42 protein-coding genes (1 of these 42 running past the window's edge) are annotated in these 57,671 nt (G+C 71.8%); 14 read left to right on the top strand and 28 right to left on the bottom strand.

Annotated features, from left to right (window positions below; translation table 11 throughout):
- Positions 1-563: 563 nt before the first annotated feature.
- The 4 genes from GVV76_RS02395 to gatC all read right to left on the bottom strand — a co-directional run bounded on the left by GVV76_RS02395 (position 564) and on the right by gatC (position 5,531).
- Positions 564-1,949, bottom strand: coding sequence for an NAD-dependent malic enzyme (locus tag GVV76_RS02395; protein WP_159624724.1), 1,386 nt, complete (start codon positions 1,947-1,949; stop codon positions 564-566).
- Positions 1,950-2,191: 242 nt separating this feature from the next.
- Positions 2,192-3,688: an Asp-tRNA(Asn)/Glu-tRNA(Gln) amidotransferase subunit GatB gene (gene gatB, locus GVV76_RS02400; RefSeq protein ID WP_159624726.1), complete on the bottom strand. Its 1,497-nt coding sequence runs from the start codon at positions 3,686-3,688 to the stop codon at positions 2,192-2,194.
- A complete protein-coding gene (gene gatA, locus GVV76_RS02405) occupies positions 3,685-5,229 on the bottom strand; it encodes an Asp-tRNA(Asn)/Glu-tRNA(Gln) amidotransferase subunit GatA (RefSeq protein ID WP_159524409.1) in 1,545 nt (514 codons plus the stop codon). The genes gatB and gatA overlap by 4 nt, the downstream gene beginning before the upstream one ends.
- On the bottom strand, positions 5,226-5,531 hold the full coding sequence (gene gatC / locus GVV76_RS02410) for an Asp-tRNA(Asn)/Glu-tRNA(Gln) amidotransferase subunit GatC (protein ID WP_159524408.1): 306 nt from the start codon (positions 5,529-5,531) through the stop codon (positions 5,226-5,228). The genes gatA and gatC overlap by 4 nt, the downstream gene beginning before the upstream one ends.
- Before the next feature lie 330 nt (positions 5,532-5,861).
- On the opposite strand from gatC, the gene GVV76_RS02415 reads away from it, so the two are divergent.
- Complete coding sequence (locus tag GVV76_RS02415; protein WP_159624728.1) at positions 5,862-7,337, top strand: L,D-transpeptidase family protein; 1,476 nt, start codon at positions 5,862-5,864, stop codon at positions 7,335-7,337.
- 102 nt (positions 7,338-7,439) lie between these two features.
- Here the strand turns inward: GVV76_RS02415 and ndk are convergent, their stop codons facing one another.
- The 12 genes from ndk to ileS form a co-directional block, all read right to left on the bottom strand.
- A complete protein-coding gene (gene ndk / locus GVV76_RS02420; protein ID WP_159624730.1) occupies positions 7,440-7,871 on the bottom strand; it encodes a nucleoside-diphosphate kinase in 432 nt (143 codons plus the stop codon).
- Between the two features lie 120 nt (positions 7,872-7,991).
- Positions 7,992-9,923: a bifunctional folylpolyglutamate synthase/dihydrofolate synthase gene (locus GVV76_RS02425; protein WP_159624732.1), complete on the bottom strand. Its 1,932-nt coding sequence runs from the start codon at positions 9,921-9,923 to the stop codon at positions 7,992-7,994.
- 82 nt (positions 9,924-10,005) lie between these two features.
- Positions 10,006-11,328 (bottom strand): UDP-glucose dehydrogenase family protein, encoded by a 1,323-nt coding sequence (locus tag GVV76_RS02430; protein ID WP_159624734.1) that lies wholly within the window; start codon positions 11,326-11,328, stop codon positions 10,006-10,008.
- Positions 11,329-11,511: 183 nt separating this feature from the next.
- Positions 11,512-12,981: a sugar transferase gene (locus tag GVV76_RS02435; protein ID WP_159624736.1), complete on the bottom strand. Its 1,470-nt coding sequence runs from the start codon at positions 12,979-12,981 to the stop codon at positions 11,512-11,514.
- On the bottom strand, positions 12,978-14,441 hold the full coding sequence (locus GVV76_RS02440) for a polysaccharide biosynthesis tyrosine autokinase (RefSeq protein WP_159524402.1): 1,464 nt from the start codon (positions 14,439-14,441) through the stop codon (positions 12,978-12,980). The genes GVV76_RS02435 and GVV76_RS02440 overlap by 4 nt, the downstream gene beginning before the upstream one ends.
- A gap of 214 nt (positions 14,442-14,655) precedes the next feature.
- Positions 14,656-16,134, bottom strand: coding sequence for a lipopolysaccharide biosynthesis protein (locus tag GVV76_RS02445; RefSeq protein WP_159624738.1), 1,479 nt, complete (start codon positions 16,132-16,134; stop codon positions 14,656-14,658).
- Positions 16,131-16,730: an acyltransferase gene (locus GVV76_RS02450; protein ID WP_235925273.1), complete on the bottom strand. Its 600-nt coding sequence runs from the start codon at positions 16,728-16,730 to the stop codon at positions 16,131-16,133. The genes GVV76_RS02445 and GVV76_RS02450 overlap by 4 nt, the downstream gene beginning before the upstream one ends.
- A complete protein-coding gene (locus tag GVV76_RS02455; protein WP_159624741.1) occupies positions 16,727-18,064 on the bottom strand; it encodes an O-antigen ligase family protein in 1,338 nt (445 codons plus the stop codon). The genes GVV76_RS02450 and GVV76_RS02455 overlap by 4 nt, the downstream gene beginning before the upstream one ends.
- Entirely contained in the window at positions 18,048-19,193 is a 1,146-nt protein-coding gene (locus tag GVV76_RS02460) for a glycosyltransferase (RefSeq protein WP_159624743.1), read from the bottom strand. Before GVV76_RS02460 ends, GVV76_RS02455 begins: the two co-directional genes overlap by 17 nt.
- 70 nt (positions 19,194-19,263) lie before the next feature.
- Complete coding sequence (locus GVV76_RS02465) at positions 19,264-20,430, bottom strand: glycosyltransferase family 4 protein (protein WP_159624745.1); 1,167 nt, start codon at positions 20,428-20,430, stop codon at positions 19,264-19,266.
- A complete protein-coding gene (locus GVV76_RS02470; RefSeq protein WP_159624747.1) occupies positions 20,430-21,299 on the bottom strand; it encodes a glycosyltransferase family 2 protein in 870 nt (289 codons plus the stop codon). Before GVV76_RS02470 ends, GVV76_RS02465 begins: the two co-directional genes overlap by 1 nt.
- A gap of 432 nt (positions 21,300-21,731) precedes the next feature.
- Positions 21,732-25,100 (bottom strand): isoleucine--tRNA ligase, encoded by a 3,369-nt coding sequence (gene ileS, locus GVV76_RS02475; RefSeq protein WP_159624749.1) that lies wholly within the window; start codon positions 25,098-25,100, stop codon positions 21,732-21,734.
- Between the two features lie 791 nt (positions 25,101-25,891).
- Here ileS and GVV76_RS02480 point away from each other — a divergent pair.
- The 7 genes from GVV76_RS02480 to GVV76_RS02510 are packed head-to-tail and all read left to right on the top strand — an operon-like array spanning position 25,892 to position 33,321.
- Positions 25,892-27,610, top strand: a complete 1,719-nt coding sequence (locus GVV76_RS02480; protein WP_159624751.1) for a nitrite/sulfite reductase — start codon at positions 25,892-25,894, stop codon at positions 27,608-27,610.
- Positions 27,607-28,446 carry a phosphoadenylyl-sulfate reductase gene (locus GVV76_RS02485; RefSeq protein ID WP_159624753.1) on the top strand — a complete coding sequence of 280 codons (840 nt, stop codon included), beginning with the start codon at positions 27,607-27,609 and terminating at the stop codon, positions 28,444-28,446. Before GVV76_RS02480 ends, GVV76_RS02485 begins: the two co-directional genes overlap by 4 nt.
- Positions 28,443-29,390, top strand: a complete 948-nt coding sequence (gene cysD, locus GVV76_RS02490; RefSeq protein ID WP_201292181.1) for a sulfate adenylyltransferase subunit CysD — start codon at positions 28,443-28,445, stop codon at positions 29,388-29,390. The genes GVV76_RS02485 and cysD overlap by 4 nt, the downstream gene beginning before the upstream one ends.
- 52 nt (positions 29,391-29,442) lie before the next feature.
- Entirely contained in the window at positions 29,443-30,801 is a 1,359-nt protein-coding gene (locus tag GVV76_RS02495) for a sulfate adenylyltransferase subunit 1 (protein ID WP_159624757.1), read from the top strand.
- Complete coding sequence (gene cobA, locus GVV76_RS02500; protein WP_159624759.1) at positions 30,798-31,601, top strand: uroporphyrinogen-III C-methyltransferase; 804 nt, start codon at positions 30,798-30,800, stop codon at positions 31,599-31,601. The genes GVV76_RS02495 and cobA overlap by 4 nt, the downstream gene beginning before the upstream one ends.
- A gap of 38 nt (positions 31,602-31,639) precedes the next feature.
- Entirely contained in the window at positions 31,640-32,608 is a 969-nt protein-coding gene (locus GVV76_RS02505) for a sulfite exporter TauE/SafE family protein (protein WP_159624762.1), read from the top strand.
- Entirely contained in the window at positions 32,605-33,321 is a 717-nt protein-coding gene (locus tag GVV76_RS02510) for a sirohydrochlorin chelatase (protein ID WP_236263161.1), read from the top strand. Before GVV76_RS02505 ends, GVV76_RS02510 begins: the two co-directional genes overlap by 4 nt.
- A gap of 211 nt (positions 33,322-33,532) precedes the next feature.
- On the opposite strand, the gene GVV76_RS02515 is transcribed toward GVV76_RS02510, so the two are convergent.
- Positions 33,533-34,381: an SDR family NAD(P)-dependent oxidoreductase gene (locus tag GVV76_RS02515; protein ID WP_159624764.1), complete on the bottom strand. Its 849-nt coding sequence runs from the start codon at positions 34,379-34,381 to the stop codon at positions 33,533-33,535.
- A 126-nt stretch (positions 34,382-34,507) separates the two neighbouring features.
- Between GVV76_RS02515 and proC the strand changes: the two genes are divergently transcribed.
- Positions 34,508-35,332 (top strand): pyrroline-5-carboxylate reductase, encoded by an 825-nt coding sequence (gene proC / locus GVV76_RS02520; protein WP_159624766.1) that lies wholly within the window; start codon positions 34,508-34,510, stop codon positions 35,330-35,332.
- A gap of 76 nt (positions 35,333-35,408) precedes the next feature.
- Here proC and GVV76_RS02525 read toward each other — a convergent pair whose 3' ends face one another.
- The 4 genes from GVV76_RS02525 to arc are packed head-to-tail and all read right to left on the bottom strand — an operon-like array spanning position 35,409 to position 40,411.
- Positions 35,409-36,920 carry a proteasome accessory factor PafA2 family protein gene (locus tag GVV76_RS02525; RefSeq protein ID WP_159624768.1) on the bottom strand — a complete coding sequence of 504 codons (1,512 nt, stop codon included), beginning with the start codon at positions 36,918-36,920 and terminating at the stop codon, positions 35,409-35,411.
- The gene (locus GVV76_RS02530; protein ID WP_159524386.1) at positions 36,917-37,105 is read right to left on the bottom strand and encodes a ubiquitin-like protein Pup; all 189 of its coding nucleotides are present in this window, start codon (positions 37,103-37,105) and stop codon (positions 36,917-36,919) included. Before GVV76_RS02530 ends, GVV76_RS02525 begins: the two co-directional genes overlap by 4 nt.
- A 25-nt stretch (positions 37,106-37,130) precedes the next feature.
- Positions 37,131-38,822 (bottom strand): proteasome accessory factor PafA2 family protein, encoded by a 1,692-nt coding sequence (locus GVV76_RS02535; RefSeq protein WP_159624770.1) that lies wholly within the window; start codon positions 38,820-38,822, stop codon positions 37,131-37,133.
- A gap of 32 nt (positions 38,823-38,854) precedes the next feature.
- A complete protein-coding gene (arc, locus tag GVV76_RS02540; RefSeq protein ID WP_159524566.1) occupies positions 38,855-40,411 on the bottom strand; it encodes a proteasome ATPase in 1,557 nt (518 codons plus the stop codon).
- A gap of 239 nt (positions 40,412-40,650) precedes the next feature.
- On the opposite strand from arc, the gene valS reads away from it, so the two are divergent.
- The 3 genes from valS (at position 40,651) to GVV76_RS02555 (ending at position 47,402) form a co-directional block, all read left to right on the top strand.
- Positions 40,651-43,455, top strand: coding sequence for a valine--tRNA ligase (gene valS, locus GVV76_RS02545; protein WP_159624772.1), 2,805 nt, complete (start codon positions 40,651-40,653; stop codon positions 43,453-43,455).
- A gap of 101 nt (positions 43,456-43,556) precedes the next feature.
- Positions 43,557-45,395 (top strand): AMP-dependent synthetase/ligase, encoded by a 1,839-nt coding sequence (locus GVV76_RS02550; RefSeq protein ID WP_236263197.1) that lies wholly within the window; start codon positions 43,557-43,559, stop codon positions 45,393-45,395.
- Between the two features lie 123 nt (positions 45,396-45,518).
- Positions 45,519-47,402 carry an AMP-dependent synthetase/ligase gene (locus tag GVV76_RS02555; protein WP_159624776.1) on the top strand — a complete coding sequence of 628 codons (1,884 nt, stop codon included), beginning with the start codon at positions 45,519-45,521 and terminating at the stop codon, positions 47,400-47,402.
- 62 nt (positions 47,403-47,464) lie between these two features.
- Here GVV76_RS02555 and GVV76_RS02560 read toward each other — a convergent pair whose 3' ends face one another.
- The 4 genes from GVV76_RS02560 to GVV76_RS02575 form a co-directional block, all read right to left on the bottom strand.
- Positions 47,465-47,791 (bottom strand): chorismate mutase, encoded by a 327-nt coding sequence (locus GVV76_RS02560; protein WP_159524562.1) that lies wholly within the window; start codon positions 47,789-47,791, stop codon positions 47,465-47,467.
- Complete coding sequence (gene clpX, locus GVV76_RS02565; protein ID WP_159624778.1) at positions 47,788-49,089, bottom strand: ATP-dependent Clp protease ATP-binding subunit ClpX; 1,302 nt, start codon at positions 49,087-49,089, stop codon at positions 47,788-47,790. The genes GVV76_RS02560 and clpX overlap by 4 nt, the downstream gene beginning before the upstream one ends.
- A gap of 793 nt (positions 49,090-49,882) precedes the next feature.
- A complete protein-coding gene (locus tag GVV76_RS02570; protein WP_159524560.1) occupies positions 49,883-50,581 on the bottom strand; it encodes an ATP-dependent Clp protease proteolytic subunit in 699 nt (232 codons plus the stop codon).
- A gap of 1 nt (position 50,582) precedes the next feature.
- On the bottom strand, positions 50,583-51,224 hold the full coding sequence (locus GVV76_RS02575; RefSeq protein ID WP_159524559.1) for an ATP-dependent Clp protease proteolytic subunit: 642 nt from the start codon (positions 51,222-51,224) through the stop codon (positions 50,583-50,585).
- Positions 51,225-51,453: 229 nt separating this feature from the next.
- On the opposite strand from GVV76_RS02575, the gene GVV76_RS02580 reads away from it, so the two are divergent.
- Together GVV76_RS02580 and GVV76_RS02585 are read left to right on the top strand one after the other, a co-directional pair.
- Positions 51,454-52,266, top strand: a complete 813-nt coding sequence (locus tag GVV76_RS02580; protein WP_236263162.1) for a class I SAM-dependent methyltransferase — start codon at positions 51,454-51,456, stop codon at positions 52,264-52,266.
- A 137-nt stretch (positions 52,267-52,403) separates the two neighbouring features.
- The gene (locus tag GVV76_RS02585; RefSeq protein WP_159624780.1) at positions 52,404-52,745 is read left to right on the top strand and encodes a cupin domain-containing protein; all 342 of its coding nucleotides are present in this window, start codon (positions 52,404-52,406) and stop codon (positions 52,743-52,745) included.
- 95 nt (positions 52,746-52,840) lie between these two features.
- Here GVV76_RS02585 and tig read toward each other — a convergent pair whose 3' ends face one another.
- The 3 genes from tig to GVV76_RS02600 form a co-directional block, all read right to left on the bottom strand.
- Positions 52,841-54,259, bottom strand: a complete 1,419-nt coding sequence (tig, locus tag GVV76_RS02590; protein ID WP_159624783.1) for a trigger factor — start codon at positions 54,257-54,259, stop codon at positions 52,841-52,843.
- 194 nt (positions 54,260-54,453) lie between these two features.
- Entirely contained in the window at positions 54,454-55,899 is a 1,446-nt protein-coding gene (locus GVV76_RS10550) for a L,D-transpeptidase family protein (RefSeq protein ID WP_159624785.1), read from the bottom strand.
- Between the two features lie 304 nt (positions 55,900-56,203).
- Positions 56,204-57,671: the 3' portion of a S8 family peptidase gene (locus GVV76_RS02600; protein WP_159624787.1), read on the bottom strand. 1,088 nt of this gene lie beyond the right edge of the window; only the last 1,468 of its 2,556 coding nucleotides appear in the window; its start codon lies off the right edge, out of view; the stop codon is at positions 56,204-56,206.

The following is a 57,671-nucleotide window of genomic DNA, read 5'->3' on the forward strand; positions in this document are numbered from 1 at the left end:
ATACAAGCCCAGAAAAAAAGACCAGGCCCAACCCACACCACCACCAAAACAGCAGCAGCACAGGCCAAACAAAAAACAAGACATAAACAAGCATGACACGCTATCGAGTTCTCAAACAACACACCCACCCCACAACAACAACCCCACAACAGGGCCACCATCACAAGAAGGCGCAGAGGGAACATTAACGAATCGATATTTTTCGGTCAAATCGAGGATTCGTGATCCTCATCTCCCGTATCGCTCCGAATATGTAATCTCCGGTGCCGCCCTTCAGGGCCTCAGGCCCTTTCGGCGACGGAGAGAACTTTAGCCTGCGACCTCCCCGAAAGGTCAAATCCTCCGGGCATGAGGCAGAACACATCCGATTCGGGATCCGGTTGCGCCCGGGCGCGCCCCGCCAGCGCGTGCCGGCGTCGGCACGATGCCGGCACGATGCCGGCACGATGCCGGCACGGCGCCGGCACGGTTCCAGCACGGCGCCCGCCAGCCCGATCGCACGTGGGTGGGGCGCCGGGCCCCCTGGCCCGGCGCCCCACCCACGGTCGCCTTGGATGCGCGCCTCAGTCCTCGGCGAAGCGGCGCACGGCTGCGGCCACGGCGTCGGCCACGCGCGTGTCGAACGCGTTGGGGATGATGTAGACAGGGCTGATCTCATCGTCGCTGATCACCGAGGCGATGCCGGTGGCGGCGGCGCGGAGCAACTCGGTGGAGATGTTGGTGATCCCCGTGTCGAGCAGGCCCCGGAACAGGCCGGGGAAGGCCAGGACGTTGTTGATCTGGTTGGGGAAGTCCGAGCGGCCCGTCGCCACGACGCTGACGTGGTCGGCGGCGCCGATCGGATCGACCTCGGGGGTCGGGTTCGCCATCGCGAAGACGATGGCACCGTCGGCCATGACGTCCAGGTCCTCGGGGGCCAGCAGGTTGCCGGACGAGACGCCGATGAAGACATCGGCGCCGACGAGGCCCTCCTTGAGCGTGCCGGTCACCCCTCGGGGGTTGGTGTTCTCGGCGAGCCACTTGCGGTGCTCGTTCATGCCCTCGGTGTCCCCGCTGTGCAGGGCGCCGGTGCGCCCGTAGCCCACGATGTCCGTGGCGCCATGGGCCATGAGGAGCTTCGCGATGGCGCTGCCCGCCGCACCCACGCCGGACAGGACGATGCGCACGTCCTCGATACGCTTGCCGACCACCTTGAGCGCGTTGATAAGCGCGGCGAGTGTAACGACCGCGGTGCCGTGCTGGTCGTCGTGGAAGACGGGGATGTCCAACTCCTCGCGCAGGCGGGCCTCGATGTCGAAGCACTTGGGGGCGGCGATGTCCTCAAGGTTGATGCCGCCGTAGGCCGGGGCGATGGCCTTGCAGATCGCGATGATCTCCTCGGGGTCCTTCGTGTCCAGGGCGACGGGCCAGGCATCGACACCGCCGAACTGCTTGAAGAGGATGGCCTTGCCCTCCATGACGGGCATCGCGGCGGCCGGGCCGATGTCCCCCAGGCCGAGCACCGCGGTGCCATCAGTGACCACGGCGACGGTGTTCTTCTTGATGGTCAGTTTGCGGGCCCGCTCGGGGTGGTCGTGGATGGCCTTGCAGACGCGGGCCACGCCGGGGGTGTAGACGCGGGCGAGGTCGCGGCGGTTGCGCACCGGGTACTTCGAGGAGATCTCGATCTTGCCTCCCACGTGGGCCAGGAAGGTCGAGTCCCCGACGTTGTCCACGATGACGCCGTCGATGGCGCTCAGCGCCTTGACGAGCTCGCCGCGGTGCACGGAGTCACGGGTGTCGGCGGTCAGGTCGACGACGAGGCGGTCGCCGTCGGAGTCCGAGACGTCGACGCCGGTGACGACGGCGCCGGTCGCGGTGGCGGTGTCCACCAGCTTCGCGACGACCCGCTGGGACGCGGGGACCTCCATGTGCAGGGCCACGGTGTAACTGGGACTGGGCTGGACCATGCTGGCTCCTTCGAGGCGGTGTCCATCGGCGCCACTCGCCGACCGCCTGGGCTGGGAATGATTCGGCCGAAGACTATCCTCCTCGCCTCGCCCATAGGATCCGGCGCCACCGTCAGGCAAGAGGACCCGCGCTTGTCTGATTCCCCAGCCCTCCCCCGCGAGCCGCCCCTCCATAAGAGGTGCCCTGGCGCGCGCCCCGAGGGGCGGGCGCCAGGGCACCGATGGGGTCAGGGGCTCGGGCCTCAGTCCTGGACGCGCTCCATGATGAGCTCGCGCACGCGCTTGGCATCGGCCTGGCCCTTAGTGGCCCTCATGACAGCGCCCACGATCGCGCCAGCGGCCTGGACCTTGCCGCCGCGGATCTTGTCGGCGACGTCGGGCTGCGCGGCCAGCGCCTCATCGATGGCGGCCGTGAGCGCGGACTCGTCGGAGACGACCTCCAGGCCCCTGGCGGAAGCGACGGCCTCAGGATCGCCCTCGCCCGCGAGCACACCGGCCAGGACCTGCCGGGCGAGCTTGTCGGTCAGGCGCCCCGAGTCCACGAGCCCCTGGAGCTCGGCCACCTGGGCCGGGGTGATCGCCAATTCCTCCAGCGCGGTCTCCTGCTCCTTGGCGGCGCGGGCGAGCTCGCCCATCCACCACTTGCGGGCGGCCTGGCCGGTGGTGCCGGCCTGGGCGGTCGCCTCGATGAGCCCCAGGGCGCCGGCGTTGACGACGTCGCGCATCTCGGAGTCGCTGAGGCCCCACTCGGCCTTGAGGCGGCGGCGCTTCGCCGCGGGGAGTTCGGGCAGGGCGGCGCGGATCTCCTCGACCCACTCCCGGCTGGGGGCCACCGGGACGAGGTCGGGCTCGGGGAAGTAGCGGTAGTCGTCGGCATCGGACTTCACGCGTCCGGCGCGCGTGGTGCCGTCGGCCTGACCGTGGCGCGTCTCCTGGAGGACCTGGCCCCCGCTGGCCAGGATGGCGGCCTGGCGGGAGATCTCGTAGCGGATGACGGCGTCGATCCCGCGGAAGGTGTTGACGTTCTTCGTCTCGGTGCGGGTGCCCAGTGGCGCGTCCGGGCCCTCGCGCAGGGAGACGTTGACGTCGGCGCGCACGTTGCCGCGCTCCATGCGGGCCTCACTGACCCCGAGGGCCCGGAAGATGTCGCGCAGGGAGCGCACGTAGGCGGCGGCCACCTCCGGTGCCCTGGACCCGGCGCCGATGATCGGGCGGGAGACGATCTCCACCAGTGGCACGCCAGCGCGGTTGTAGTCCACCAGGGAGTGACTGGCGCCCTCGATGCGGCCGTCGGCGCCGCCGATGTGGGTGTTCTTGCCGGCGTCCTCCTCCATGTGGGCGCGCTCAATGGGCACGGTGAACAGCGCGCCGTCCTCGAGCTCGACCTCCAGGGCGCCGTCGAAGGCGATGGGCTCATCGGACTGGGAGGTCTGGAAGTCCTTGGCCAGGTCGGGGTAGAAGTAGTTCTTCCTCGCGAAGCGGCAGGACTCGGCGATCTCACAGCCCAGCGCCAGGCCGATGCGGATCGCGTACTCCACGCCCCGCTTGTTGACCACGGGCAGCGCGCCGGGCAGGCCCACAGAAGTGGGGGTGACGCGGGAGTTCGGCTCCCCGCCGAAGGCGTTGGGGGCGGCGTCGAACATCTTCGTGGCGGTGCCGAGCTCGACGTGCACCTCCAGGCCAATGACCGGGTCGTAGCGGCGCACGGCCTCGTCGTAGTCCATCAGGGTGTCGCTCATCGCTGCTCCTCCTCCAGCTCGGGGGCCTGGGCCAGCAAGTGCCCGCCCCAGCTCTCCTCCAGGGCCGCCTCCAGGACCGCGCCGACGCGGTAGAGGCGGTCGTCGGCGCGCTGCGGCGCCAGGATCTGGAAGCCGACGGGCAGGCCCCCGCTCAGCCCCGAGGGCAGGCTCATGCCCGGGATGCCCGCGAGATTGGCCGGGATCGTCGTGACGTCCAGCTTGTACATCGCCAGGGGATCGTCCTTCTCCCCGAAGCGGTAGGCGGTGATCGGCGCCGTCGGGGAGACCAGCACGTCAGTGCGCTCCCAGGCGGAGGCGAAGTCGCGCTGGACGAGGGTGCGGACCTTCTGCGCGGACCCGTAGTAGGCGTCGTAGTAGCCCGCGGAGAGCACGTGGGTGCCCAGGATGATGCGTCGCTTGGCCTCGTCGCCGAAGCCCGCGCCGCGGGTGGCGGCCATGACGGTCTCGGCGGTGACGGGGCCGCTGGCGGGCTCGACGCGCAGGCCGTAGCGCATGCCGTCGTAGCGGGCGAGGTTGGAGGACGCCTCCGCGGGCATGATGAGGTAGTAGGCGTCGAGCGCGTACTCCAGGTGGGGCAGGCTGACGGCCTCCACGGACGCGCCGGCCGCCTCAAGCAGGGCCAGGGCGCCGTGGAAGGAGTCCATGACGCCGGGGTCGTAGCCCTCACCGCCGTCGAGCTCGGAGATGACTCCCACGCGCAGGCCCGTCAGGTCCCGCCCGGCCCGGGCGGCGCGGACGATGGCGGCCATGCCCCGGGGGGCGTCGGCCAGCGAGGTGGAGTCCAGCGGGTCGTGCGCGCCGACGATGTCGTGCAGGAGGGCCGTGTCCAGGACGGTGCGGGCCATGGGGCCGGGAGTGTCCAGGGAGGAGGCCATCGCGATGACGCCGAAACGCGAGACCGTGCCGTAGGTGGGCTTGACGCCGACGGTACCGGTGACGGCGGCGGGCTGGCGGATCGAACCACCGGTGTCGGTGCCCAGGGCCAGCGGCGCCTCATAGGAGGCCACCGCGGCGGCCGAGCCGCCGGAGGAGCCCCCTGGGATGCGCCCGAGGTCCCACGGGTTGGCGGTGCGCTTGAAGGCGGAGTGCTCGGTGGAGCCGCCCATGGCGAACTCGTCGAGGTTGGTCTTGCCCAGGATCGGCAGGCGCGCCTCGCGCAGCGCGGTTACGGCCGTGGCGTCGTAGGGCGGGACCCATCCCTGAAGGATCCTGGAGGCCGCCGTGGTGGCCTGCCCGCGGGTGGCGAAGAGGTCCTTGACGGCCACGGGCACGCCGGCGAGCTCGTTCAGGGGCTCGCCGTCCCGCCCGGCGGCGCGGGCGGCGTCGGCCGCGTCGGCGTCGGCCAGGGCCTTGTCGGCGTCGACGTCGAGGAAGGCCCCGACGGCCCCGTCGACGGCGCTAATGCGCTCCAGGTGGGCGCTGGTGAGCTCGCGAGAACTCACCTCGCCGCTGGCCAGGGCCGCCGCCTGCTCGGCGGCGGTGGCCCGGATGAGGGCGGGCAGGGAACGGGCCTCGCTCATGAGCCGGACTCCTCTCCGAGGATCTGGGGCACGAGGAACATGGAGTCCTCGGCCGCGGGGGCGCTGGCGAGGAGCTCGTCGACGTCGAGCGTCGGGCCGGGGACGTCCTCGCGCAGGACATTGGTCAGCGGCACGGGGTGGGAGGTAGCCGGCAGATCGGGGGTGACAACGGAGGTGACCCGGGCGAAGGAGGAGGCGACGGCGTCCAGCTCACCGGCCAGGCGCGTCACCTCCTCATCGGTCAGGGCCACTCGCGCGAGCGCCGCGACCCGCGCGACCTCGGCGGAGGAAATGGCAGACATGGGCAGGAGTCTAGTCGTGCCGCTGCCGGCAGCGCGCCCATGGGGAGTCTTGCGAGCCTCTCCCTGACCGCACCGCGCGGCCGACCCCGTCCGCCCACTGGCACCGGGGGGCGGGGAGGAGTACCCGTGGGAGCCTCATGACCCGCGGGTTCTCGCGGCCGTTAAGAGATCTCACAGAGAACTCGCGGCCAAGGGCGTTGACTTCGACAACGCGGTGTCGTGTGATGGTTTCATGGCTGGTCCTGCGCGCGCGGGGCCGGACAGGGACAGCGCGCCCCTCCCCTCCCCAAGGAGGGGGCCCACGGGGCGGGCACGATCGAAGGCATTGTGATGACCGGAGGCACTCTTCTGGACAACGGCTCCGAGGCGGCGGCGCCCAAGCGCCATCGCCGCTGGCCCCTGTGGGCCGGGCTGGGGCTTCTGCTGCTCGTGGGCGGCGCGGGCACGGGCGCTTACGCCTACACGAGCCACTATGCGGACCGCGCCGTCCCTGGAACCGCGATCGCGGGGACCGACGTGTCGGGCATGACGCGCGACGAGATCTCCTCGATGATCGCCTCGAAGTCAGAGTCGGCCACGGTCACGGTGTCCGGGGACGCGACCGCCACCGCGACGCTGGCGGACCTCGGCATCACCGTGGACGCGGGCGCGACGGCCGACGCCGCCCTCAAGCGCGGCGCCAGCGCCGGGGACCGCCTGAGCGCGCTGTTCTCATCCAAGGACCTGCCCGTGGTCACGACCACCGATGCCGCCGTCACCGACGCCTACGCCTCCTCGCTCATCCCCGCCGACAAGGTCCGCGCGCGCAACGCGGAGATCGGGCTCAACGAGGACGGGACCTCCTTCACGGTAAAGCCGGCGGTGCCCGGGACGAGCATCGACCCCGCCCCCCTGGCCCGGGCCGGCGCCGAGGCCGCCTCATCCCTGTCCCCCGCCAGCGCCTCCGTGTCGATGACCACCCAGCCGCCCACGGTCTCGGACGCGGACGCCCAGGCCGTGGCGGATAAGGCGAACAGTTGGATCAGCCAGGACGTGACGATCTCCGACGCCTCCGGCAAGAACTCCTACAGCCCCGACGCCTCCACCAAGGCCTCCTGGATCACCGTGTCCACGAGCGATGACGCCGCCCCGACGCTGTCGATCGACTCCACCAAGGTCTCGTCCTGGGTGGCCGCTCAGGCCAGCGAGGAGAACATCGACGGGGTCCAGGGCACGAGGAACGTCAACTCCAAGGGCGATGTCGTGGCGACCCCCGTCGAGGCGGTCAAGAGCCAGACGGTCAAGAACGCCGACGCCCTGTCCACCTCGATCTCCGAGGCCCTGGGCAAGGGCACCGGCTACTCCGGGGCCTTCGAGATGCAGGTCGGCGAGGAGAAGTGGACGCAGCGGACCATCGCCGACGGCGCCGAGAGCCTCGTCTACCAGGCCGCCCCCAACGAGAAATGGGTGGATGTCAACCTCTCCACCAAGACGGTGACCTCCTACGAGGGGGCGACCGTCGTGCGCGGGCCCGTCTCGATCGTCGATGGCGCCGCGGAGACGCCCACGGTCACCGGCACCTTCCACGTCTACCTCAAGTACGAGACGCAGACGATGCGCGGTCAGAACGCCGATGGCTCCGAGTACGTCACCGAGGGCGTGCCCTGGGTGAGCTACTTCTACAGCGGGTACGCCTTCCACGGCGCCCCGTGGCGCTCGTCCTTTGGCTACTCGGGCTCGCATGGCTGCCTCAACATGCCCGTTGACGAGGCCCAGTGGATGTACACCTGGGCGGAAAACGGCACGACCGTGGTCAGCCACTACTGACGCCACTGATCCGATCCGCCGACCCCGGATCGTCCCCGCGCGATGGCGGCCCGCCCCGGAAGGGGCGGGCCGCCATCGCTCCCGTGTGAGCGAGCGAGGGCCTCAGCCGAGCTCGGGGAACCAGATGGAGATCTCGCGGGCGGCGGAGGACTCGCAGTCCGAACCGTGGATGAGGTTCTCCATGGCGTCCGTGCCCCAGTCGCGGGCCAGGTCGCCACGGATGGTGCCGGGCGCGGCAGTCGTCGGATCGGTGGTGCCCATGAGGGAGCGGCAGCCCTCAATGACCCGATCGCCCTCCACCACGGCGGCGACCACCGGCCCGGAAGTCATGTACTCCACGAGCCCGGGGTAGAAGGGGCGCTCCACATGCTCGGCGTAATGGGCGGCGAGGACCTCCTCGGTGGGGGTGAGGAGCTTGAGGGCGGTCAGGGCGTAGCCCTTGGCCTCGATGCGGCGCAGGATCTCACCGGTGAGGCGGCGGCGCACGCCGTCGGGCTTGATGAGGATAAGGATGCGGCTGGGTGAGGCGGTCATGAGGTGTCCTTCGAGGTCGGTGGTGGTCGGGCGCCTCTCGGCGGGATCATGGGCGGGACCGATGATCGGGCCCCGTCGCCACGGCCGCCGCGGTGAAACGACGATACCGCGTCAGCGGGCTCAGGGGCGGCGGAACAGGGCCCGCGCCTCGGCGGCCAGGACCACCGAGCCCACGATCAGCACGCCTGCGGCGGTCAGCGGCCCGTCCCCGCCCTCGGAGAGCGCGACGGCGCGGTCGACCCCGTCGGCCAGGGCCCGCGCCACCTGGACGCGGTCCTGCCCGAAGACCTCACGGGCGACGGCTCCCAGGTCCTCGACGTCCATGGCTCGGGGGGAGTCGATGGGCACGCAGACGACGGCGTCGCAGGCGGGCTCGAGGATCGACAGGATGCCCTCGACGTCCTTGTCCTCCATGGCGCCCACGACGGCGACGAGATGCTTGAAGCCGAAGGCCTCCTCGATGGCGGGCATGAGCGCGGCCACGCCGTGCGGGTTGTGCCCGGCATCGACGATGACGGTCGGGGAGGAGCGCAGGACCTCCAGGCGCCCCGGGGAGGTCGTCGAGGAAAAGCCCTCCTCCACGAGGGCCGGTGGGAGGGCGCGCCCCCCGAAGAAGGCCTCGGCCGCCGCGAGCGCCAGCAGCGCGTTATGCGCCTGGTACTCGCCATGGAGGGGCACGAAGACATCCTCGTAGACGGCGGCCGCCGTGGCCAGCGTGACGAGCTGGCCGCCCACGGCCAGTTCGCGCGAGCGCACGCTCAACTCCCCGGCGCCCGGCTCGCCGGGGTCCTCATCGGGATCGAGTTCCCTGCGCCACACGACCCGGTGCTCAGCCGCCGCCGCGGCGATCACCTCCTGCGCCTGGGGCACTTGTACCGAGGTGATGAGGGTGGCCCCGTCCTTGATGATGCCCGCCTTGTTCTGGGCGACCTCGCGGATCGTGCTCCCGAGCCAGGCGGCGTGGTCCAATCCGATGGGGGTGATGACCTCGACATCGGAGTCCACGACATTCGTGCAGTCCCAGGTGCCGCCCATGCCGACCTCGATGACGGCGGCGTCCACGGGATGGTCGGCGAAGGCCGCCAGCGCCATGACGGTGAGGACCTCGAAGAAGCTCATCCTCGGGCCGCCATCGGCCAGGGAACGCTCATCGACCATCGCGATGTAGGGGGCGACGTCCTCCCATGCGGCGATGAAGCCCTCCTCGCTGATGGGCTCGCCGTCCAGGCTGATGCGCTCGCGGATCGTGGCCAGGTGCGGGCTGGTGAATCGGCCGGTGCGCAGGCCCGCGGCCACCAGCAGCCGCTCGGTCATGCGGGCGGTTGAGGTCTTGCCGTTGGTGCCGGTGATGTGGATGACACGGTAGGCGCGCTCGGGGTGGCCCAGGATGTCCATGACCGCCTCGATGCGCTCCAGGGAGGGCTGGACGCGGTGCTCGGGGGCGCGGGAGAGGATCTCGGCCTCGACCTGCCGCATGCGCTCGCCCACCTCGACGCCGCGGGCGGCCGCCAGCAGGGCCCGGCGGTGGGCGTCCCCGTCGCCGGGACCGCCCTCGCGCGCCGGTTCGTCCTGATCACCGTCGGGATCGTCGCCAGTGCCGGGCAGGACGGGTTCCCAGGACTCCCAGTCATCGGAGTCATCGGCGTCGACCTCGGCCAGGAGCGCGTCGAGCTCGTCCGGGTCGCCCGAGGCCAGCATGTTGTGGGCGACGAGCTCGCGCAGGGCCGCCAGGTCCTCGGCCTCGGCCGCTAATCGCGCCTCGGCCCTCTCCCCGCGGGCCTGGCGGGCCTCGGCGAGGCTGAGGCCCGCGGCCGCGGAGCCCGACGACCCGGCCGCGGGGGCGTCGGCGGCCTCGAGGTAGGGCAGGAGCGCCGGGTCGATCCCCTCTCCCCCGTCCCTGGCGCCACCGCCGAAAACGGCGTCGACGGCCTCCTCGGGGGTGGCATGGGCGGGGATGCCGAAAGCCGCGCCCGGGTGGGAGGGCGCCCCGCCCTCGCTGCCGGGCCGGCCCCCAGCGCTCGCCGCGGACCCGGGTCCCTGGTGGTGGGTCATCACTCGTCCTCCTCATCGCCCGCGTCCCGCGCCATGCCCGCGCCGGCCCGCGAGAGGCAACTGTACTGGCCCCGGGGCGGCCTCAGCGCCGGCCCATCCCCGTGTAGGTGAAGCCCGCCTCCTTCCAGGCCCCCGCGTCAAGGGAGTTGCGGCCGTCGATGATGTTGGCGCGGCGCATGAGGGAGGCCGCGCGCGCGGGGTCGATGGAGGTGAACTGGCGCCACTCCGTGGCCAGCACGGCCAGGTCGGCGTCGCGCAGCGCCTCATCGGCGGTGGCGCACACCTCCAGGCCTTCGCGGTCCTGCTCGGCGAGGATGGCGCCGGCCTGGGGATCGGTGATCGCCACGCGCGCGCCGGCGGCGGCGAGCAGGCCCGCGATCTCGAGGGCGGGCGAGTCGCGCATGTCGTCGCTGTCGGGCTTGAAGGCGGCGCCCAGGATCGCCACGCGGGCGCCGTCGAGCCCGTCACCGAGCATCTGGCGGGCCTTGTCGAGGACGAGGGAACGGGCCCGCAGGTTCACCCGGTCCGCCTCGTCGAGGATGGCGAGGGCGTCGCCCGCGCCCAGCTCGGCGGCGCGGGCCTGGAAGGCCCGGATGTCCTTGGGCAGGCAGCCCCCGCCGAAGCCGATGCCAGCGCGCAAGAAGCGGTGGCCGATTCGCGCGTCCAGGCCGATGGCCTCAGCCAGGGCGGTGACGTCGCCGCCGGCGGCGTCGCAGATCTGGGCGACGGCGTTGATGAAGGAGATCTTGATGGCCAGGAAGGAGTTGGCGCTGACCTTGACCAGCTCCGCCGTCGCGTAATCCATGGTCAGACGCTTGACGCCGGTGGCGAGGATGGGGCCGTAGACCTCATCGAGGACGGCGGTGGCCGCCTCGGCCCGCAAGGGGTCGGCAGGCAGGCCGTAGACCATGCGATCGGGCTCGAGGGTGTCCTTGACCGCGAAGCCCTCGCGCAGGAACTCGGGGTTCCACACCAGGGTGGCGCCCGCGGCCTCGAAGCGCTCGGCCAGGCGCGCCGCCGTGCCCACCGGGACGGTCGACTTGCCGACGACGATCTCCACGCCCCCGCGGAACCCGCCCAGGTGGGGCGCCAGGGCGTCGACGGCACTGTCCACATAGGTCATATCGGCGGCGCCGGAGGGCGTCTGAGGCGTCCCAACACCGATGAAGTGGACCTGACAGCCCTCGGCGGCGGAGATGTCGGTGGTGAAGCGGAGGCGGCCGGAGGCGACGTTGCGCGAGAGCACCTCCTCGAAGCCCGGCTCGAAGAACGGCGCCCTCCCGGCCGCGAGGGCGCTGATCCGGCCCTCATCGACGTCGATGCCCACGACGTCGTGCCCGATCTCGGCCATCGACGCCGCGTGAACAGCGCCGAGATAGCCGCATCCGATCATCGAGACGCGCATGCGTGCTCCTCTCCTCCCAGCCCTCGCAGGGCCGGATCATTGGGATCATTCGGTGGTGCCCCGCGCGCCTGGGAGAGCGCGCTGATGGCGGTGAGGCATCGGGATGAGGGGAGGCTCCGCGATCCACGCGGAGGGTGAGTGGGCCGGGCGCGGGCAGGGCCCCGGCCCGGCTGAGGCCGTCGGTCAGGCCGAGCCGTCCAGGAGGAGGACCGCCTTGACGGTTCGCAGCAGGATCCACAGGTCCATCCCGGGGGTCCAGTTCTCCACGTAGAACAGGTCGAGGCGGATGGCCTCCTCCCAGGTGAGGGAGGAGCGGCCGCTGACCTGCCACAGCCCGGTGATCCCGGGCTTGGCGAGCAGGCGCCGGGAGGCCTCCTCGTCGTAGAGCGCGACCTCCTTGGCCACCTGGGGGCGCGGGCCCACCAGGCTCATCGATCCGGCCAGGACGTTGAAGAGCTGGGGCAGCTCATCGATGGAGGTGCGCCGCAGGAAGGCGCCCACGCGGGTGATGCGCGGGTCGTTGTCGACCTTGAACAGGGGGCTGTCCGTGCGGTTCTGCTCGCGCAGGAGCCCGGCTAGCTCGGCGTCGGCGTTGATCCGCATGGAGCGGAACTTCCAGATCTGGAAGGGCTTGCCGTTCAGGCCGATGCGGGTCTGGCGGAAGAGGATCGGGCCGCGGTCCTGCATCCAGATCAGGGGCGGGACGATGAGCCACACGGGCACCAGCAGGATGATGATCAGCACGGAGGCGAAGATGTCCGTGGAGCGCTTGAGCGGCGAGTGCGCCACGTCGACGCGGGGCTGCTGGATCTCGATGGCGGACAGCCCCCTGGCCGAGCGCATCCACAGCCGCGAGCTGGCGATCTGCAGGAGCGGGGGCAGCATGATGAGGCGCCCCTCGGAGCCGAGGGACTGGCTCAGCCTGCGGATCATGGCGGAGGTGAGCCCGGAGTCCTCCGCGACGACGACGGCGATCCCCTCAGAGCTCTCCACCGTCTCCTGCAGGCTGCTCACTCGCCCGATGACGGGCACGGGGAGGTCGGGGTGCGCGTCGAGGGCGGCCTCGTCGGAGACGAAGGCCCCCCGGATCTGCAGGCCGAGCCCCGGCTGCCGGGTGAGCTCGGAGATGGCCGAGGCCACGGCTCCGACCGATCCGACGACGTAGGCGGGCTGCGCGAGGCTCCCCGCGGCGGCGAGGCGGATGAGGCGGCGCCGGGCCGCCCAGTGCCACGCCAGGAGGGCCGCGATCGAGATCGCCAAGGCGGCCACCAGGTGGGCGGTGGGCATCCGAACCCCCACCATGTAGCCCAGGATCGAGAACCCGGCGAACTCCAGGACGGTGGCCCACACCACGCGCTTGTACTCGGTGGCGCCGTGGCCCAGGACCCGGTCGCGGTACACGTCGGCCTTGGTCAGCAGCAGCCCCCAGGCCACGGCGACCGCCGCGATGAGCAGGGCCCGCGTCACGAGGGCGGGCATGACTCCGCTGCCGATGCGCTCGTGACCGGTGACATGGCAGAGCCTCTCCACGCACGCGACGACCAAGAGGATGATCGCCAGGTCCCCGGCGCGAAGGCCCCGGCGGAAGAAGGCTCTCCTCCTCCATGCCTCGGAGGCCGTCGGGACGGCGCTGAAGGAGGATGACTGGATCATGATTCCGCCGATCGGTCGCTGAGGAGCCCCGCGGGACCGTTGCCGCGGGCCGGGATCGCGGGCGCGGGGGCGCCCGAGCCGATCGCCCCGCGCGCGCCGTCGGCTCGGCTCGCGCCACCGGGAATCAGGGCGTCCACCGGGCCGCCGTCGAGGAAGCCTCGCTTGTTGACGGCGTTGAGGACGACGCCGAGGATCCTGCCGCCGCCCTGCTCAAGGGCCTGGGCGGTTTGGCGCAGCTGGGCGCTGGTGGTGGTGCCGGTGGAGACCACGATGAGGGCGCCGTCGGCCTGGGCCGCCAGTACCGCGGCGTCGGTGGCCTGCGATGTCGGCGGGGAGTCGATGAGGACGATGGCATCGGCGGACAGGCTCTCCAGGAGCTCGGTCATCCGGGACGAGCCCAGGAGCTCGGAGGGGTTGCCCGGCAGGGCCCCGGCGGGGATGACGGACAGCCCCGGCATGGAGGTGCGCACGAGCGCGTCCTCGACGGCGGCGGCGCCGGCGAGCACTTGGGCCAGGCCGGCGCGACGGCCGTCCACCCCCAAGACGGAGGCCAGGGACGGGGCGCGCAGATCCCCCTCGATGAGGACGACGCGGTGCCCGGACATCGCCAGGACCCGGGCCAGGCCCACCGTGATGGTGGTGCGCCCCTCGGCCCGGACGGCCGATGAGATGACGGCGCTGCGCCCGGCGGTCGCCGTGGCGCGGATGAAGTTGGTGCGCAACTTGCGCAGCTCTTCCTCGATGGCCGGGTCGGAGGCGTCGGCTCCGTTGCGGATGAGGTCGGAGTGCGGCAGGGCTCCCAGGACCGGCGAGTCGAGGACGGCCAGGGCCTCGCCGGCGCCGCGCACGCGCTTGTTGAGCACCTCGACCACGAGGACGCCCAGGTAGGAGGCGACGAGACCCCCGAGGAGGCCGGCCCCCAGGAGCAGCATGATCGACGGCGACCGCGGGGCGGCGCGCAACTCGGCGGAGGTCATGAGCTCAACCCCGACGGGGATGTCCTCGCCGTTGAGCGCGGCGAACTCCTGGTTGGACTGCCGGACGGTCTCATCGGCGATCCTGCGGGCCCGCTCGGGCGTGTCGGCGGTGGCCTCGACGACCACCGTGTCCGCGCCGGCAACGTGCTTGGCCTTGATGGAGTCGGCCAGGGCGGTGGGCGTCGTGCCCGCGAGCCTGAGGGAGTCGATCACCCCCTGGGCCACGGTCTCGGAGGTGATGACCGGCAGGAGGGACTTCGCCTTGCGCTCGGCCAGCTGGGCGGCGACGAGCTGGTAGCTCGTCGGGTTGTTCTTCGCGGCGGCGATCGAGGCGTCCACCTTGACGTAGGCGATGGAGGTGGCGGTGTATGACCGGGGGCCGAGCAGGGCCGCGCCGGCCGCGAGGAGCCCACCCACCAGGACGCCGATGGTCAGGACGCGCCAGGAGCGCCTGGCGAGCAGGAGGAGGTCTTCGAGAGTCATCAGCGGGCCCCCTCCCCCGTGAGGCGGCCGGGCGCGCCGGCCCAGGCCGGTGCCATGCCGTGGGGCGAGGCCGCGCCGGGCCATCGTGTTGCGTCACACATGTGGAGCCTTCCTGCTCGGGGATCACTTCGGTCGTTATCGGTCATGTCGGTCGTATTCGTCGTGGTGCTGGCGCCGGCCGCATCGGTTGTCCAGGCCCTGCCGGAGCGGGCCATCACTTCATCGCGTTGATCGCGCGCAGCGAGCCCATGAGGGATCTCCGGTTGAGGGCGAGCACCGCCGCGGTTACGGCGGTGAAGACGACCACCGCGATCACGGGCACGGGGGCGCCGATCGAGAGCAGCGCCCAGCGCGCCCCGGCGCCCGCGGCCGCGGCCGTCAGCGCGCTCAAGACGTAGAGGGCCAGGTCGTGGGGGTCGAAGGCCGAGCGAAGGCTCCCCTCGATCTCCTTCAGGCTCAGGCGCAGGAGGACCCAGGTCATCGCCGCGTTGACGACGACGGAGGCCACGGCCGGCCCGATGAAGCCGATGAGGGCATAGAGCGCGGGGCACAGCGCCGCGTTGGCGGCGACGGCGACCAGGGAGACCGCCATGAGCGCGCGGGTCCTGCCGGCGGCGGACAGGATGAGCGAGAGGCTGGCGAAGCGCACCATGGCGGTGACGAGGTAGAGGCAGAAGACGGCCAGGCCATCGAGGTAGCGGGCGCCGTAGAGGACCTGCACGACCTCAGGGGCGACCACGAGGCAGGCCACAGCGAAGGTGCCGGTGGTCAGGTAGCCGACGGCCAGGTAGTGCCGGAAGAGCTCGCGGATACGCTCCTTCTGGTCGGCGCCGATGTAGCGGGTGACGATCGGCACGATGACGGTGAGGAAGGAGGCGGAGATGAGGTCCAGGGGCAGGACCATGGAGGCGTTGGAGTAGATGGCGTAGCGCTCGGTGGGCTCGTTCAAGCCGATGACCAGCGCGCCGATCTGCCTCATGAGGGTGGCCGTCAGCACGTAGACACCCATGGGCAGGGCGAGCCCCAGGATCTGACGGATGCGGCGCCAGTTGGGCAGCGACGGCCACACGGGGTACTGCCAGCGCCTGAAGCCGTTCCAGAACCACAGAAGGGACGCCGCGTCGAGGGCGAGGAGCATCGCGAACAGGATCGCCAGGTCAGAGGTGATGGTGGCCGTGACGAGGACGGCGATGAACTTCAGCGCCGCCAGCACGAGGTTGCGGATCGCGATGACCCGCGCCTGCCCGATCGAGACGATGAGGACCTGGAAGACGCTGGTCATGTTCGTGAGCATGGGCCGCGCCATGAGCAGGATGATGAGCGGGGGCAGCAGGGGGTTGGAGAAGTAGTCGCCGATGGCGCCCTGGGCGAGGATCATCGCCAGGGCGGTCACCAGGCCCACGGCCATCTGGATCATGACGATGGCGCGCACGTAGGCCCGCGAGAGGCGCCGCTTCCCGCCGCGGTTGAAGAAGTAGTTGACGGCGTCGGCCATCCCCAGGATGGTGGAGTCCGAGCAGATGGTCACCAGGAGCACGCCCTGCGCGTAGGTGCCGTAGTCGGTCAGCGACAGGCTGTGCGACAGGATCATGGTGTTGGCCATGGTCGAGCCCAGCGTCACAATCTTGACACTGGCCAGGAGCAGGGAGTCGACGGCGCTGCCGGTGGCGCGGCGGGGCAGGATCCTTCTCACCGCAGCCTCTTGACGACCCGGGCGGGGTTGCCCGCGACGATCGAGTAGGGCGGCACGTCCTTGGTCACGACGGCGTGCGCGGCCACCACCGAGCCGCGTCCGATGGTCACCCCCTTGAGCACCATCGTGTACTCCCCGATCCACACGTTGTCCTCGATGACCACGGGGGCGGCGTCGGCCTCGGTCCAGTCCCACAGGGGCCCGCCGTGCTCGCCCCGCGTCATGCGCAGGCGGGCCTCGGGATCAGTGGGATGGCTGTTGTGGTCGAAGATGTGGGCGTGCGTGGAGATGATGACGTCGGAGCCGATGCGGATCGACTCGACGGCGCCGATGAGGGTGGCCCCCGCCCCGCCGATCCAGCAGTGGGAGCCGATGGAGATGGATCCCGCGCCTCGCGTCATGAGGGTGGCGTCGAGGAAGACGTGGTCTCCTATGGTCACGGAGGGGGCGCGCGTGGAGCCGGCGGAGCAGCGGGCGAAGGAGCCCAGGCGCAGGTCCTCGCCGGCGCGCAGCGCCCCGGCCGAGGAGGCGCGGCGGAACTGGGAGGCGGACAGGCGGCGTCGCGCGCCATGGATCACTCGTGAGGGCAGGCTCATCGCACGGCGCTCCTATCGATGGGGCCGGTCTCGGCGGCGCGAGGGCCGCCTGTCAGCTCGGGAACCCGGCTGGCGAGGAAGGGAATGAGGATGAACAGGGCCATGTTGTAGATGTAGATCTCGCTGACAGCCATCACCGACATCGCCGCGTAGACGGAGGTTAGGGCGGCACGGGCGCGCGGGTCGCAGCTCGAGCGGTCCATCCGGGCGCTGGCCACCCACAGCAGGGCGACGAAGAGGCCCACGGCGATCAGCCCGCCGTCGTGCATGATCTGCAGGTACTGGTTGTGGGCCTGCCACAGGCCGCCGTCGGCGCCGGGGACGAACCTGCCGAACTCGTGGTTGATGCCGTGGCCCAGCAGCGGGGAGTCCGCGAGGATCGGCAGGGCGGAGTCCCAGATGTCCGTGCGCCCGGTCAGCGTGAGCGACTTGCCCAGGGCGCCCTCGATGAGGGAGGTGAACAGGAGGTGGATCCGGGCCACCACGACGAGCAGCGTGATGACGAGCCCGCCCACGGTGACGGCCCTCATGGACAGCAGGCCCCGTCCGTGGGGCCTCAGGGCGATCACGACGTAGGTGATGGCCGCGATGGCGGTGCCCACCAGGGCCGTGGCCACATGGAGGGAGGCGATCTGGAGCAGGCCGGAGCCCACGGCGATCACTGAGCGCCAGCCCCAGCGCCTGGGTGAGGTCGAGTCGTAGAGGAACGCCAGCATCGTGGCCGGGAAGATCGTGTCGGTGACCCTGGTGCGGATGCCCAGGAGGTAGGAGGGCTGGGAGAACTGGGCGCCCGCGGCCGCGTCCTTGGAGATCCCCAGGAGGATCATCGCGGCGTTGACCATGAGGTAGAGCAGGAGGAGGTCGGTCAGGACCCTCAGGAGCCGCCTGCGCGAGTCCTCATCGGCGCCGACGTGCAACTCGATGACCATGAGCACGCTCACCTGGGCGACGGAGGCGTAGCCCCAGTTGAGCAGGTCGCCATCGCCCAGCAGCGTGGGTGGCAGGTAGGCGAGCCGGTAGAGGATGAAGAGCGTCAGCGTGGCCGACAGGGCCGCCCGGCGGGCGAGGTGGGCTAGGACGAGCCCGAGGAAGATGACGGCGGTGAGGGCCTTGACCAGGGGGGCCAGGGACGCGCTCTCATCGACCAGGCTCGGCTTCATGAGGATCCCGCAGATCATCATGAGCCCGAGGTAGCGCAGTGGGTAGCAGCGCCGGGCGAAGCCGACGAGGGCCTCCTTGAGGGCGCCGGCCGTGCCGGTCGCGGCGCCGTCGCCCCATCGGGGCCGCGGGCGCCGGGAACCGGCCCTGGTGATCATCTCAGCGGTAGAGGTCACAGTAGGCCTCCATCATGGCTCGTGCGGAGTGGTCCTCCGCCGTGGCGAGCGCCGCGCGGCTGAGTCGGCCGTAGAACTCTGGGTCCTCCCAGATCCTGGCCACGGCGGCGGCGATCTCCTGGGCGGCCTGGGGGCCGCGGGGGTTGACGAGGGCGCCATTGACGCCATCGGCGACGATGCTGGGCACTCCCCCGACCGCCGTAGCCACGACGGGCAGGCCGGCCGCCATGGCCTCGATGACGCTCATGGGCAGCCCCTCGTGCTCGGAGGCCAGCGCGAAGATGTCGGCCTCGGCGTAGAAGGGGGCGGGGTCGCGCTGGGGGCCCGCGAAGCGGACGCGGTCGGCGATGCCGAGGGTCCTGGCGCGCTGGTCGAGATCGGCCGCGAGGGGCCCGTCGCCCACGAGGGTGAGGCTGGCGTCGCGCCCGGCGCGGGCCAGGGCGGCGACGGCGTCGAGGAGAAGGGCATGGTTCTTCACCGGCGCGAGCCGGGCCACGCACAGCAGGCGCGGGGCGCGCCGCCGGGCACCGGGGGCATCGAGGTCGCGCTCGCAGGCGAAGGCGCCCACGTCCACGCCGTTGCGGACCACGGGGACGCCCTCGGGGGCGAGTCGGTACTCGCGGCAGATCGAGTCGCGGACCTCCTCGCCCAGCGCGACGGGCACGACCCCGTGGCAGAAGGCGTAGCGGTTGAGGCGCCGCAGGGCGGGCAGGCGGGTCTCATGGGTGGCCACGGAGTGGACGGTGTGGATGAGGCGGGGGCGGGCCCCGCTCAGGCGCACGGCGGGCAGGACGTAGGCGAGGACCGGCTGGTGGGTGTGGATGGCGGTGGGCCGGAATTCGTGGATGAGGCGCCGCAGCCCGGCGATGACACGGGGGTCCGGCCCCTTCCTCTTGCCCAGCGCCTCCACGCGCGCACCCGCATCGCGCAGGGCGTCGGCGATGTCGGTGCCCCCCGAGCCCAGGCAGGCCACGAGCACGGGGTGCCCGGCGCGCTTGAGCTCGCGGGCGAGGTTGAGGACCATCATCTCGGCGCCCCCGGTGCCCAGCCCGTGGGTGACGAGCATGATGCGCATGGCGGGCTGCGATCGCGCGGCCGGCTGCGAGCCGTCGGGCTGCGTGCGTGTCATTCGGTGGGGGTCCTTGTGATCCGTGGGTGGTTCGGGGAGCGGGATGCGCGGGGTCGGAGTGGGGCGCGTCTCATGGGTGGGCGGTGAGGGCCTCGGCGATCCGCTCGAAGACCGCGTCGGCGGTGTAGGCCTCGGCGCGCTCGTGCATGGCGCGGCGCATGGCCTCAACCTCTTGGCGGGGCAGGGCGAGGAAGGACTCGATGGTCGGGCGGAGGTCCTCGGGGCGCTCGAAGTCGTAGCCGAGCCCCGTCACGCCGTCGGTGAGCATCTCGGAGTAGAAGGCCCAGTGGCTGGCGATAACGGGCAGTCCCGCGCCCATGGCGTCGACGATGGTGCCGGGGATCCCCTCGCCCCAGAACTCGGTGGGGAAGAGCAGGGCATGGTAGTCCCGGATGGTCGCCACGCCCTGCTCGGGCTTGACGGCGCCCATGTAGCGCGCGTGGGGGGCGCTCTCGATCAGGGCGCGGAAGGCCTCCTCGTAGTCCTCGTCGACCGGCCCGTAGATGTCGAGCACGGCCACGGGCCCGGCGGCGCCCGCGTCCTCGTTGAGGCGGGCCACGGTGCGCACGGCGTTCTCAATGCCCTTGCCCGGGACCACCCTGGAGAAGGTGCACAGGCGGGCGGGGCGCCCCGTGGGCGCGTCGAGGCGGGCCTCGCCGGCATCGAGGTCCTTGAAGTTGGGCAGGTAGGCGGCGTTGCGCACGCCGAGCTCGGCCAGGCGGGCCACGAGGGCCCGGCTCTCCACCCAGTTGACCTGGAAGGCGTTGAGGTAGCGCACCAGGCGGCCCGAGGGATCGCGCTCGATGTCGTCGGCGAGGCGCCCCCCGATGAGGTTGTGGAAGACGCGCGTGCCTCGCACCGAGGCGGCCAGGGCGAGCACGGGGAAGAAGAAGCGGCGGCCATTGTCGGACAGGAGCACAACGACGTCGTCGCACACGGCCAGGCAGCGGGCCGCGTCCTTGGCCACCCGCAGGGGGTGGTGGCGGTAGTCGAGGGTGTCGACGGTGCGGATGGCGCCAGCGCCGAAGCGGTCGGCGAGGTGGCGGTAGACCACTCGGGTCTTGACGGTCTGGCCGTCGACCATCGTCTCACCGAGGTCGATCCGGCCCATGATGCCGATGCGGCGCTCCGCCGCCCCGCCCGCCCGGCGGGAGGGGCGGCCTCGGAGGGCCCTGATCCCAGCGACCGCGGTGGCGGCGCCCGTGAGGGAGACCAGCGCGGCCATCCGTCTTCTCATCAGGAGCTCCTCCGGCGTCGGACCATCGCGTGGGATAACTGCCAGGCCAGGCAGTAGGCCGCGTAGGGGCGGGGCAGGCGCTCAACCTCCCTGTAGAGGTGCCAGGTGCGCTTGACCGCCTTGATCTTGTTGGAGGACAGGGATCCCGCCGTCTTCCTGTACTTGGCGAGGCACTCGTCCAGGCCGTGGAAGCGGTGGCCCCGCTTCATCACCTGCAGCCAGGTGGCGGCGTCCTGCCCGCGGCGCAGGTCCGGCATGAACAGGAGGGAGCGATCGACGATGGTGGTGTCGAAAACCACGGAGAGCGTGCAGGTCATCGTGTTCTTGAGGAACTTCTCGTAAGTGAAGGACCGGGGCACGTGGACGTAGTTCCGGTGCTCGCCGTCCTCCTCGATGGTCTCGTAGGAGGTGATGCACACCCCTGCCTTGACCCTCCCCATGAAGGCGATCTGCCGCTCCAGCTTGGTGGGCGCCCATAAGTCGTCGGAGTCGACGTAGGCGATGTAGCGCCCCCGGGCCGCCTCCAGCCCGCGGTTCCTCGCCTTGGCGACGCCCTGGTTCTCCTCCTGCACCAGGACGGTGATCCGGGGGTCCTGCGCCGCCAGGCCGGTGAGGATGGTGACGGTGGAGTCCGTTGAGGCGTCGTCGACGGCGATGATCTCCAGGTCCGCCACGGTCTGGGCCAGGACGCTGCGGATCGTCTCGGCGACATGGCCCTCGGAGTTGAACGAGGGGACGATCACGGATACCAGCGGGGCTCCCCCGCTCGATGGGTCCGCCGGGCGGCGCTCCGGACGGGCCCCCGGCCTCGTCGCGCGCAGTGCCACGCCGGTAGGGGTGGGAACGCCGGTGGGGTTGTCCTGGGCCATCGATTTCCTTTGAGCATGAAGACGGGATCTCGACTTAACTCAGCAGGGTTGGAGAGGGCTCGCGAATCAGCCGCGGAGCGCGGGGAATCGGCCAGGACGAACACCGTCTCACTGAGGTATGTCGAGTCGAACATTTCAATCACGAAATGATCACGGCTGAATTGAACACGCTTGTCAGGCTAGTGAGACCACCCAAAGGTGTCAATGGAATATGGACCTTCGACGGAACCCCCGAGAGATGGATCACTACATAAACATGTCCGACATCAGAGTATTCCGTGCACATTCCCAGAGTTTTCCCAGAATTCATCGAGTGCCCTGCGCGCGCTGAATACGGCGGGGGCGGCCGGCCGCGATCATGCGGTCGGCCGCCCCCGCGGCTCATCATGGCGCGGCCCGGCTCCGGGGAGCGGGCCGCGCTCTTGGTCAGCGCTAGACCTCGCTCCGGACGACGACGGCGCTGGGCCGCCCCGCCGAGGGGCTGGTGACGACCGAGGCGTCCACGCAGCCGGTCTCGGCCTTGATGAGGGCGAGGTGCGCCCCCGTCCAGGCGCCCCGGTCCTCGGGGACCGTCAGGGTCAGGCGGATCCGGTCGCCCACATGGAGACCGGCGGCCTTGCGCTCGTCCTGGACGAGGCGGATGAGGTCGCGCGCCCAGCCCTCGGCCTCAAGCTCCTCGTCGAGAGCGGTGTCCAGCACCACGAAGGCGCCGGAGGCCAGGACGGTGGCGCTCAAGGCGTCGTCGTCGACCTCGATGCGCTGGGTGAGGGTGAAGGAGGCCTCCTCCGCCTCCAGGACCACGGGCGCACCATCGATCGTCACGCCGTCGAAGCGCACGTCGCCGTCCTCGGTGAGGGCCCACTCCCCCGCCTTGACGGCGGCGAAGAGCTTGGAGGTGAGCTTGCGGACCTCGGGAGTGAAGGCCCTCGGGTTGAGGGAGAGCTCCTCGCGCAGCTCGTAGCCGGCGTTGGCGGCGTCGAGGACGCGGACCGCCTTGACGTTGATCTCCTCGGCGATGAGATCGGCGAAGGGGGCCAGTGCCTCGGGCTGCGCGGTGGCGATGAGCAGGGAGCGCAGTGGCTGGCGCACGCGCAGTTTCTCGGCCTTGCGCAGGCCCAGGGCCGCGGAGACGGCGTCGCGGGCCTCGTCCATGGCGGTCACGAGGGCCGGGTCGGCGACGTGGGCGGGCAGGACGGGCCAGTCGGTCAGGTGGACAGAGCGCCCGCCCGTCAGCCCCCGCCAGACCTCCTCGCTCACCAGCGGGGCGAGGGGCGCCATGACCTCGGTCAGGACGCGCAGCACGGTGGCCAGGGTGTCGAAGGCGGGCCGGGCGACGGCGGGGTCGTCGTCAGTGAACCGCGAGCGCGAGGCGCGCAGGTACCAGTTGGTGAGCACGTCGAGGAAGTCGCGGATGGTCACCGTGGCGCCGGTGATCTCGTAGGAGCCCATCTGGGCGCCCACGGTCTCGGCCAGGTCGCGCGCCCGGGCCAGGATGTAGCGGTCCATAACGTGCAGGGAGCCCTTGCGCCCGAACAGGGCGGTGTCGGACAGGTCCACGCCGGGGCTGACGTACCCCTCGCCGTTGTTCATCTGCCCGGCGTACAGGGCGAAGAAGTGCCAGGTGTTCCACAGGGGCAGGAGGACCTGGCGCACGGTGTCGCGGATGGCCTTGTCGGTCACCGCGAGGTTGCCCCCTCGCACGACGGGGCTGGACAGCAGGAACCAGCGCATGGCGTCGGCGCCGTCGCGGTCGAAGACCATGGACACGTCGGGGTAGTTGCGCAGGGACTTGCTCATCTTCGCGCCGTCGTCACCCAGGAGGATGCCGTGGGAGACGCAGGAGGTGAAGGCGGGGCGGTCGAACAGGGCGGTGGCCAGCACGTGGAGGGTGTAGAACCAGCCGCGGGTCTGCCCGATGTACTCCACGATGAAGTCCCCGGGGTTGTGCGACTCGAACCAGTCGACGTTCTCGAAGGGGTAATGGACCTGGGCGAAGGGCATGGAGCCGGACTCGAACCAGCAGTCCAGGACGTCGGGGATGCGGCGCATCATCGACTTGCCCGTGGGGTCGTCCGGGTTGGGGCGCGTGAGGGTGTCGATGAAGGGGCGGTGCAGGTCGGTGACCTCGACGCCGAAGTCGGCCTCCAGCTCGGCGAAGGAGCCGTAGACATCGGTGCGCGGGTAGGCGGGGTCGTCCGAGACCCACACGGGGATCGGGGCCCCCCAGTAGCGGTTGCGCGAGATCGACCAGTCGCGGGCCCCGGCGAGCCAGTTGCCGAAGATGCCGTCCTTGATGTGGGCGGGAGTCCAGGTGATCTCCTGATTGAGCTCCACCATGCGGTCCCTGATGGCGGTGACCCGCACGAACCAGGAGGAGACCGCCTTGTAGATGAGAGGCTTGCGGCAGCGCCAGCAGTGCGGGTAGCTGTGCACGTAGGAGGCCTGGCGCACGAGGACGGGCCGGGCGGCCTCGTCCCGGCCCCTCAGCGGCCCGGAGCCGTCGCGCAGGTCGACGATGATCGGCTTGTTGGCGTCGAAGACCTGCATCCCGGCGTAGTCGGGGACCTCGGAGGTGAACGCGCCGCCGTCGTCGACGGGGATGACGGCGCCGATCCCGGCCTCCTGGCACACGAGCATGTCGTCCTCACCGAAGGCCGGGGCGATGTGGACCAGTCCGGTGCCGTCCTCGGTGGTGACGTAGTCGCCGGCGATGATCGTCCAGCCGTTCGGGCCCGGGGCGGCACCCTGGGCGCGGTGGGCGTCGTCATCGAAGTAGTCGAAGATCGGGTGGTAGCGGCGCCCCACCAGCTCGGAGCCCTTCAGGCGGGCCAGGACGGCGGGCTCGACGCCCTCGGCGGCCAGCTCCTTGGCGTAGGAGCCCACGAGCGCCTCGGCCAGGATGACGCGGCGGCCGGCCAGGGGGGAATCGAGTCCGGAGGGCACCTCGACGACGGCGTAGTCGACGTCCGGCCCCGCGGCGACGGCGAGGTTGGACGGCAGGGTCCAGGGGGTCGTCGTCCAGATGAGGACGAGCTCGGGGGCGCCGTCCAGGATCGCCTCGGTCAGCGGCATGCCCACGGTGACCGTGTTGTCCTGGCGGTCCTGGTAGACGTCGTCGTCCATGCGCAGCTCGTGGTTGCTCAGGGGCGTGCGGTCGTGCCAGCAGTAGGGCAGCACACGGTATCCCTGGTAGGCCAGGCCCTTGTCGTAGAGGGTCTTGAAGGCCCACAGGACGCTCTCCATGTAGGTGGGGTCGAGGGTCTTGTAGTCGTGGCCGAAGTCGACCCAGCGCGCCTGGCGGGTGACGTAGTCCTCCCACTCCTCGGTGTAGCGCAGCACGGAGGTGCGGCACTCGGCGTTGAAGGCCTCGATGCCGAGGCCGCCGGGGCGCGTGATCTCGGAGATGTCGTCGATGCCGAGCAGGCGCTGGGCCTCGAGCTCGGCGGGCAGGCCGTGAGTGTCCCAGCCGAAGCGGCGCTCGACGCGGCGGCCCATCTGGGTCTGGAAGCGGCCGACGGCGTCCTTGACGTATCCGGTCAGCAGGTGCCCGTAGTGGGGCAGGCCGTTGGCGAAGGGCGGGCCGTCGTAGAAGACGAACTCGTTGGAGTGCCCGCCCGCGTCGTGGGCGGGGCGGGCCTCGACGGAGGCGGCGAAGGTGTCGTCCGCCTTCCAGTAGGCCAGGGTCTCCTGCTCCAGTGCGGGGAAGGACGGGGAGGGGTCGACCCGCTCGCCGTCTCGGTGCAGGGGGTAGAAGGCGGCGCCGGTGTGGGCGGTGGCGCTCGCCTGGGTCTGCTCAGCCATGTGCCTCGCGTCTTTCGCTCGTGAACATCCGGGTGGACGGGACTCACGAGGACGACGCCGACGCCCACCGCCCGGGGGCTCCCGGGTCGGCGGGGCCGCACCGCGGTACCACCTCGCTTGCCGCTCCGCGCCCGGCCCAGGGCCGCGCGCGGTGCGACCGCTTCATCATCAGCTGTGACGGGCTGTCCCGTCCGGGTCTACTGGGCGGCCGGGGCCGTGGGGCCCGGCGCTGTTCTGCCGGAGGCTCACCGGTGATGCCCGATCGCCGCGCGGGCGGATCGGCCGGGTCACTGCCTGTTAGCGCAGGAGTGTAGCCAGCGGCGCTGGGAGCGGCCAGCCGGGAGGGCGCGCGGGCGGCGTCGTCCTCGACACACCCGCGGCCCTCCTCCCGCCCGGGAGGGCGCGCGGGCGGTGCCCGTCCCACCCGGCCCCGCGTCCCGGGACCCCGCGAGCCCCGCCGGGAGGCCGGTCTCACCATGCAAGCACCCCCTCGCATCGGCGCGGGCCGGCCCCTATAGTCCGGCGCATGACCACAGCACGCCGCGTCACAACCCGCTGGGCACGCCCCGCGCTGGCGCCGCGTGGGCACGGCTGGGTCATGTGTTGTCAGGCTTGACGAGCGCCTGACCGCAGCGGTTGACACCGCGATCATCTGATTGATCATCGGATTCCGGCGCGACGAGGCGTCCGGAGCCGACCTCAGATTCTCCGCCAGCGGGGGAACGGCACCGTGGGGAGCCTGTCAACCCGACTCCCCCTCCAGACGCCCGGCGAGCCGACCTGGAGGAGACATGAGCACCACGACGAGCAGCGCGGCGGGCCCCGCGAAGGGCCGCGACCTGCGACCTCCCCGCTCGGGGAGGTCCAACGGGCAGTGGCTGGTGGACGGCCGCGCGCCCCTGAACCCCAATGAGGCCTTCAAGCAGGACGGCGACCCGCTCGGGGCGCGCCAGCGCATCATCGACACCTACGCGTCCGCCGGCTACGACGCGATCCCCGACGACGACCTCCACAACCGCTTCCGCTGGTGGGCGCTCTACACGCAGCGCAAGCAGGGGATCGACGGCGGCCGGACCGCCCAGTTGAGCGCCTCCGAGCTCTCCGACCGCTACTTCATGCAGCGCATCCGCATGGACGGCGCCTCGCTGTCGGTGGAGCAGATGCGCGTCATCGGCGAGATCTCGAACGAGTTCGCCCGCGGCACCCTCGACATCACCGACAGGCAGAACCTCCAGCTCCACTGGATCCGGATCGAGGACGTCCCCGAGATGTGGCGCCGTCTGGAGGATGTGGGGCTGACCACCATCGAGGCCTGCGGGGACACGCCCCGCGGCTTCCTCGTCTCCCCCGTGGCCGGGATCGACCCCGAGGAGATCATCGACCCCTCCGAGGCGGCGCGCCACCTGCGCGACACCTACCTGGGCAATCCCGAGATCACGAACCTGCCGCGCAAGTTCAAGACGGCGTTCACCGGCTCGCCGAGCCTGGACGTGCTCCACGAGATCAACGACATCTCCTTCGTCGGCGTCGAGCACCCCGAGCTCGGCCCCGGGTACGACCTGTGGATCGCGGGGGCCCTGTCCACCGCGCCCTTCCTCGGCAAGCGCCTGGGCGCCTTCGTCCGGCCCGACCAGGTGCCCGAGGTGTGGTGGGGGGTCGTCCGCATCTTCCGCGACTACGGCTACCGGCGCCTGCGCAACAAGGCGCGGCTGAAGTTCCTCATGGCGGAGTGGGGGCCGGAGCGGTTCCGGGAGGTCCTGGAGAAGGACTACCTCGGCCATGCCCTGGCCGACGGCCCGGCCCCGGGCCCGCCGCGCGGCTCCAGGGACCACCTCGGCGCGCACCGCCAGGCCGATGGCCGCTACTGGATCGGCGGCAAGCCCCCGGTGGGGCGCCTGTCCGGCGACATCATGCTGGGCCTGGCCGACCTCGCCGAGCGCGTGGGCTCCAACCGCGCGCGCACCACTCCCCTGCAAAACCTCCTCCTGCTCGACATCCCCGCCGAGCGGCTTGAGGAGGCGCGCCAGGGCCTGGCGGCGCTCGGCATCGACCCCGATCCCGGCCCCTTTACCCGCGGGACGCTGGCTTGCACCGGCATCGAGTTCTGCAAGCTCGCGATCGTGGAGACCAAGGCCCTGGGCGCGCGCGTGTCCGCCGAGCTCGATGAGCGCCTGGCCGACGCCGACCTCGAGCGCCCCCTGACCGTGCACGTCAACGGCTGCCCGAACTCCTGCGTGCGCATTCAGACGGCGGACATCGGCCTCAAGGGCCAGATCATCACCGTCGACGGCGAGAGGGTCCCGGGATTCCAGGTCCACCTGGGCGGGGGGCTGGCCGCCCCCGGCCATGAGGAGGCCGAGTTGGGGCGCACGGTGCGCAGCCTCAAGGTCTCCGCTGATGGCCTGCCCGACTACATCGAGAGGGTCGTGCGGGCCTACCTGGCCGACCGCCACCCCGAGGAGAGCTTCGCCCAATGGGCGCAGCGCGCGGATGAGGAGAGACTCGCATGACCACCGCACCGACCAGCACGATCAGCACGGCAAGCGCCGCCGGCGCGGCCAGCACGGCCAGCGCGGCCGGCACCCCCGTGGGCCGCTTCGGCCGGCTGACCGCCCGGGGCGCCAACGCCGCCCGCTCACCCCACTCCCCCAAGCGCGGCGAAGACGAGTTGCGCGCCCTGGCGGCCGCGGGCGCCGCCGAGCTGGGCGACGACGCCCCCGCCGAGGAGGTCGTCGCCTGGGCCGCGAGGGCGTTCCCCGGCAGCCTCGCCGTCGCCTGCTCGATGGCCGACGCGGTGCTGCCGCATGTCATCGCCGCCCAGATGCCCGGCGTCGACGTGCTCTTCCTCCAGACGGGCTACCACTTCGCCGAGACCGAGGGGACCCGCGACGCGGTTGCCGAGACCATGGACGTCACCGTCATCGATGTCCTGCCCGAGTTGACGATCGCCGAGCAGGACGAGCGCTACGGGGAGGCCCTCCACTCCCGGGATCCCTCGCACTGCTGCGCCCTGCGCAAGGTGGCGCCGCTAGCCAGGGCCCTGTCCGGCTACGAGGCCTGGGCCACCGGCGTGCGCCGCGAGGACGCCGTCACCCGCGTCTCCACCCCGCTCGTGGGCTTCGACGAGACGCACCGGATCGTCAAGATCAACCCGCTGGCCGCCTGGAGCTTCGACGAGCTGCTCGCCTACGCCTCCGAGCACGGCGTCATCGTCAACCCGCTGCTGGCCGACGGCTACCCCTCGATCGGCTGCGAGCCCTGCACGGCGCGCGTCGCCCCGGGAGAAGACCCACGTTCCGGCCGCTGGGCCGGATTCACCAAGACCGAATGCGGGATCCACCTATGAGCACCACCCCGACCACCCACGCCACCACCCCCTCGACCACCGCCGCCCGCCCCGCCCTCGACGAGCTCGACGCGCTGGAGGCCGAGGCGATCCTCATCATCCGCGAGACGGCCGCCGAGTGCGCCCGACCCGTCCTGCTGTTCAGCGGCGGCAAGGACTCGGTGGTGATGCTCCACCTGGCGCGCAAGGCCTTCTGGCCGGCGCCCGCGCCCTTCCCCCTTCTCCACGTGGACACCGGGCACAACTTCCCCGAGGTCCTGGCCTACCGAGACGCCACCGCCCAGGCCGCCGGCATGCGGCTCGTGGTCGCCTCCGTCCAGGACTACATCGACGACGGCCGCCTGCGGGAGCGCCCCGACGGCACCCGCAACCCCTTGCAGACCCGCCCCCTGCTCGACGCGATCGCCGCGGGCGGCTTCGACGGCGTCTTCGGCGGGGGCCGGCGCGACGAGGAGAAGGCTCGGGCCAAGGAGCGAGTGTTCTCCCTGCGCGACGAGTTCGGGCAGTGGGATCCGCGCAACCAGCGCCCCGAGCTGTGGACGCTGTTCAATCCCCGGCACGCCCCGGGCGAGCACGTGCGGGTCTTCCCCCTGTCCAACTGGACCGAGCTGGACGTGTGGCGCTACATCGAGCGCGAGGGCATCGCCCTGCCGAGCCTGTACTACGCCCACGAGCGCGAGGTCTTCCGCCGCGACGGCATGTGGCTCGCCGTCACCCCGGTGACCCGGCCCCGCCAGGGTGAGGAGACCGAGATCCGCACCGTGCGCTACCGCACCGTCGGGGACATGTCCTGCACCGGCGCCGTGGAGTCGGGAGCCGCCACCAACCACGAGATCGCCGTCGAGGTGGCCGCCTCCACCCTCACCGAGCGCGGCGCCACGCGCGCCGACGACCGCCTGACGGAGGCGGCGATGGAGGACCGCAAGAAGGAGGGCTACTTCTGAGCCGCCGCCCATCCCGCCTCCCCCACCCCACCGACGAATCCGAGGACGCATGATGACCCCGACCGCTTCTCCTCCCACCTCCCCGAGCACCGGGGCCGGCGCGCCCGCCGAGGCCCGGCCCACGGGCCTGCTGCGCCTGGCCACGGCCGGCAGCGTCGACGACGGCAAGTCCACGCTCGTGGGCCGCCTCCTGTTCGACTCCAAGTCCGTGCTGCGCGACCAGCTCGCCGCCGTCGAGCGGGTCAGCCTCGACCGGGGCATGACCCGCACGGACCTGGCCCTGCTCACCGACGGCCTGCGCGCCGAGCGCGAGCAGGGCATCACGATCGACGTCGCCTACCGCTACTTCGCCACCCCCCGGCGCTCGTTCATCCTGGCCGATTGCCCCGGGCACGTGCAGTACACCCGCAACACCGTCACGGGGGCCTCGACGGCTGACCTCATCATCCTGCTGGTCGACGCCCGTCACGGCGTCGTCGAGCAGACCCGGCGCCACCTGGCGGTGGCGGCGCTGCTGCGGGTGCCGCACGTCGTCGTCGCCGTCAACAAGATCGACCTCGTCGGCTACTCCGCCGAGGTCTACGCCCGGGTGGCCGACGACATCCAGGCCGTCGCGCGGGGCTTGGGGCTGCCCGACGCGCGCGCCCTGCCGACCTCCGCCCTGGAGGGGGACAATATCGTGACCCGCTCCGAGCGCACCCCGTTCTACACCGGCCCGGCGCTGCTGGAGCTCCTCGAGACCATCAGCGTCGACCCGCCGGAGGCGGGCCAGCCCTTCCGTCTGCCCGTGCAGTCCGTCATCCGCCCCCAGAGCGCCGCCCCGCCGGGGCTGGAGGACTTCCGCGGCTACGCCGGCCAGGTGGCGGCGGGATCCGTGGCGATCGGCGACGAGGTCCTCGTCCTGCCCTCGGGGCGCGCCAGCAGCATCACGGGGATCCACCTGGGGGATCGCCCCCTGGAGCGCGCCGTCACCGGCCAGTCGATCACCGTCGAGCTGGCCGACGACATCGACATCTCGCGCGGGGACCTGCTCGCCGCGCCCGAGGGGGCGCCCCGGCCCAGCCGCGATGTCGAGGCGAGCCTGGCGTGGCTGTCCGACCGGCCATTGCGCCAGGGCGACCGGGTCCTGGTCAAGCACGGCACGAGAACCGTCCAGGCGGTGGTCACGGATATCGCCGGGCGCCTGGACCTGGGCGACCTGGCGCTCGTGGAGGCAGACGGCCTGGCCCTCAACGACATCGGACGGGTGCGCCTGTGCCTGTCCGAGGCCATCCCCGTCGCCCCCTACGAGCGCTCCCGCGCCGACGGAGCCTTCCTCGTCATCGACGCGCATGACGGCTGGACCCTCGCGGCGGGCATGGCGCACGGCGCCGATGAGACCCCGCCCGCGCCGTCCGGGGAGCGCTCATGAGCGGGCGGCGCGCGGCGACCGCGCCCCCGGGGCCCGGTTCCCCCACGGCCCCCGGGGAACCCCGCGCCCGGGGCTCGGTCGCCCTCGTGGGCGCCGGCCCCGGGGAGGCCTCGCTCATCACCATGCGGGGGCTGGATCTGCTGCGCCGGGCCGACGTCGTCGTCATCGACCGCCTCGCGCCCCACGAGCTCCTGGAGCACTGCCCGCCGGGCACTGAGGTCATCGACGTCTCCAAGCGGCCGGGGCACCACCTGGTCCCCCAGGACGGCATCGACGCCCTGCTCGTCGAGCGCGCCCGGGGCGGGGCCCGGGTCGTGCGCCTCAAGGGCGGGGACCCCTTCGTCCTCGGGCGGGGCGGCGAGGAGGTCCAGGCCTGCCGGGAGGCCGGCATCGACGTGGAGGTCGTCCCGGGCGTCACCTCGGCCGTAGCCGTGCCGGCGGCCGCGGGCATCCCCGTCACCCACCGGGGCCTGGCCCGCGGGTTCTCCGTGGTCAGCGCCCACGAGGACCTGATCTCCACCGTGCCCGCGCGCCGGGACCACACGCTCGTGCTGCTCATGGGCGTGACTCATCTGGCCCGCTCAGTGTCGATCCTGCTGGGCCGCGGCGCCGATCCCCTCACCCCGGCGGCCGTCGTCGAGAGCGGCCTGCGCCCCGATCAGCGGGTGACGACGACGATCCTGCGATGCCTGACCGAGGTCGCCGCCTCGGTCGGCGTGGCCGCGCCGGCGGTCATCGTGCTCGGCGACGTCGTCACCCTCGGCCCCCTCTGGAAGCACCGGGTCATCACCGGATCCTGACCCCACCCCATCCCACATCGGAGACCACGGAGGCCCTCATGCGCAAACTCCTCATCCTCTCCCTGGCCGGGCTCATCGCCCAGCTCGTCGACGGCGCCCTCGGCATGGGCTACGGCGTCACGAGCTCGTCCCTCCTGCTGCTGGCCGGGCTCAGCCCCGCCCTGGCCAGCGCCTCGGTCCACCTGGCCGAGATCGGCACGACCATCATCTCGGGGGCCTCCCACCACCGGCTGGGCAACACGGACTGGCGGCTCACCGCCCGACTGGCGGGCCCCGGCGCGGTGGGGGCGTTCCTCGGCGCCACCGTGCTGTCCCACCTGTCCACTCGGGCGGCGACGCCGATCAGCTCCACGATCCTCCTGGCACTCGGGCTCTACGTGCTGGCGCGCTTCACCATCCGCCCGCCCGCGGCCTCCACGGCCCGTAGGAGCCCCCACTCGACGCTGTTCCTGACGCCGCTGGCGCTCCTGGGGGGATTCATCGACGCCACCGGCGGGGGCGGCTGGGGCCCGGTGACGACGACGACGCTGCTCAGTCGGGGGCGCACCGCCCCGCGCACAGTGGTCGGCAGCGTCGATACCGCGGAGTTCCTCGTGAGCGTGGCCGCCTCGGCGGGGTTCCTGGCGGGGCTGGGGACGGCCGGGATCGAGATCGGCGTGGTCCTGGCGGTGCTCGCCGGGGGCGCGCTGGCCGCGCCGCTGGCCGCGTGGGTGGTCTCCCGCCTGCCCGGGCAGGTGTTGGGCAGCGGCGTCGGCGCTCTGATCGTGTGCACGAACCTCATGACTCTCCTCCATGCGGCCGGGGCGCCTACGGCGCTCGTCGGCGGGCTCATCGCCGCGCTGGCGCCGATCCTCGCGGTGCTGGTGGCCATCAGCGCGCGACGGGCTCGGCGCTCGCTCCGGCTCACCGCCGCTTCGCACCCGCGCGAGCGGGCCCTGCGGCAACCCGCGCTCCGTGAGCCGGTGCCCACTGGAGCCGCGGGCGTGAGCGCGGGGGCAGGGCTGTGAGCGCGGCCGTCGACCGGGGCGGTGCCGGGCGGGCCCGCCGCCTCGTGCTCCTGGCCCATGGGACGCGCATGCCCGGCTCCGTCCCTCTCCTGGAGCCGATCGCCCGCGATGTCGCGGCGCGGTTGCCCGGGGTGGAGGTGGACCACGGGTACGTCGAGTTCCAGTCGCCCAGCGCGCTCGAGGCCCTTCAGGGCGGGGAGGATCCGGTGGTGGTGCCGGTCTTCCTCGGCTCGGGGTACCACGTGGAGAAGGACCTTCCGGCCATGGTGGATGAGCACGGCCCGGCCCGGCTCACCGAGCATCTGGGGCCGCACCCGGCGCTCATCGGCGCCGTCATCGACCGGCTCGCCGGACAGCTAGCGGAGCAGGGCGCCCGCTGGGGTGATCTGGATGGGATCGTCCTGGCCGCGGCGGGATCGCGGCGGGCCGGGCCGGTGCGGGAGGCGGGCAGGGCGGCCCGCGCGCTGGAGTCGAGGGTCGGGCTGCCGGTGCGCGCCGCCTACCTGTCCGGGGGCGGGCCGACCGTGAGCGAGGCGGTGGCGGCGTGGCGCGCCGAGGGGGCGCAGTCGATCGCGGTGGCCACCTACCTGCTGGCCGAGGGGCGCTTCTCCGCGGCCCTGCGCTCCAGCGGCGCCGAGGTCCTCGCCCCGCCGATCGGCCATCATGCCGCCCTGGCCGAGGTCGTCGTCGAGCGCTACCTGCGCGCCGCCTGAGTTCTGTGAGCCGTGCGGCGCGGTGAGCGCCCCCGGGCTGCGCGTCGCGGTGAGCGCGGCCCGGCCCATCGGCCGGTGCCATCCGCCCCGAGAGGAGCCGCATTCACCGACAGGCGCGTCCTGCCCGCACCTGTCGGTGCAATGCGCACCCGTCAGTGCAATGCGCACCTGTCGGTGCAATGCGCACCCGTCGGGGCGAGGGCGTTGCCGCTCAGCTGTCGCGCGCGACCACGGTGTTGGATGCCTGGGCGCGGGGGCGCACGGTCAGGGAGTCGATGTTGACGTGGGCGGGGCGCTCCAGAGCCCACACGATGCACTCGGCGACATCGTCGGCCACGAGCGGGGCGGCGACGCCCTCGTAGACGCGGGCGGCCGCGGCGGCGTCACCGTGGAGGCGGTTGAGGGAGAACTCCTCGGTGGCCACCAGGCCCGGGGCGATCTCGATGACTCGCACGGGCTCGCCGACGAGCTCGAGGCGCAGGGTGTTGGCGATGATCCGCTCGGCGTGCTTGGCGGCCACGTAGCCCGCGCCGCCGGGGTAGGTGGCCTGGCCGGCCGTGGAGGTGAGGAAGAGGAGGTCGCCGCCGCGCTGGCGCATCGCGGGCAGGAAGGCCTGGCTCACGCGCAGCGCCCCCAGGACGTTGCGCTCGTACATGGTCAGCCATTCCTCGGGCTTGCCCTCGGCCACGGGGTCGACGCCGATCGCGCCGCCGGCGTTGTTGACCACGGCGTCAATGGGGCCGGCCGCCTGGGCCTCACAGGCGAGGCGCTCGATGTCCTCCGGCTTCTGCAGATCGGCGGCGACCCAGGCACAGCCGGTCTCGACGGCCAGGGCGGCCAGCCGCTCAGCGCGCCGGGCGGTGGCGACGACCTCCCATCCGTGGGCGCGTAGGAGGCGAACGGTGGCGGCCCCGATCCCGGTGGAGGCGCCGGTGACGAGCGCGCGGCGCACGGGGGCGGACTCAGCCGGGGACTCGGGGGCGGATTCAGCCCTGGGCTCGATGGCGGGATCGGCGGTGAGCCCGGCGGGCGCTGATCGTACTGGGTCTGGGGTGCTCATTCGGCCATTGTGGACCACCCCGCAGGGCCAGCGCCATGTGGATCATCTGAGATGGGAGGAGATCGGGCAGGGCCCGATGAGACCGCCACCGGGCACCTTCACCCGCCGGAAGGGTAGCCTGGGGCGATGACGACCTACGGTTTCATCGGCGCGGGGAACATGGCGGGCGCGATCGTTCGGGGGGCGATCAGCGCGGGCATCGCCCCCGCCTCCCTCCTCGTCACAAGCGCCCATGGCTCGGCCAAGGCCCTGGCCGAGGACACGGGCGCTGGGCACGTGCCAGACTCCGCGGCACTCACGCGGCGCCTGGGAGCGGAGGACGTCCTCGTCCTGGCGGTCAAGCCGCAGGTGCTGCCCGGGGTCGTGGAGGGGATCGCCCCCGTGCTGGCCGAGCGATCGCCGCTCGTGCTGTCCATCGCCGCGGGGCTCACCCTGTCGCGCCTGACCGCGCTCCTGCCCGACGGCGCCCGGGTGGTGCGGGCGATGCCGAACATGGCCGCCGGGGTGGGCGCCTCGATGACGGCGCTGGCGGCGGGCCCGGGTGTCGACGAGACCGCCATGGCGCCCGTGCGCGCGCTTATGGGCGCCGTCGGGCGCACCGTGGAACTGGAGGACAAGGACTTCTCCGCCTTCGTGGGCTTGGCGGGCTCCTCCCCCGCCTTCGTCCTGACCCTCATCGAGGCGCTGTCCCGGGCGGGCGTGCTGGGCGGGATCCCCAAGAGCACGGCGGTCGAGATCGTCACCCAGGCCGTGCTGGGCTCAGCGCTGGCAGCCCAGGCGGGCAGCGCCGCCGAGCCGCCCCGCACCCCGGCGGATCTCATCGACGCCATCTGCTCGCCCGGCGGCACGACAATCGCCGGGCTGACAGCGATGGAGCGCGCGGGATTCTCCGACGCCGTCGTGCGGGCCTTCGAGGCCACGGTCGCCAGGGACCGCGAGCTGGGAGCCTGAGGCCGCCCGGGCCGCCCAAGCCGCCCAGACCGCGCAGGCCACGTGGGCCGCGCCCTCGCGCCCCCGCCCCGGGCGCTCAGAGCCCCGGGGGCCGGATGCGCCGGATCTCCTCGGGGAGCAGGGCGCGGGTTCTCCCGATGAGGGCCTCGGCGGCGGGGTCGCTGGACGCCGCGGGATCGAGCAGGTCGACAGCCGGCGAGGGAGGCGAGTCCAGGCGGATGCTGGACCAGGTCACGGAGAAGTCGGCGTCGCGATCGAGGCAGGCCTGGATAAAGGCGCCGCGCAGGGCGGCCCGCGTCGGTGGGGCCTGGGTGACCGCCTGCTCGATCTCCTGGGGTGAGCACAGCTCGGCCATCTGCCCCTGGGCGCGCAGGCGCTGGGTCAGGCCGCTGCTCGCGTCGAGGTCGTGATAGGCCAGGTCCACCCGCCGCCGCAGCACGGAGAGCTCCTGGCCGCGCAGATCGGGGTGGCGCCGCCGGTGGGCTCGCATGACGCGCCGCTTGATCGCCCAGTCGATCTCCGTGTCGATGGCGCCGGCCTCCCGCGCCCGCAGGGCGCCGATGACCCGGGGGGCGAGGTCGCGCACGAGGTGCTCCGCGCCCTCGAGCGCGGGCGGGGCGCCGACGGCGTCGAGGCGGTCGAGCAGGCGCGCGAGGATCTCCTCCTGCACGTCCACGGGGGTGAGGGCCCGCCCGTCACGGGCCCGCGCAGCCCGGTCACCCCAGGGTCCCGAGCCCAGTGAGGCCAGCGCCTCCAGCGGGTCGGCCAGGACGATGCCGCCCATATCGACGCCCGCCTCAAGGGCGTCGAGGAGCAGGATGGTCAGGGCGGCGCGCAGGCCCGTCGTCGTCGAGGACATCGTGGTGTCGGCGCAGGTGATGTGCAGGCGCCGCAGGCGGCCCGGGTCGGCGTGGGGCTCGTCCCGGGTGTTGACGAGGGCCCGCTCGCCGGTGGTGTCGGCCGAGGCCAGGGCGCGCAGGTGGGGCGCCCTGGGGGACAGCGCCCAGGCCGAGTCCTCACCGTCCTCGTGCTCCTGGCCGTCCCCGGAGGCGCTGGCGGGCGCGGGGGCGCCCGAGCCCACGAGGACGGGCCGGGTGGCCAGGAAGGTGCAGAGCACGGGCAGGATCGCCTCCGGGCTCACGCGGCGGGGCAGGGAGTAGTTCTCATGGCAGCCGTAGGTGTGGCCGGCGGAGTCGTTGTTGTTGGCCAGGACATGGATCGTCCCCGAGCCGCCGCCCTCAGCACCCCCAGCGCCCTCAGCGCCCTCAGCGCCCTCAGCGCCCTCAGTATCCCCGGAGCCCCCGGCGCGCGCGGCGAGCCCGGCCATGGATGCGATCAGGGCCCTGCCGGCCTCGTCCTGGGCGACGAGTTGGCGCACGGTGGCGCACTCGGCGGTGGCGTACTCGGGGTGCGAGCCGACATCGAGGTAGAGGCGCCCGCCGTTGGGCAGGAACAGGTTCGTGCCGCGGTAGCCCGGTGGGCGGTGGCGCATGAGCTCGTCGGCGGTGCGCGCGGGGTCCTCCGCTCGGCCGTCGGCGCCCAGGCGCAGCAGGCCGAACTCGGTCTCCAAGCCGAAGACGCGGCTCACTGCCCGCCCTTCTGGACGAAGCCCTGGACGAACTCCTGGGCGCCGACGGCGAGCACGTCGTCGATCATGTCCAGCACGCTTCCGAGGTCCTGGCCGCGCACCGGGCCGGCGCCGCCGGGCTCAGGGGCGTCGTCCGGCGCGGGGTCGTCGTGGTAGGTGGATTGGGGCTGGGTGGACTCGCTCATCACTGCTCTCCTCAATCGTGGGACGTCATGGTCGTGGAACGGTCGGGGCGCCGGCCCTGGTGAGGGCGGCGGCCTGGGGCGGGCCGAGGCGGCCGGCGCCCACGAGGGCCTCCAGGAAGTCCCTCGGGGTCCCGGGGGCCCGCAGCAGGGGCTCGGCCTGGGCCAGGCCGTAGGCCGTGGGCTCGTCGAGGGCCAGGCGCTCGTCGTGCTCGCCCCCGGCGTCGAGCACGACCGCCTGCCAGCCGGCGGCGCGCACGGCGCCGGGGAAGCGGGCCAGGAGGCGACCGCGCAACCACGCCCGGGTGGTGGGCGGCGGGGTGACCAGGGCGGCGCGGACGCGCACCTCATCGAGGCCCCCGGAGGCCGCCGCCGCGGCCGGGACCCTGCGCGCCAGGCCCGTGCCGACCTCGCCCCAGGCCAGGTCGACGGCGTGGAGGACGGGCTCGCCGGCCGCCCCCGGGTGGCGCTGGGCCGTGGCGCGCAGGAGCTCACCCTTGGCCACCCATTCCAGGTGTCCGGCGGCGCCGGGCTCCCCGGCGCGCAGGCGCCGGAGCTCGTTGATCGAGGCCTGCCAGAAGGCCAGGAGCGCCCCGGTCTCACGGCCGTCGGCGTCCAGGCCGTCCGCGAGCGCGGCGAGGTCGGGGATCAGTGGGTCGGAGTCGGGGGCCGGGTGGGGCGCCCCGGCGCGGTCGAGGTGGGCGACGACGGCGTCGAGGTAGGCCTCCAGCACGTCGAGGGGGTCGGCGCTCCCGCCGTCGGCCAGGGCCAGACGGTGGGCGAGGGACGTGTCGCGCGAGACCGCGCGCAACTCGGCGATCGGATCGGCCAGGGCCAGGCGCTTCCAGGGCGCGGCGCCGGGGGCGGGGTCCTCCGCGCAGCGGCACACCAGGGCGGCGATGCCCAGCGCCAGCCAGGTGATGGTGGGGAAGGCGCTCGCGTCGCCGGGGATGAGGTGCAGGCGGCGCCAGCGGGCGGGGTCGGCGTGGGGCTCGTCGCGGGTGTTGATCAGGGGCCGGTTCATGACGGTGGGCAGTCCGATAACCGTCTCGATGTAGTCGGCCCGCTGGGAGGCCTGGAGGCGGGCGCCACTGGTGACCGCCCCGGTGCCGGCGCGCCCCGCCCCGGTGAGCAGGGGGCGCGCGACGAGCAGAGGGATGAGGGCCTGGGCCAGCGCCTCGAAGGGCACGGCCCGGGGGACGAGGATGTTCTCGTGGGTCCCGTAGGAGGCGCCCTTGCCGTCGATGTTGTTCTTAAACAGGCGCACGGGCACCCCCCGCGAGGCCAGGAGCGCCGCGCCGTCGGCGAGCAGGGCCTGGCCGGCCAGGTCGTGCAGGACGGCCTGGGCGGGGGTGGAGCACTCGGGGGTGGCGTACTCGGGGTGGCCGTGGTCGTCGTAGAGGCGGCCGCCGTCGGGCAGGCATGTGGAGGTGCCCCGCTGCCAGGTCTCCTCCAGATCGGTCAGGCGCGCGGCGGCGCTGGTGCGCGGGGCCCGGGCCGCGGGGACGGGCCCGGGGACGCCGGCCTCGTCGGTGAGCATGGCGGGGTGGGCGTCCTCGCGGCGCATCTCGAAGCCGCGGGCGTCGCGCAGAGGCTGCTCGGCGGTGTAGTCCCAGCGCACGCCCTCGAGGCGGCCGTCACGGCGGGCGGCCTCGAGGCAGGCGTCGATGACCTCCGCGGCGCCGGCCCCAAGGATCCCGTACTCGGTCTCGATGCCCATCACCCGGTCGGCCGGTCGCGGGCCAGGCCCGCTCACTCCGTTCCCCCCAGTGGCCGGGCGGCGGTGACGGGCACGCCGCGCCGGCCGGTGACCCTGGCCCAGTCCTCGGGGCGGGTGGCGGCCACGAGCCCCCTGCTCTCGTCGAGCTCGTCGGCCAGGGCGGCGCGCAGGTGCTCGGCGGTCAGGCCCCGCCGCCCGGTGGTCACCAGTTCCTTGATGGCGGCCTTCTTGGCGCGGTCGACGATGTTGGCGAGCATGGCGCCGCTGGCGAGGTCGGCGGCGCGCAGCACCTCCACGCTGCCGTCGGCGTGGGTGAGCTCGACCATCTCGCTCCCGGGGGCGTGGGAGTAGAGGCGGGCGACGACGTCGTCGATGAGGGCCCGGATGGCGGCCGATCGCCCGCCCGCCGAGGCGATGAGGCCATCGCTCAGCGGGAGGTCCTCGGTGAGGTAGGTAGCCAGGATCTCGGCGGCGCCGTCGGCCGTGGGCCGGTTGATGCGGATCTTGACGTCAAGTCGGCCGGGCCGCAGGATGGCGGGGTCGATCATGTCCTCGCGGTTGGTGGCCCCGATGATGATGACGTTGTCGAGCTCGTCGACGCCATCGAGCTCGGCGAGCATCTGCGGCACCACGGTGGTCTCGACGTCGGAGGAGCGCCCGGAGCCGCGGGTGCGGAAGAGGGAGTCCATCTCGTCGAAGAAGACGACGACGGGGATGCCGGTGGCGGCCCTCTCCCGGGCGCGGGCGAAGATGACGCGGATGCGGCGCTCGGTCTCGCCGACGTACTTGTCGAGGAGCTGGGGGCCCTTGATGTTGAGGAAGTAGGCCTCGCCCCTGCCCTTGGCGCCGAGCGAGCAGGCCACCGCCTTGGCGATGAGAGTCTTGCCGCAGCCGGGGGGCCCGTACAGGAGGACGCCGCGCGGCGGGGTGAGCCGGTGCTCGCGGTAGAGGTCTGCGTGGAGGAAGGGCAGCTCGACGGCGTCGCGGATGAGCTCGATCTGGGGGCCGAGCCCGCCGATGTCCTCGTAGGAGACGTCCGGGGCCTCCTCCAGGAGGAGGTCCTCGACCTCGGCGCGGGTCAGGGGGCGCAGGGCCATGCGCGCCGCGAGGTCGGCCACGAGGACGTCCCCGGCGCGCGGGGCGCGGTGGGAGAGCCCGTCCGCGAGCGCGAGGACCATCTCCTCGTCGTGGCGGGCGGTGACCAGGACTGTGGAGTCGTCGTAGGCCTCCTTGACGCTCACGACCTCCCCGCCCCGGGGACCCGGCGCGGTGGCGGTGATGACGAGGTGCTCATTGAGGAGCACCTGGGCGCCGGGGGCGAGGGAGGAGGCGACGACGTCGGGCCCCACGCCCACGCGGTGGCGCCGGCCGGCCAGGGCGACGTCCGCGGTGCGCTCGGTGGCGTGGGCGGCGATGACCGTGGCGTGGGCCAGCGGCGGGGCCTGGAGGGCCTGGAGGTCGTCGTGGAGGGAGGCGAGCTCGGTGCGGGCGGCGCGCAGGGCGTTCGCGAGCAGGGTGTTCTTGCGGGTCAGGGTGGCGACGTCGTCGCTCAGCCCCGCGATGCGCGCGTCCGGGGATTCCTCGGTCATGCCCGCCTCCTCGTCATTGGGGATCCACGCGGCCAGTTCTGGCACAATCGTACCAATCCCCTCCCCCCTCGCGCGAGACCGGTCGAAAACAGGAACGAGACCGGTCCTCGGGCCAAGGAGAGGGGCCGGGGCCGGCCGATGGGGCCCACCCCGCCCCTCACGGCCTGGTAGCCCACCTCACAGGCGCGTGGCCCCGCCCGCTTGGAGCGCTACGGCAGCACCGTGACAGAATCAGCGCCATGTCGCAGCCCAGCAACTCATCCCGTTTCATCCCCTCGCAGCTCCGCAGCCCGCGCGTGCCCGCCAAGGTGAGCGCCGACGGCCTGGAGTCCACCTGGGGGCAGCGCTGGGAGGAGGATGGCACCTACGCCTTCGACCGCTCCGCCGAGCGCCCCGAGGTCTTCTCTATCGACACCCCTCCTCCGACGGCGTCGGGCTCACTGCACGTGGGGCACGTCTTCTCCTACACGCACACGGATACCCTCGCCCGCTACCAGCGGATGCGCGGCAAGGCCGTCTTCTACCCCATGGGCTGGGATGACAATGGCCTGCCCACCGAGCGCCGCGTCCAGAACTACTACGGCGTGCGCTGCGACCCCTCCCTGCCCTACGACCCCGACTTCACCCCCCCGCACACCGGCGGCGATGGCAAGTCCATCAAGGCCAGGGATCAGAAGCCGATCTCGCGGCGCAACTTCGTCGAGCTCTGCGAGCGCCTGACCACCATCGACGAGGCCCAGTTCGAGGCCCTGTGGCGCCAACTCGGGCTGAGCGTGGACTGGAAGCAGACCTACCAGACCATCGGCGAGCGCGCCCGCAAGGTCGCCCAGGCCGCCTTCCTGCGCAACCTGGAGCGCGGCGAGGCCTACCAGGCGGCGGCCCCGGGCCTGTGGGATGTCACCTTCCAGACCGCCGTCGCCCAGGCGGAACTCGAGTCCCGCGAGTACCCGGGCTTCTACCACCGCCTGGCCTTCCACATCGTCGACGCCGACGCCGCCGAGCGCGCGGCCGCGGCGGGCGCCCCCATCGAGACCGGCCCGGCTGGGACTCGTGACGTGTGCATCGAAACCACCCGCCCCGAGCTGCTCGCTGCCTGCGTGGCACTCATCGCCCATCCCGACGACGAGCGCTACCAGCCGCTCTTCGGCCAGACGGTGGCCTCCCCCGTCTTCGGCGTCGAGGTCCCGGTCCTGGCCCACCCGGCAGCGGAGAGGGACAAGGGCGCCGGCATCGCCATGTGCTGCACCTTCGGCGACACCACCGACATCGAGTGGTGGCGGGACCTCGGCCTGCCGCTGCGCGCCATCCTGCGCAAGGACGGGCGCATCGAGGCCGAGACCCCCGAGTGGATCACCACCGGGGCGGGCCGCGAGGCCTACGCGGCCATGGCCGGCAAGACCACCTACTCGGCGCGGGAGACCGTCGTGGCCGCCCTGGCCGCCAGCGGTGAGATGCGCGGCGAGCCGACCGCGACCACCCGCCAGACGAACTTCTTCGAGAAGGGCGACAAGCCCCTGGAGATCGTCACCTCCCGCCAGTGGTACCTGCGCAACGGCGGGAAGGAGTGGACGAATCCGGCCACGGGCGCCGACCTGCGCGCTGATCTGCTCGCCCGCGGTGCCGAGCTCGACTTCCACCCCGATTTCATGCGGGTTCGCTATGAGAACTGGGTCAAGGGCCTCAACAACGACTGGCTCATCTCCCGCCAGCGCTTCTTCGGCGTGCCCTTCCCCGTCTGGTACGCGATCGGCGACGACGGCGAGGTGGACCACGCCCGCGTCCTGACCCCCACCGAGGCCGAGCTGCCGATCGATCCCTCCTCGGACGTCCCGGCCGGCTACACCGAGGATCAGCGCGACCAGCCGGGCGGCTTCACCGCCGAGCTCGACATCATGGACACCTGGGCGACCTCCTCCCTGTCCCCCCAGCTGGTCTCCGGCTGGCTGACGGACGAGGACCTCTTCAACCGCGTCTACCCCATGGACCTGCGCCCCCAGGGCCAGGACATCATCCGCACCTGGCTGTTCTCCTCCGTGGTGCGCGCGAACCTGGAGTTCGGCTCACTGCCCTGGAGTCACGCGGGCATCTCCGGGTGGATCCTGGACTCTGACCACAAGAAGATGAGCAAGTCCAAGGGCAACGCGGAGACCCCCATGGGCCTGTTGGAGAAGTTCGGGGCCGACGCCGTGCGCTACTGGGCGGCCTCGGCCCGCCTGGGCCTGGACGCGGCCTTCGAGGAGCAGCAGATCAAGATCGGCCGCCGCCTGGCCATCAAGCTCCTCAACGCCTCCAAGTTCGCCCTGTCCATGGGCCTGCCCTGGGACGCCGATGAGGAGGCCCTCGCGGCCGCCCCCGCGCCAAGCCTGGACGCCACCGCCGTCACCGAGCCGATCGACCGGGCGGTCCTGGCGGCCCTGGCAGACGTGGTGGACGCCGCGACCACCGCCTTCGAGGGCTTCGAGCACGCCCGCGCCCTGGAGGCCGCGGAGTCCTTCTTCTGGACCTTCTGCGACGACTACATCGAGCTCGTCAAGGACCGTGCCAATGACCTGGCCGGCTCCCACGACCCGGCCGCCGTCACGAGCGCCCGCACGGCGCTGGCCATCGCCGTGGACACCTTCGTGCGCCTCTTCGCGCCCTTCCTGCCCTTCGCCGCGGAGGAGGTGTGGAGCTGGTACCGCACCGGCAGCGTCCACCGCGCCTCCTGGCCCGAGGCCGCGCCCCTGCGCGAGGCCTCGGCCGGCGTCGACGCCGCCCTCGTGGCCCGCGCTGGCCAGGCGCTGGCGGCGCTGCGCAAGGTCAAGTCGGAGGCCAAGACGAGCCAGAAGACGCCGATCCTGTCGGTGGCGCTGGCCGTGGCCCCCGAGGCCGAAGCGAGCGTGGAGGCGGTTCGCTCCGACCTCCTCGAGGCCGCGAAGGTGACGGGCCCGATGACCCTGGCCGTGGCCGAGCCGGCCGCGGGCGACGACGGCGAGCCGGCCCCGGCCGTGACCGTCACCGCCGTCGAGCTCGGCGAGGCCCCGGCCAAGCCGAAGAAGGGCTGAGGACTGTGCCGCAACGGATCCCCGCTCCCGCCGGCACCGCGCCCCACCCGTCCCTGGGGGCCACGGCCGTCGTCGACGGCGTCGCCTCCAGCCCCCTGACCATGGGCGCCTCCGGCACCTGCGACAGCCGCGACACCGCGTCGGAGTGGACCGTCCCCTGGCTGCTGGCCGACCGCATCGCGCGCACCTCGGAGCGGCCCATCATCGAGCGGCGCAGTTCACTGGGCACGTGGACGCCGATCACCGCCCGGGCCTTCGGCGAGGAGGTCGCCCGGATCGCCGCGGGGCTCATCGGCCTGGGCCTGGAGGCGGGCATGAGCGTGGCGATCATGTTCCGCACCTGCTACGAGTGGACACTCCTGGACATGGCGATCGCCCGCGCCGGGCTGGTCTCCGTGCCCATCTACGAGACCGACTCGGCCGAGCAGATCGAGTGGATCCTCGGCGACGCCGACGTCCGCCTCGTCATCACCGAGACCTCCGGCCACGCGCTCGTGGTGGACGCCGCCATCAAGGCCCGCTCGGCCGCCGACCCCGGCGCCGCGAGCCCCCGGGTCCTGTCCCTGGACCGCGACGCCCTCACCGAGCTGACGACCGCCGGGCGCGCGATCTCGCGGGCCGTCGTCGAGGACCGCTCGGCCGCCGTGCGCCCCGAGGACGTCTTCTCCATCATCTACACCTCCGGCACGACGGGCCGCCCCAAGGGCGTCGAGATCACCCATCGCAACGCGGCGGGCCTGGCGCACAACGGCGTCCACTGGATCCCGGACCTCCTCAACCGCCCGGACACGCGCCTCCTGCTCTTCCTGCCGCTGGCGCACTCTTACGCGCGCTGCCTGGAGTTGCTGTCCCTGGCGGGACAGGGCGTGCTCGGGCACACCCCGGACGTCAAGACCCTCCTGCCGGACCTTCAGGCCTTCGGGCCCTCCTATGTGCTGGCCGTGCCGCGCGTGTTGGAGAAGATCTACAACGCCGCCGATGCCAAGGCGGGCAGCGGCATGAGGCTGCGGACCTTCCGCTGGGCGGCGAAGGTCGCCATCGAGTACTCCCGCGCGCTGGACACCCCGATGGGCCCCTCAAGGTCGCTGGCCGCCTCGCACGCGCTGGCCGACCGCCTCGTCTACCGCGCGATCCGCGCCCTCTTGGGCCCCAACGCCCGTTTCGCGATCTCTGGAGGCGGGCCGCTGGGTGAGCGCCTCGGGCACTTCTACCGGGGCATGGGCCTGGAGATCCTCGAGGGCTATGGGCTGACCGAGACGATCGGCCCCACCTGCGTCAACCTCGACGCGCGCAACAAGATCGGCACCGTGGGCCCGCCCGTGTGCGGCAACGAGGTGCGGGTGGATGAGACCGGGGAGATCCTCGTGCGGGGCCTGGGCGTGTTCCGGAGTTACCACAACAACCCCGCCGCCACCGCCGAGTCCTTCACCCCCGATGGCTGGTTCCGTACCGGTGACATCGGGGCCATCGACGACGACGGCTGGGTGCGCATCACCGGCCGCAAGAAGGACCTCATCGTGACCGCGGGCGGCAAGAACGTGGCCCCGGCGATCCTTGAGGACCGGCTGCGCGGTCATCCCCTGGTCAGCCAGGTCCTCGTCCTGGGGGACAACGAGCCCTTCATCTCCGCGCTCATCACGCTGGACTCGGAGATGCTGTCCCAGTGGCTGCGCAATCACGGCCTTCCGGAGATGGGCGTGGTCGAGGCCGCGTCCCACCCGCAGGTGCTCGCCGCGCTGGAGCGCGCCGTGGCCCGCACCAACGAGGCGGTCTCCCGGGCCGAGTCGATCCGCGAGTTCCGCGTGCTCACCACGGACTTCACGGAGGCCAACGGGCTGCTCACCCCCTCGCTGAAGGTCAAGCGGGCCGCCGTCATGGAGGCCCATGCCGACGCCGTCGCCTCCATCTACGCCGGCAAGCTCCGGGGCCCACAGGTCTGACGCGCTCACGATCAGCGGAAGCCGCCGGTCAGGGGCGCCTCCCGGGGCCGTTGGCGGGGCGTGGGGCACGTACGTGACCATGTTCGGGCCCCGCCGAGCGCCTCGGCGGGCGATGATGGGGCCATGACGAGCCCCGCGCACCCCGGCGCCGAGCCGGCGGACCCCCAGCAGCACGCTGCCAGCACCACCAGATCCACCCCGCTGGCGGCACCCGTCCACGACGGCATGACGGCCCCGTGGGCGCTGGCCGAGCGCGTGCGCCGCTCGCCATCGGCCCCGCTCGTCGCCCGCAGGCCCTCGGTCGGGCGCCACTGGATCCCCATGAGCGCGGCGGCGTTCCAGGCCCAGGTCCGCGAGGTGGCGGCCGGGCTCATGTCACTCGGGCTGCGCCCCGGGGACATGATCGCGATCATGTCCCACACCTGCTTCGAGTGGACCCTTCTGGACTTCGCCGCCTGGGAGGCGGGCCTCGTCGTGGTGCCGATCTATGAGACCTCCTCCGCCGAGCAGGCCGAGTGGATCCTCACCGACGCCTCCGTGAGGCTGGTGGTCGTCGAGAACGCCGTCATGGAGCAGATGATCGAGACGATCCGCTCGCGGGGCGCCGATCAGGCCGCCCTGGCGGAGTTGCGGGTCATGTGCCTGTCGCGCGGCGCGATCACGGATCTCATCGCCTCGGGCAAAGGCGTGGACCGCGCCGGGCTCGACGCGCGCACCGCCGCTCTCACCAGCGCCGACCTGGCGACGATCGTCTACACCTCGGGCACCACGGGGCGCCCCAAGGGGGTGGAGCTCACTCACGGCAATCTCTTCCAGCTGGGCGTCAACGCCTGCGCGCACGTTCCCGAGGTGCTCGGCGCCGACGAGGTGCGCGCCCTGATGTTCCTCCCCCTGGCCCATGTGCTGGGGCGGTTCATCGAAATCGCCATCGTATGCTCCGAGCGCGGCGTCATGGGCCACGCCCCGGATGTCAAGCACCTCGTGGACGACCTGGCGACCTTCTCCCCCACCTTCGTCGTCGCCGTGCCGAGGGTCTTTGAGAAGATCTACAACGCCGCGGACGCGCGCTCGACCGGCAACAAGCAGAAGATCTTCCGCCTGGCCGCCAAGACGGCGATCGCCTACTCGCGCGCCCTGGACACCCCGGAGGGGCCCAGCCGCGGCCTGCGGGCGCAGATGAGGGTCTTCGACCGGCTCGTGTTCTCCAAGCTTCGCGCGCTCCTGGGCGGGAGAGTCACGCATGTCATCAGCGGTGGCGGCCCCCTGGGGGAGCGGCTGGGCCACTACTACCGGGGCGCGGGGGTGACCGTCCTGGAGGGCTACGGCCTGACCGAGACGGCCGCGCCCTGCGCCGTCACCCTGCCCGCGAGCATGCGGATCGGCACGGTGGGCGGCCCCATGCCGGGCACTGAGCTGCGCTTGGCCGACGACGGCGAGATCCTCGTGCGCGGCATCGGGCTGTTCCGGGGCTACCACGCCAACCCGGGGGCCACGGCCGAGGCACTCACCGCCGACGGCTGGCTGCGCACGGGCGATATCGGCGCGTTCGAGGACGACGGCTCGCTGCGTATCACGGGCCGCAAGAAGGAGCTCATCGTCACCGCCGGGGGCAAGAACGTGGCCCCGGCGGTCCTGGAGGACCGGCTGCGCGGTCACCCGCTGGTCAGCCAGGTGCTCGTCGTGGGCGACAACCGCCCCTGCATCGGCGCCCTGGTGACACTGGACGCGGAGATGCTGCCGCTGTGGCTCGCCTCCCACGGGATCGAGGATCTCGACCCCGTGTCGGCGGTGAGCGATCCGCGCGTGCGCGCGGCCCTGGAACGGGCGGTGGCCCGGGCCAATGAGGCCGTCTCGCGGGCGGAGTCGATTCGGGTCTTCACGGTGCTGCCGGGCGATTTCACGATCGACAACGGCCTGCTCACGCCCTCGCTCAAGGTGCGCCGGGCGGCGGCGCTGGAACGCTTCGCCGATGAGATCGACGCGCTCTACAGAAGGCCGGTGGCCTAAGGCGGGCGCGCCCGGGCCCGGGGCTCCGGGAGGGCCGCTCAGGCGGGCTCCAGGAGGGCCGCTCAGGCGGAGAGTTCGTCGCGGATCTCCTCGTGGTGGCGGATGACCTCCGCGACGATGAAGGCGAAGAACTTCTCCGCGAAGACGGGGTCGAGCCCGGAGTCCTTGGCCAGCGCTCGCAGGCGGGCTACCTGGCGGGCCTCCCGCTCGGAGTCCGCCGGCGGCAGGTCGAGGCGCGCCTTGAGCTCGCCGACCTGCTGGGTGCAGCGGAAGCGCTCGGCAAGGAGGTGGACGAGGGCGGCGTCGAGATTGTCGATGGTGACGCGGTAGCGCGCGAGGTCGGCGGGAACCCCGGGGATGTCCCGCTCAACGGCCTCGGAGGCGCTCATGCGGTCCGGCTCCTGCCGTGCTCGGCCTTGCGGGTCGAGCTGAGCGAGCCGGTACCGGCCTCGTAGCGGGGGCGGGCGGTGCCGCCAACGGCATCGGCGTCGACGACGACGCGCCCGACCTCGGGCATGGAGGGCACCTCGAACATGGCCTCTCCCAGGACCTCCTCGACGATGGAGGTCAGGCCTCTCGCGCCGGTCTTGCGCTCCAGGGCCTTGGCGGCGATGGCCTCGATGGCCTCGTCGGTGAAGACGAGTTCGACGCCGTCGAGCCCGAAGAGGTACTGGTACTGGGACACGAGGGCGTTCTTGGGCTCGGTCATGACGCGCACGAGCTCGGGCACGCCGAGGTCCTGCACGGTCGCGATGACGGGCAGGCGGCCGATGAACTCGGGGATGAGGCCGAAGGTGTGCAGGTCCTCGGGGCGCACCGGGGAGGTGAAGACGTCCTTGGCCTGGTCCTTGGCCAGGGTCGCGCCGAAGCCGACGAGCTGGACGCCGACCTCCTTGCGCTGGCGAGCGCGCACGATCTCCTCGATGCCGGCGAAGGCGCCGGCGGCGATGAACAGGATGTTCGTCGTATCGATTTCGAGGAACTCCTGGTGGGGGTGCTTGCGCCCGCCCCCGGGGGGGACCGAGGCGGTGGTGCCCTCGATGATCTTCAGGAGGGCCTGCTGGACGCCCTCGCCGGAGACGTCGCGGGTGATCGAGGGGTTCTCGGCCTTGCGGCCGATCTTGTCGATCTCGTCGATGTAGATGATGCCCTTCTCGGCGCGCTTGACGTCGCCGTCGGCGGCCTGGATGAGCTTGAGGAGGATGTTCTCCACGTCCTCCCCCACGTAGCCGGCCTCGGTGAGCGCGGTGGCGTCAACGATGCAGAAGGGGACGTCCAGGAGCTTGGCCAGGGTGCGGGCCAGATGCGTCTTGCCGGTGCCGGTGGGGCCGAGCAGGAGGATGTTGGACTTGCCGAGCTCCAGGCCGTCGCCCTCGGCGACGGCGCGCTCGCGCACCTGGACGCGCTTGTAGTGGTTGTAGACGGCCACGCTCATGGCCCGCTTGGCGCCCTCCTGGCCGATGACGTAGCCGTTGAGGAAATCGAAGATCTCCTGCGGCTTGGGCAGCTCGAGGGGCACGCCGACGGAGCCGGAGCCGAGCTCCTCGTCGACGATCTCGTTGCACAACTCGATGCACTCGTCGCAGATGTAGACCCCGGGGCCGGCGATGAGCTTCTTGACCTGCTTCTGGCTCTTGCCGCAGAAGGAGCACTTGAGCAGGTCGACGCTCTCAGCATTGCGTGGCACGTGTCCCCCTAGTGTCGTCGGGTCCGCTCCCAGGCGGCGCGGGGAGCGACGCTGGTATCAGGGAACGGGGTGCCGCCAGCCTATTAGGTCGAGCGTCCCAGCGCGAGGGCCGTGCCCGGCGAGCCCCTGAGCGATCACCCACCCGGTGGCGGGGCGCCGGGGGTGCCCGCCGCGCCGAGCGGTGCCATCCGCGCCGGGCGGTGCCATCCGCGCCGAGCGGTGCCATCCACCCCGACTGGTGCCACCCACCCCGACTGGTGCCATCCACACCGACTGGCGCCATCCACACCCACTGGTGCGGGGAGGACGCACCTGTGGGTGGAATCAGCACCACTCAGGGCCAATGGCACCCATCGGGCACCACGGGGCGTCAGGACGAGTGCGGAGAGGACGCACCAGTCGGTTCCCGCCGCGCCGAGCGGCGCCATCCACACCGAGCGGTGCCATCCACACCCAGCGGTGCCATCCACACCCACTGGTGCGGGGAGGACGCACCTGTGGGTGGAATCGGCACCTCTCAGGGCCGATCGCACCACTCAGGGCCAATGGCACCCATCAAGCGCCACGGGATGCCAGGAGGAGTGTGAGGAGGACGCACCAGTCGGTTCCCGCCGCGCCGAGCGGTGCCATCCACCCCGGGCGGTGCCATCCACCCCGGGCGGTGCCATCCACCCCGGGCGGTGCCATCTACACCCACTGGTGCGGGGAGGACGCACCTGTGGGTGGAATCGGCACCTCTCAGGGCCGATGGCACCACTCAGGGCCAATGGCACCCATCGAGCGCCACGGGGCGTCAGGACGAGTGCGGGGAGGGCGCGGCCTTGCGGGGGCTGAGCACCTGGTCGACGATCCCGTACTCCTTGGCGGCGGCGGCGGTGAGGATCTTGTCGCGCTCCAGATCTTTGTGGATCATGTCGCGGTCCCGGCCGGTGTGCGAGGCCAGGGTGTCCTCCAGCCAGGCGCGCATGCGGTCGATCTCGTCGGCGACGATCTCGATGTCGCTGGCCTGGCCGTGCACGCCCTCCATGGCGGGCTGATGGATGAGCACGCGGGCGTTGGGCAGGGCCAGGCGCTTGCCCGGGCTGCCCGCGGCCAGCAGCACGGCGGCAGCGGAGGCGGCCTGGCCCAAGCAGACGGTCTGCACCTGCGGCTTGATGTACTGCATCGTGTCGTAGATGGCGGTCAGCGCCGTGAAGGAGCCGCCGGGGCTGTTGATGTACATGGTGATGAGGCCATCGGGGTCCTGGGACTCCAGGACGAGGAGCTGGGCCATGATGTCATCGGCGGAGGCGTCGTCGACCTGGACGCCCATGAAGACGATGCGGTCCTCGAAGAGCTTGGCGTATGGGTCCTGACGCTTGAAGCCGTAGGCGGTGCGCTCCTCGAACTGGGGCAGCACGTAGCGGGACTGCGGCATGGCGGCCGCAGCGCCGACCGCGCCAGCGGGGCCCATCTGGCGCGCGATGGCCTCGAAGTAGGGACGAGTGCTCATATCAGTTCTCCCCGTTCTGGTGGCCGATCTCCCGGCTGGAGCGCACGATGTGGTCGACGAAGCCGTACTCAAGGGCCTCGGGGGCGCTGAACCAGTGGTCGCGGTCCGAGTCGGCGATGATCTCCTCGACGGTGTGGCCGGTGTTGGCAGCCGTGATCTCGGCGAGCTCTTGCTTCATCTTGATGATGAGGTCGGCGTTGATGCGGATGTCCGTGGCGGAGCCGCCGGCGCCGCCGGAGGGCTGGTGCATGAGCACGCGGGCGTGCGGGGTCAGGTAGCGCTTGCCCTTGGCTCCGGCGCTGAGCAGGAACTGCCCCATGGAGGCGGCCATGCCGGTGGCGACGGTGACGACGTCGGGCTGGACGTACTGCATGGTGTCGTAGATGGCCATGCCGGCGGTCACCGAGCCGCCAGGGCTGTTGATGTAGAGGTAGATGTCCCTGTCGGGGTCCTCGGCGGCCAGCAGCAGCATCTGGGCGCAGATGGCGTTGGCGTTGTCATCGCGCACCTCCGATCCCAGCCAGATGATGCGCTCCTTGAGGAGCCTGTTGTAGATGGAGTCGGTCAGGCCCAGCCCCGCGCCCTGGCCCTCATGGGCACTGGGGGCGGCGGCCGCGCCGGGGCGCGTGTGGAACTCGCTCACGTCTGTCCTCTCGTGTCGGTGGGTCAACGCTAACGCGAGGCGGCGAAGCGCCATGCCCGCCCCCGCGGCCTTTTCGCTCACGGCACAGGGTTCGCCGGGCGGCCGCCTCCCTCACCGGAGGGGTAGCACGGGCCCGGTGATCAGGTTAGTCTGACCTCATTCTCATTTTTCACGACTGTCGAAGGGATTAATCATGGCGGCGGAGCATCACCCATCCCGGGACGAGGGCATGAGCGCCTCTGCGGTCCACGGCCAGCGCCAAGGACCGGAGGCCTCGCGCATGCAGGGGCACTGGCTGCTCGCCAAGCTCGGCAAGCGGGTGCTGCGCCCCGGCGGCATCGAGCTCACCCGCCGCCTCCTCAAGGCCGTTGACATCCACCCGGGGCAGCGCATCGTCGAGCTGGGGCCGGGCGTGGGCCGCACCGCCGAGATCCTCCTGAGGTCCTCCCCCGCCTCCTACCGGGCCGTCGACCCCAACCCAGAGGGCCGCGAGCAGGTGGCCGCCGTCCTCGCGGGGCACCCGCGGGCCGACTACGTCGTCGCCGATGCCGCCGACACGGGGCTCCCCACAGGCGAGGCCGATCTCGTCGTCGGCGAGGCGATGCTGACCATGCAGTCGGAGGAGGGCAAGAGGGCGATCGTCGCCGAGGCCGCCAGGCTCCTGGCCCCCGGGGGCCGGTACGCGATCCACGAGCTGGCCCTGCGCGCCGATCGCGGGGAGGAGGAAAGGGAGGCCGCCCGCAAGCGCCTGTCCCGGATCATCAAGGTCGGGGCCAGGCCGCTGGCCGAGGAGGAGTGGCGCGCCCTCCTGACAGAGGCCGGGCTGGAGGTCGTGTGGACCGGGACGGCCCCGATGCGCCTACTCGAGCCCCGCCGCCTCATCGCCGACGAGGGGATCGTCGGGGCCCTCCGCTTCTGGCGCGCCGTGCGGCGCACGCCCGGGGCCCTGGACCGCGTCAAGGCGATGCGGGAGACTTTCCGGGCGCAGGGCGAGCTGCTGAGCGCCGTCGGCATCGTCGCGCGCAAGCCCGCTTCCGCCTGAGGGCGAGCCGGCCCAGCCACGCCGGCCCAGCCACGCCGGGCCCACCACGCCGGGCCCACCACGCCGGGCCCGCGCGACCCCATCCACCCGTCCGCTCACCCATCCGCCAATCCCCGACCGTGAAAGGAGCACCCACCATGCCCACCACGCCCGTCTCGGAATCCCTGTTCCGCCTGGGCCTCAACGAGGCCCTGCCCGTCTCCGAGGAGGCCACGACCTCGCGCGTCGTCGTCAACAACGACGTCCTGCGCACCGTGATCTTCACCTTCGACGCCGGCCAGTTGCTCACCGAGCATGCCTCCCCCAAGGCGGTGGTCGTCACGCTCCTGGAGGGGGAGATGGATTTCTCCGTCGGTGAGCGGACCGAGCGCCTGGCGGCGGGCGACGTCGTCTACCTGGCCCCGGGCGACCGCCACGCCCTCACGGCCGTCACCGCCTGCCGCATGCAGCTCGTCATGGTCGACGTCGACGGCGAGTGACCGCGCCGGCGACTCCACCCGCGATAAGAGGGGCGCCCCCATCCGTTTCCTCGGATGGGGGCGCCCCCGCGTTCAGATGGCCCGGGCCTAACGGCTCACTCGGCGCTGGCGGAGGAGGCCGACGACGGGCTGGACGGCGAGGAGCCAGCCGAGCCGGCCGAGCCGTCCTTCTGGGCGGCGTCGGCCGGGGTGGCGACGCGCTCGACCTCGTCGACGATGGCGGCGGCGTCGGCCTCATCGGAGCCGATGAACTCGCTGAGGTCGAGCTCCTTGCCCGCCGAGTCCTTGACGGTCACCTGGCGCAGGGCCAGGGCGAGGGACTTGTTGCGGGCGAGCTCGGAGACGAAGGCCGGGATCTGGCCGGCCTGCTGGGCGCCCTGCATGAACTGGCCGGGCTCCATGCCGTACTGCTGGGCGGTCTGGAAGAGGAAGTCCAGGAGCTCGCTCTGGTCGACGCGCACGTCGAGGGTCTCGGCGAGGACGTCGAGGATGATCTGGTCGCGCACGCTGCTGGCGACGTCGTCGCTGATCTCGGCGGCGTGCTCCTCGTCGCCCTCCTTGCCCTCGGCGGCCAGGTGCTGGGTGATCTCGTTGTCGATGACGGCCTGGGGGACCTCGAAGTCGACCTTCTCACGAAGCAGGTCGAGGAGGGCGTCGCGGGCGGCGACGGCCTGGTCGGCGGTCTTGCGGTTGGTGGCCTGCTTGGCGAGGTCCTCGCGCAACTCGGCGATGGTGTCGAACTCGGAGGCCATCTGGGCGAACTCGTCGTCCGCCTCGGGCAACTCGCGCTGCTTGACGGCGGAGGCGGTGACGGTGACCTCGGCCTCCTCACCGGCGTGCTCGCCGCCGGCGAGCTCGGTGGTGAAGGTGGTGGACTCCTCGGCCTTGAGGCCGCGCAGGGCCGTGTCCAGGCCCTTGAGCATGTTGCCCTTGCCGATCTCGTAGGAGACGCCGGAGACGGAGTCGACCTCCTCACCGTCGATGACGGCCGTCAGGTCGATGGTGACGAAGTCACCGGTCTTGGCCTTGCGGCCCACGGACTTCAGCGAGCCGAAGCGGGCGCGCAGGGAGTCGAGCTCGGAGTCGATGTCCTCCTCGCCCACCTCGACGGCGTCAACGGTCAACTCGACGCCGTCCAGCTCGGGCAGGTCGAACTCGGGGCGCACGGTGACCTCGGCGGTGAAGACGAGCTGGCCGCCGTTGGCGCCGGTGACGTTGGGCAACTCGGTGACCTCGACCTCGGGCTGGAGCAGCGGCACGCGGCCGGACTCCGCCATGGCGTCGCGGTAGCGGTTAGGCAGCTCGGCGTTGACGGCCTCCTGGATGACGGAGGCGCGGCCGACGCGCTGGTCGATGATGCGGGCGGGGACGTGGCCGCGGCGGAAGCCGGGGATCTGGACCTGCGAGCCGATCTCCTTGTAGGCGGCGTCGAGGCTGGGCTTGAGCTCCTCGTAGGGGACCTCCACGGTCAGCTTAATGCGCGCGGGGTCTAGGTTCTCGACAGTGCTCTTCACGGGGATCTACTCCGAATGCTGGGTTGCAGGTGCGCCGTCGTCCGGCGGACGCCCATGGATGGCGTCAATCCCGGTCATCCTATGGCACTCGCCGGTGAGCGGTGAAAACAGCCGGGAGCCCCCGCCTATGGCGCTGGGCACAACCGGCACCGGGCCCGTCCCGACGGCGGCCCGCCCGCCGCGACGGGCGGGACTCATTCGTGGGTGACGACGGTGGTGCCGATCTCGACGAAGTCGTAGAACCAGCGGGCCTCCTCCACGGGAGCGTTGACGCAGCCGTGGCTGACCTGGCCGGAGTCGTAGCCGAAATCGGTGGCCCAGGGGGCGCCGTGGATGGCGAAGTTGCCATCCCAGTAGGCGATCCAGGGGACGGCCTTCTGGCAGTAGGGGAAGTCGGGGGCGCAGCCGAGGTCCTGGGACTCATTCTTAAGGTAGACGTGGTGGGTGCCGAGCTTGGTGGCCCACTCGCCGGATTCCTCGCCGTGGTTGATGTTGACGGGTCCGTGGACGACGGTGGTGCCGACGTAGGCGGTCATCGTGTCGTCGGTGAGGTTGACGTCGACCCATTTCTCGCCGTCGGCGGCCTGGTAGGCGAAGCGCTCGGGGCCCGATGGGACGGCACGGGTCCGGGCGGAGGGGGCGACGGGCTCGGAGGCGAGGGCCCCGGAGTAATCGGTCCCGGATCTCAGGGAGGAGACGATGCCGTCGGTGATCTGCTGAGCGTTGGTGGTGCGCGTTCCGGGCCGGCCGGGGCGGGCCAGGCCGAGGTCGTTGCCGGCGGCGTCGACGTTGGTGATCTGAGGGACCGGCGCCTTGTCCACCTCGGCGGCGCGGGCGTCCACCCAGGCGCGGACCTTGGCGGGGTCGATCCGGGCCGTCATCCCCTCATCGGTGGCGGTGGTGGTGACCCAGGAGGCCTTCTCCGCGGTGGTCGCCGTCCAGGAGGAGCCGGCGCCGGTGAGGATGACGGCGCCGGAGATGAGCGCGTTGGCCTCGGTGACGGCGGTTTTGGCGTGGGAGGTGGTGGTCGGGGCCTCCTGCGGGGCCGCGGCCACGGTGATGTCGCCGCCGCTCAGCGAGCGGGCGGAGGTGGTCAGGGAGGCGCGGATGGCGGCGCCGTCGACGCCGGTGCCGGATGAGTCGGGGACGACCTCGAAGGCGGTCCCGTCGGCGCTGAGCTGGATCCGCGCGGGCACGGGGGCGGTGCCGGCCAGGGCCTGTGCGGAGGCGAGGAAGCCGGCGAAGGCGTCCTCGTCGAGGGCGACCGCGGGGATGACCTCGCGGGGCCCGATGATCGATCGCAGGGTGGGGCCGAAGGAGCCCGCGCCGGCGACGGCGGCCCTGGCGGTGGCGTCGGCGTCGAGGACGACCCCGGCCTGGGCGAGGGTGGCCGTCTGACTGCTGCCCCCGACGCGGATGGTCACCTGAGCCTCGTTGAAGCGGTTGGAGACAAGGCCGACGATCTGGTCGTGGTCGAGGCCGCTGACGTCCTGCCCCGCGACGGTGGTGCCGGGCAGGGCGACGTCGTCGTGGGCGCGCGCGTAGCCGCCAACCATCGCGGCCCCACTGAGCACGAGCGCGCAGGAGGGGACGATCTGCCACCACCCCGGCCTTCGCCTATTCCTCGCGCCGTGCCGCATGACGAAAGGATAAACGCCTCGCCCGCGCGCACCATATTCGGCCTGGTCAGGGACCACGGCACGGGGCGCGGGGCGGCAGCCAGCCCCCATCGGGCGACACGCCCCGGGCAGGCCAGCCGTCCCTCAGCCCCCGCCCACGCAGGCTGGACGCCTTCGCACCAAGGGCGGCAGCCACGAGATCGACCTCATCCTGGAGGGGCCCGACCAACTCGTGTCACCATCGAGATCAAGGTGCCGGCGCCTCCTCGCGGCGACGCACGCAACATCTCCTGCGGCTCAGGATTCGCTCCTGGGCGACCACCTGTCAGCCCACTCCAACAGTCGTCGATACGCGCACGCCGAGCTCAACCGCAATCGGTGTGTACAGGTCGACGCCCTGCTCGCCGCTGGCCAGAGACAGGATGAGGCAATAGCGGACAGGAACGTCCAATCGATCCTGCCTCCGATTGTTCTTCCACCAGCCTCCGGTTGGATAGACGACAACGTGACCGCAAGCGGCGAGTTCAGCACCTGCTCCGACCCACTCATCCTGATGCAATGAGCCTACACCCCGGGCCCGCTTCCCAAGAAACCATCGACGAGAATCATTGGAGCACCCCTGACCCCCTTCTTCCTCATCCCTGGCCCCTCTGTTCACTCGCGCAATAAATTCATCGACGCTCTCAGTCGACTCCTGGAGATCGAATCGGAGCCCGTGAGAGGAGTAGGTGTACTTACCGTTCCATCCACGACGCGTGCCAGACGGCTCGATGAAGTATGACAGCGTCAACCGAAGTCGGACATCAGTATCGCCGAGACTCTCGAGGACCTCACGCGGCCACGGCAGAGAGTGTAGACGCATCTGGTGCATCTTGAAATCATCAGCAAAAGGCATGATCCGGTCTTGAACCACCATCGTCACTGCACTTTGGGACGAAGAGAGAACTGCCTCCTCGGTTGGGACTCCCCATCCATATCGACGAAGCAGCCGGGCACGCTCACTCTTCTTGCCGCAGATATCAAGACTGCGCCGCATGGCGGGCGTCCACTGGGCCTCATGCACAAGAAGGCCACGAATCGTCTCCGGCCAGTACGACGGATAACGAGCCATAGCCAGAGCCGCAAGTCTCGCCGCCTGAGCGGTTGCGGCACTCGTCGCGTTGGCCGAGGTCAGGGCGACGTCATTTCGATGACCGGTGGAGCGCAGCGAGAGCAGCGAATGGCGAGGCTCGAACATCCCCCGCCCGTCAGAGAGCACGTTCCCTCCCTCCAGGCAGATCTCGGGCTTGATCGGCCAACTCCGGTCCCCGAAGAGCAGGGAGGTCCGACTGTGAGGCGAGAGCTCACCTGCTGGAGCCAGCGGGCGGTACCCGCGATAGGTCGGATCCGAGGGTAGAGAGTCAAGCTCCGTGTACGCTCCGACGGTCAACGCGTTCCACGACTGTCCGGGATCTTCAATCGGCTGGAGATCGGAGTTCGCCAGATGGTCCTGGTCATAGCGGTCAACATTAGCAGCGGAGACGATGATAAGCCGGGCAGCCTCAGGGTCCGGCGCCGAGATGAGGCCAACCTCGTTCCCCCTCACGACGATGTCCGTGCCGACCGCAAGGGCATCGATCGCCGTCGACCACAGGGTCGGCTGCCCAGGCTTCGACTCGGAGGTGGCACTGATCGGCATGCAGAACGCTCGTCGCCGCTGGGAGGATATCTCCGGAAGGGAGACTGCCTCGATCGTGGTATCAGCATAGGTTCGTGGCGGCTCCCCCGCGACCCCAGAACGTCGTTCGGGCAGA

The organism is Actinomyces sp. zg296 (assembly GCF_009829695.1).
GTDB classification, from domain to species: Bacteria; Actinomycetota; Actinomycetes; order Actinomycetales; family Actinomycetaceae; genus Actinomyces; species Actinomyces marmotae.

Coding starts and splice junctions, on each gene's coding strand:
- GVV76_RS02585 (WP_159624780.1), top strand. CDS start 52,404: ATGCCCACCACGCCCGTCTCGGAATCCCTGTTCCGCCTGGGCCTCAAC.
- cobA (WP_159624759.1), top strand. CDS start 30,798: ATGAGCGGGCGGCGCGCGGCGACCGCGCCCCCGGGGCCCGGTTCCCCC.
- GVV76_RS02465 (WP_159624745.1), bottom strand. CDS start 20,430: ATGAGAAGACGGATGGCCGCGCTGGTCTCCCTCACGGGCGCCGCCACC.
- GVV76_RS02460 (WP_159624743.1), bottom strand. CDS start 19,193: ATGACACGCACGCAGCCCGACGGCTCGCAGCCGGCCGCGCGATCGCAG.
- GVV76_RS02440 (WP_159524402.1), bottom strand. CDS start 14,441: ATGACTCTCGAAGACCTCCTCCTGCTCGCCAGGCGCTCCTGGCGCGTC.
- GVV76_RS02515 (WP_159624764.1), bottom strand. CDS start 34,381: ATGAGCACCCCAGACCCAGTACGATCAGCGCCCGCCGGGCTCACCGCC.
- GVV76_RS02495 (WP_159624757.1), top strand. CDS start 29,443: ATGACCCCGACCGCTTCTCCTCCCACCTCCCCGAGCACCGGGGCCGGC.
- gatB (WP_159624726.1), bottom strand. CDS start 3,688: ATGAGCGACACCCTGATGGACTACGACGAGGCCGTGCGCCGCTACGAC.
- ndk (WP_159624730.1), bottom strand. CDS start 7,871: ATGACCGCCTCACCCAGCCGCATCCTTATCCTCATCAAGCCCGACGGC.
- GVV76_RS02470 (WP_159624747.1), bottom strand. CDS start 21,299: ATGGCCCAGGACAACCCCACCGGCGTTCCCACCCCTACCGGCGTGGCA.
- GVV76_RS02395 (WP_159624724.1), bottom strand. CDS start 1,949: ATGGTCCAGCCCAGTCCCAGTTACACCGTGGCCCTGCACATGGAGGTC.
- GVV76_RS02415 (WP_159624728.1), top strand. CDS start 5,862: ATGACCGGAGGCACTCTTCTGGACAACGGCTCCGAGGCGGCGGCGCCC.
- gatC (WP_159524408.1), bottom strand. CDS start 5,531: ATGTCTGCCATTTCCTCCGCCGAGGTCGCGCGGGTCGCGGCGCTCGCG.
- GVV76_RS02425 (WP_159624732.1), bottom strand. CDS start 9,923: ATGACCCACCACCAGGGACCCGGGTCCGCGGCGAGCGCTGGGGGCCGG.
- GVV76_RS02450 (WP_235925273.1), bottom strand. CDS start 16,730: ATGAGCCTGCCCTCACGAGTGATCCATGGCGCGCGACGCCGCCTGTCC.
- gatA (WP_159524409.1), bottom strand. CDS start 5,229: ATGAGCGAGGCCCGTTCCCTGCCCGCCCTCATCCGGGCCACCGCCGCC.
- GVV76_RS02555 (WP_159624776.1), top strand. CDS start 45,519: ATGACGAGCCCCGCGCACCCCGGCGCCGAGCCGGCGGACCCCCAGCAG.
- GVV76_RS02505 (WP_159624762.1), top strand. CDS start 31,640: ATGCGCAAACTCCTCATCCTCTCCCTGGCCGGGCTCATCGCCCAGCTC.
- valS (WP_159624772.1), top strand. CDS start 40,651: ATGTCGCAGCCCAGCAACTCATCCCGTTTCATCCCCTCGCAGCTCCGC.
- GVV76_RS02530 (WP_159524386.1), bottom strand. CDS start 37,105: ATGAGCGAGTCCACCCAGCCCCAATCCACCTACCACGACGACCCCGCG.
- GVV76_RS02570 (WP_159524560.1), bottom strand. CDS start 50,581: ATGAGCACTCGTCCCTACTTCGAGGCCATCGCGCGCCAGATGGGCCCC.
- GVV76_RS10550 (WP_159624785.1), bottom strand. CDS start 55,899: ATGCGGCACGGCGCGAGGAATAGGCGAAGGCCGGGGTGGTGGCAGATC.
- GVV76_RS02480 (WP_159624751.1), top strand. CDS start 25,892: ATGAGCACCACGACGAGCAGCGCGGCGGGCCCCGCGAAGGGCCGCGAC.
- GVV76_RS02560 (WP_159524562.1), bottom strand. CDS start 47,791: ATGAGCGCCTCCGAGGCCGTTGAGCGGGACATCCCCGGGGTTCCCGCC.
- cysD (WP_201292181.1), top strand. CDS start 28,443: ATGAGCACCACCCCGACCACCCACGCCACCACCCCCTCGACCACCGCC.
- GVV76_RS02550 (WP_236263197.1), top strand. CDS start 43,557: ATGGGCGCCTCCGGCACCTGCGACAGCCGCGACACCGCGTCGGAGTGG.
- GVV76_RS02580 (WP_236263162.1), top strand. CDS start 51,454: ATGAGCGCCTCTGCGGTCCACGGCCAGCGCCAAGGACCGGAGGCCTCG.
- GVV76_RS02535 (WP_159624770.1), bottom strand. CDS start 38,822: ATGGGCATCGAGACCGAGTACGGGATCCTTGGGGCCGGCGCCGCGGAG.
- GVV76_RS02485 (WP_159624753.1), top strand. CDS start 27,607: ATGACCACCGCACCGACCAGCACGATCAGCACGGCAAGCGCCGCCGGC.
- ileS (WP_159624749.1), bottom strand. CDS start 25,100: ATGGCTGAGCAGACCCAGGCGAGCGCCACCGCCCACACCGGCGCCGCC.
- GVV76_RS02430 (WP_159624734.1), bottom strand. CDS start 11,328: ATGCGCGTCTCGATGATCGGATGCGGCTATCTCGGCGCTGTTCACGCG.
- GVV76_RS02435 (WP_159624736.1), bottom strand. CDS start 12,981: ATGATCCAGTCATCCTCCTTCAGCGCCGTCCCGACGGCCTCCGAGGCA.
- arc (WP_159524566.1), bottom strand. CDS start 40,411: ATGACCGAGGAATCCCCGGACGCGCGCATCGCGGGGCTGAGCGACGAC.
- proC (WP_159624766.1), top strand. CDS start 34,508: ATGACGACCTACGGTTTCATCGGCGCGGGGAACATGGCGGGCGCGATC.